The following is a 54,526-nucleotide window of genomic DNA, read 5'->3' as shown; positions in this document are numbered from 1 at the left end:
AGGACCACAGTGATTCCCACAGCTGTCGAGGGACGCTGGCCCATGAGCGCATCGGCCGCGGCCCGGAGCGCGGCAAGAGCGGGGCCAAGGTGGTGCTCCTCGTCATGGACCGGCATCACCACCTCCACCCGGTGGATGACCGGCCGGGAACTATCCGGCGTCATGCGCGGTCTCCGGCCACGGGTCGCCCGCGGCCTCCGGCGCGACGAAAGTTTCGAGCACAAAGTCCCGCTCCCGGTAAATGCCAGCGGACGGCCACTGCAGCTGGCTCCGGGCCATCGAGTGGACGGCGTCGCCGTCGAGATCCCAGCCGGAAACCGGATGCCTCCAATGGCAGAGCAGCAGCGTTCCGCCCGGGGCCAGGGAGGCTGAGACCCTGGTGATCAGCTCCGCCAATTCCGCGGCCGCGAGGTAGTAGCCCATCTCCGAGACAACGATCAGGTCGAAACTGCCCTCCGGCCACTGTTCCGGGAGGGTCAGCTGCCGGGCTTCAACTCCCGGATACCGGGCGAGCCGTCGGGCAGCCCGCCCCACGGCGGTGCCGCTGGCATCTACGGCCAGGAGCCGCCCGCACCGCTTAGCCAGCTCCTCACTCAGGGTGCCGATCGAGCAGCCGGCTTCCAGGCCGGCGTCGTACTTCTGTTCAGGCAGCGCGGCAAGCGTCAGGCTGCGCTTACGCTGCTCATACCAGCTGTCCTGGTACCTCCACGGGTCCTCGGCGCTGCGGTGCAGGGCGTCAAAGACGGTCTCGGCGTCCCGGGCGCTCCGCCTGCCGGTGACCGGCGGCCGCCAGGCGAAAACCTCGAAGGGCCGGGAAAAGTGCGCAAGAAACTGCTCCGACAACAGGACCTCGTCGCCCGGCCTGTCAGATAGAGGCTGCAGCTGGGAGGCGTGAGTGTGAAGGGCCCCGCGTTTGGTCAGCTGCTCAGCGGGGCTCAGGGGCAGCCTAAGCCAGTTCCGCCAGGCGGTGTCCTCAGGCGTGGCCCATAGCCAGTACCAGATGGGGTACTCCAGCAGCCCGTGGCCTCCGGCTTCAGCGATCTCGGCCGCCAGGGCCCCCAAGGTGTCATGGTCGATGTGCCCGTCTCCGCGGTATGGGGCAACAATGACCAGCCCGCCGTCGGGTGCATCGGGCCTTCCAGCTGCGCGCCGCCCAACAACGTCCGCCAGGCAACCGGCGATGACTTCGCGGTGTTGGGCCAGCCCGCTGTCCGGGAGGTTCAAAAACTCCCAGTGGTCCGCCAGCCCGAACGCGCCCATGGCAGCCGCGAACTCCTCACAGCGGACCGCGGCCAACTGCTCCGGCGCCGAGGGATTCGTCGTCCGGATGGGCAACGAGGACGAGGAACTCCATCCGAGCCAGCTCGGCCGAATCCAGCGGGAGTTCGCCGATCGTGTCCAGCCCGCTGCCTTCCCAGGCCGCTTCATCGGTTCCGGCATCCGCGTGTGAGAACATCACCATGCATGCTCCCCCTGAAGGGTGAGTTCGCCCAACTGGGCGTCGTCACGCGTGGCGTGGTGCTGCCGCACGTAGAGGGACAGGTCCGCCATGCATTTGCCGTACCGTTCATCGAAGGCAAGGGGCCCGGGCCCCAAGTTCTGGCTCACCAGGAGCTGGACGCGTTCGACGGCGGCCGCAACAGTTCCCCGGACACGGAGCGCCTCGCTCCACCCGCCAACGGCGCCGCCGTCGGCCGCTTCCGCGCCGGAATCCGGGCCCGTCGGGGCGGGGCCGGCCAGGGCTGCGTCCACGGCCTCAGCTGCCTTGGCGAGGTACTGGACGGTGGAGGTCAGGATCCGGTCCACTTCGCCCAGGGCGGCGAGTGCCACCTGGTCGGGCTCGCGCTGGGACCTGGCTCCCCGCTGGAGCGCGGCCTCGAAGTGCCGGCCGAGCGCCACGGCGCCGCCCAGCCAGCACGCGGCAACGCCCATACCGCCCCACGCAAAACCGGGGCGCTGGAAGTACCAGCCGTCACCGCCGAGCGGCACGGCCGGCACCAGGTCAAAGTGGACAGTTCCGCTGGGGATTTCGCGCAGTCCGCGGCTGGTCCATTCCGGCACGTCGCACGTGACGCCGGCGGCCCTGAGATCAACGGCAAAGGCGGCCCGGCCGCCGGTCACGGTGTGCGCTGTCACCACCGCGTGGTCCACGAACTGGGCCAGCGAGCACCAGGGCTTGGAGCCGGTCAGCTGCACGCCGCCGGATTTCCCGGTTGGCTCTGTCCCGCCGGGTTCTGTCCCGGCAGGTTCTGTCCCGGCGAGGGACCGCCCGTCAGCCGTGGCCGAAGCCGGCGCGGCCGTCAGTCGGGTACCCGGGGCCTCGGCTGCGTAAACACCCCACGACCCGGTGAAGGATCCCGGCGTGCCCGCCTGGGCCAGGATGGCGCCGGCATCCAGGTGCGGCTCCAGAACCCGCGCGGCGGCCACGTCCACCGCGGCCACGGAAGCCAGCAGTTCCCAGAGCCGGGCTGTCCGCCCCTCACCGGGCTTCGGCGCGGAACGGCCGGCCTGTTGGGCGATGGCCAGCAGGGCAGGGACGTCCCCCACAGCCGAAGCAACCCTGTCCAGCAGTCGCTCAACGTCCAGTACAGATTCGGCTTCCGGCGCAGGTTCGACGGCGTCCTCCCGGGACGGGGTCGGGCTAAAGCGGACAGGCTGCCACTGGCGGTGCGGAGTTTTCATGCAGCGTCCGCTGACGGTCGGGGGCACCGGGTCATGGCGCTTCTAATCCTGTTCAGGTGCGGTCACCGACGCAGAGGCCGGCATCACCTCCGCGTTCACCATCCAGGCCAGCTGCTCCAGCCGGGTGATGGCCTCGTGCAGGAGGTCCGCGCTCGTGGGATCTTCTTCATCCACGTCATCGTGGACATCGCGGATGGTCTTGACCGTTTGTTCCAGCCTAGCGGTGATGAGCTTGGCGGTGTCTTTGGTGACGGTCAGGCCTGCAGGGAACTGCTCCAGCCTGGTGCCCGACGAGACGGTGGCGCTCCGGCCGTCCGGAATTGCGTGCAGCGAACGCATGCGCTCGGCCGTCTGGTCGGCAAGCAGCCGGGCGCTGTCCACGACTTCATCCAGCTGCAGATGCAGATCGCGGAAGTTGGTGCCCACCAAGTTCCAGTGCGCCTGCTTGCCCTGAACGTGCAGCTCGATCAGGTCAGTGAGGACCTTCTGAAGATTGCTGGCCAGAGTCTCGGATGCTTTCATGTCTTCCTCCGCTGCCGTCACCGATGCATGTCCCATCCTGGCCGGCTGGGCAGCCGGCCAGGATGATTCCCAGCATACTTATCTTTCGGGCAGGGGTCTTTGTGGCACGGGCATGTGCCCTAGCGGCCGGAGGGCCAGAGTACCGTTGCCTGCAGCGCTTCCAACGGCACGCTTCCGTAGGCCCGTGAATCGATGGAGCCCGCCCGGTTGTCACCCAGGACGAAGACGTGCCCGGCCGGCACCGTGACCGGGCCAAAGTAGGTGCCGTCGATGCGGCTGTGGTCGATGCCCGGCTCGGCCTGCGGAACCCCGTCCACCACCAGCACCGAATCCTCGATGGCAACGGTCTGCCCCCCGAAGGCAATGGCCCGTTTGACAGCAGGACTCGCGTCCTCCGGACTGGTGAACACCACCAGGTCTCCGGCCTTGGGCGAACCGAGCGCCGGCCCGGGTTTGAACATCAGCACCGTGCTGCCCTTGGGCAGTGCCGGCTCCATGCTTTCCGAACTGACCGTCACGGGCTCCACCAGCCACAGGCGCGAGGCCAGAAGGACAGCGGCGAGCAGCACCGCCGTCGTGATTGTCCTCCCCCGAAAGCCCTGCCGGGGGGATCCGGCAGGACTTTCGGTGGCGGCTACGCTTTCGGGGACCGCCCGGGACTTTGGGTCGGCCCTGTGCGCCGCTAGCCGTCCCATTGGGGCAGCGCCGCCGTCATGGGATCGTTGGGATCGTTGTCTTCTTCCTTCAGCCCGACCCGAAACTGCACCATCATGTCGTGGTCCTCGTGCGGCAGGTTATGGCAGTGCACCATGTAGCGTCCCCGGTGCGGACCGAACTTCATGAGCACGCGGACCGTCTCGCCCTCGCCCACGTAAACGACGTCCTTGGGCCCGAGCTCCTGGGGAAGAGGCGCCCGGCCGTTGCGGCTGAGGATCTTGAAGTCCACGAGGTGGATGTGAACCGGGTGGAACCAGCCGCCGGACCTGTTCTCGATTTCCCACACCTCGACGGCGTCCAGGTCAACGTCCGCAGCAACCTTCTTGTAGCCGCTGGCAATGACGTCCTGCCAGCTGTCGTCGTCGATGGTCCACATGTTGGTGACGTCGTTCCGCTTGACCCGGAACTTCCGGACCTTGGTGGCTTGCTTCTCGGTCATCGCCATCACCTCGTTCGCGGGTGCCAGCTGTGCTGGAACCGTGTTCCAGGTCGGGTCGCTGGCGTTGACCGCGTCGTCAGTGACGTCGAAGGCCATCACCTTGTTCGTGAAGTCGTAGTCAACGTTGTTCGGGTTGGACAGGTTGCGCAGCTCGATCCGCTGGCCGGTCTTGTACTTGCGGAAATCGATGAGCACCTCGTAACGCTCTGCCCCGGCATGGCGGTAGTTGGCCACCTTCTGCGGTGTGGGGACCAGGCCGCCGTCGGTGCCCACGATAATCAGCGGATCGCCGGTGCTCAGCGTCAATCGTACTGAGCGGGAAATGCTGCAGTTCAACACCCGGAAGCGGTAAATGCGCTTCTGGACCTTCATGACCGGCCACGGCTTGCCGTTGACCAGGATGACGTCCCCCCAGAGACCCGAGTGGGTGTTGTCGTCATATCCCAAGGCGCCGTTGGCCGCGAACATCGCGTCGGAAATGATGAGCGGCACGTCGAAGTCGCCCTGCGGGAGCAACTGCCGCTCCATCGGGTCGTGCATGTGGTACTGGGCGACCAGGCCGGAGTACGCGTTCTGCGCCGTGAAGTGCACCCCGTGGTCGTGGTACCAGAGCGTGCGGGCGGGCTGGAAGTTCGAGTAGTGGTAGTCCTTGAAGAATCCGGGATGCGTGACGTCACTGGCGTACCCGTCGAACTGTGGCAGCGAGGCTGAACCGTGCAGGTGCGTGGACGTGGCGAGCACGTGGCCATCGTCCGGGTGAGTTGCGGGGAGCTGGTTCCGGACCCGCACCACTGCCTTAGTGCCCTGGTCCACGCTGATCGTGGGGCCGGGGAAAATCCCGTTGTAGCCCAGGATTGGAGTCTTGAGCCGCGGCAGAATGGACGCCATGCCGGCCTTCTCGGTCACGGTGTAGTAGTTGACAGGTTTGCCGTCAGCAGGGTCCACCCCCGTCCTGTCCGGTGCGAGCTCCGGCGGCTTCAGGAAAGCGGACTGGAACGGCTTGGGCATCTCTGCGCTGCTCAGCCGGCTAACAGACTTGGCCTCCACCTCGCCCCGCGGGAGTGAAAGCACACCCGCTCCGACGGCGCCGAGGCCACCCAGCAGCAAAACATTTCGTCTGGACACGGTCATTACCGGGCCTCCTTCCGATTGGGATGGTTCGAGACCGGTTGGGATGCTTCAAGGATGTCCCGGCGTGGTTGGGAAAAGCCGGACCGGGCTGGGAAGGGTGGGGGTTCGAAGGGAGCACCCCCAATTGGGCCCCCTCAAATCGATGGTCTAATTCCGTTGCTCCACCGGAAGTCCGCACCACCCGGCCGCAGCCGGGGCTGTACGCGAGCTTTGGCTGGCGCGGACCCTCGCATCCCACCGGCTTTATCCGACTTTTATCCAAGGTGCAGCATCCACTGTTGGTGCAGCCGGGAACGCATCCCCGACTTGGCCTTGAAGGTACTGGGGGCCACGAATCGAGTGTCCACAAGGAGTCTCAATGTTTTCTCAATCTGTACGGCCAAAGATGCCTGACGGAGCCAAGCGCTCCGGGCCGGCGCACCGCAAGTCCACCACCACCGCCGGCCGCATTGCCCCGGCCGTCGCCGGCGCCCTCCTCGCCGCCGCCCTGTCACCCCTCGCCGCTGTTCCCGCCAACGCTGAAACCGCCGGGATGGGCCCGGTTGACTCCACAGGGTTCCCCACCTGGTATTCGGACGGCACGGTCCGGCTGCAGCTTTGCTACGAGGCTGGCAAGGGCTGCCTCTCCGAACCGCCCGATCCCAATTCCCCGGCGTCCTACCCGGGCAACTTCCCCGAGGAGGCATTCTGGTTTGCCGCGTCCGCGGATGTCGGAACGATCGGCAGCTATGAAGCGGCCCTGGAAGCGGCACACGTCAACGGCCCGGTCGTGCCTGGCGAGCAGATGGGCTTTGCCCGCCTGCGGTTCCGTTTTGACGGCCTGCGGCCCAATGCGCAGTACACCGTCACGCACCCCTACGGCGTTGACACGTTCACGGCTGACGCTGCCGGGGGCATCAACTCGACGACCGACGCCGGCGCTTGCGCGCCCACTGACACAGTGGCTTGCGACTGGGCGGGCGTCGGTGCCGCCTTCCTGGGCGACTTCGGCCGGGGGACCACGGCATCGTTCCTCCGCCAGGTGAACGCCCCGGCCGGCACGCTCGGCGACATCAACACGGCAGGTCCTGTCACGGGCGCCCCCTCGGGCAGCAACTCCGTGACGGTCGCCGGCCCTGACGCGGGCGGCCCGGGCGTCAATACCGTCACCCAGAGCAACTTCACCGTCCAGGGCCTCATCGCGACCGACTCCGTCGGAGGTCCCAATACCCCCGACCTGGCTGCAGCCAGCGACAGCGGCCGCTCCAACTCCGACAACATCACTAACGTGACTGCGCCTACGATTACCGGCACCCTTCCTGCCGGCACCGCGGGCCCCGTTCAGCTGATCGTCGACAATGGCGCCCCGAGGGCTACCACCCTCACCGGTTCCACCTACTCCCTGAAGCTGGCCCCGCTGGCCCAAGGCAGGCACACTGTGCAGGCTGTTGCGGGCGGACTGAATTCCGGGACGCTCAACTTCACCGTGGACACCACGGCTCCGGCCGTTGCGGTAACGGCACCATTCCCGTCCACGCCCAGCCTCGACACCACGCCCACACTGAGCTACTCGGGTGAAGCTGGCGCCCGTTTCGAATGCCAACTCTTGCCCAGCAACCCCTCGTGGGATCCCACTTGCACCTCACCGAAGACCTGGGACGCACAGGCCAATGGCACCCATGTGTTCAATGTCCGGGCTACCGACGCTGCAGGCAACGTAAGCCTGCCTGCCAGCAGGATGGTCCGTGTCGGACTGGGCGGCAGCGGCGGTCTCCGCGACTTCAACAGTGATGGCAAGGCGGATGTGGTGTCACGGGATTCCGGAGGAAGGCTGTGGCTCTACCCCGGCAATGGTGGCAGCGGATTCCTTGCACGCACGCAGATTGGAGTCGGCTGGAACAGCATGAGCTCCATTGTCAGCGTCGGAGACTTCAACAACGACGCCAAGTCCGACCTGGTGGCCCGTGATTCCAGCGGAAGGCTCTGGCTCTACCCGGGCAACGGCGCAGGCGGCGTTCAGGCACGAATCCAGCTCGGCGCTGGCTGGAACAGCATGACCTCCATCGTCGGCGCCGGCGATCTCAACCGGGACGGAAAAGTCGACCTTACGGCACGCGATTCCAGCGGCCGGCTGTGGCTCTACAAAGGCAATGGATCGAACGGTTTCCTGCCACGGACCCAGATCGGAACCGGATGGAACGTCATGACCTCCATCGCTGGCCCGGGTGACCTCAACAGCGATGGAAGGGCAGATCTGGTGGCCCGCGATTCCAGTGGCAAGTTCTGGCTCTACCGCGGCAACGGAACCGGAGGCGTCCTGGGCCGGACCCAGATCGGCAGCGGCTGGAACATCTATTCCTCCGTTGTCGGCTCCGGAGATCTGAATGGTGACGGAAGGGCAGATCTGACTGCGAGGGACTCCAGTGGCAGGCTCTGGTTCTACGCTGGCAATGGAACCGGAGGCGTGCTGGGACGCACGCAGATCGGTGCAAGCTGGCAGGTCATGACCTCAATTTCCTAGTCGAAGCATCGCAAGGAAAAGCACCGCCCGCGTACATCCAGTACGCGGGCGGTGCTTCGTTGTACGGGTTATGCCCCAACGGCAGGTACTGCTAACGGTAGGTACTTACCGGGAGATGCTTACCGAACGACCGCCAGCGCGAAGCCGTCCCAACCCTTGGACCCCACGGTCTGGATGACAGTGGCGTCCAACCGGCTGTCCTCCCCCATCATCTTCAGCGCACCGATGATTCCGGGGGCGTTGACTTCGTCCAGGGACGGGTCCAGCGCAACGCCCTCCCACACGACGTTGTCCATCACGATGCTCGTTCCGCCCCTGCCCAGCCGCACTGCCCACTCCAGGTACTGCGGGTTGTTTTCCTTGTCCGCATCGATGAACACGAAGTCGAACGGCTCGGCTCCTTCGGCTTCGAGTGCCGCGAGCGTGTCCAGCGCCGCGCCTATCCGGATCTCCACCTTGTGGCCCACGCCGGCCGCGTCCACGTTGGCCCGGGCCACTTCGGCGTGTTTCGGGAGGTATTCGCATGTCACCAGCCGGCCGTCGTCGGGCATGCCCTGGGCCATCCAGATGGTGCTGAAGCCAGCCAGCGTGCCGATCTCCAGCACCCTGCGGGCACCGGACGCCGTCACCAGCAGCTTCAACAGCTTTCCGGCGTTCGGTGTCACCTCGATCGGCGGCATCCCGGCCTCTTCGGCGGACCGGACGGCGCGCTGGACGGCATCGTCGGGGTGGACGACGACGTCTGACAGGTACTCTTCTACGGCCGCCCACTCGGGCCGCGGCTTGTGCTCAAACATGGGCACAGTCTTCCAGCAAGCGCACGGCCGGGCTAGGCTGCCGCGGCCAATCGTCCTGGCCGTCAGTCGCCCTGGATCAGGGCCCCCTCCAGGCGCTCGACCTTCGCGGTGAGCTCACCGGAATAGCCCGGCCGGATGTCGGCCTTGATCACCAGGGACACCCTGCTGCCGAATTTCCCCACGGCCTCGGTGGCGCGCCTGACCACGTCGAACACCTCATCCCATTCACCCTCGATAGTGGTGAACATGGAGTCCGTCTTATTGGGCAGCCCGGATTCCCTGACAATCTTGACGGCCGCAGCTACGGCGTCGTGCACGGAGGCATCTCCGGCACCCGCCGCGGCGTAGGCGTGATCAGCGGGAATTCCGGAAGGAGCGACTGAAAATGCAAGCAACATGCGTCCAGTCTGACACGGCGGAATCGGCCACCCGGACCGTGTGCTGTGTCATATTCGGCACTACCAACGGGTAACGGAGTCAGGCCGACACTGCGTTGCTAACCTTTATTTTATGAACCTCGCCGTAGAGCGCAAGCCCCTTCGTGCTGACGCTGCACGCAATGTGGACAAGATCATTAACGCCGCCCGCGAGTGTTTCCGGCAATACGGCCCGGATGTTCCGCTGCAGACCATTGCCGCCACCGCGGGAGTGGGTCCGGCGACGCTGTTCCGGAATTTTTCTGACAAGGAGCAGTTGGTTTTGGCGGCCCTCAACCGCCAGCTGCGGCTCAACGTGGACCCGGTTATCGATGTCGCCCTGGCTGGCACCGATGCGGCCGAGGGCCTATTCCGGGTCATCGACGCCGTGATGACCGCGGCCAGTGACAACGCCAACCTGCTCGGCGCCGTGGCCGGGCGGCGGGATTTGCTCACCGGCATTACCGGAAGCCTGATTGAGTCCGTTGGCGTGCTCCTGGACCGCGGCCAGGACCAGGGCACGCTGCGGGTGGACATCTCCCTGACAGACATGGTGCGGCTGCTGGCAATGCTGATCGGGGTGGTCGACACCATGGAACCCGGATCTGACGCCTGGCGCCGGCCGGCCGCCCTTGTCGAGGACGCCATCCGCGCGGAACGTCCCACCAGGTCGCTGCCTCCGCAGGTGCCGCTCCCGGCGTCACAGTTCGAGTAGACAGCCAGGTTCGAACAGCAGGCGAGCTCGAGCAGCAGTCGAGTTCGACCGGGCTGCGCCGGAAGGAGGATCGGCGCCGGAAGACGACGGCCTCATATTCCGCACACCGGGTCAGCACAGTAAGCTATGCACACCGGTGGGTTAGGAAGTCAGCCTCGGGCATTTTCGTATACGGAGCACACCATGTCATTCCTTGCATGTGGTCAACTCAGGCCGGCTGTGTCATCATGAACCGCTCACAGCTCGCACACTTCATGAACCACGCCACGGATCCTGAAATAACTCTGATGGCTGCCACCACGGACGAACTCGGCATCCTCGTGGACGCGCTCTACCGCAACCTCGATACGCCGACTCCCGTGTACGGCGCACAAGACTGGTACGACCTCGCCACCGAGGAGCTCGCCAGGCGGTCCGCGCCCGCTTCCCCGGACGCCCGCGGAGTTGCCTAGGCCCAACCCGTTACCTGAGCCCAGCCCGCTAAGGGGGCTATTCCGGCGCTTCGGGCTCACCCGGGCTTCGGAGTCACCGGCCCGGCTCAGGCCGAACGGACAATGCGTGCAGGGCCGCAGCCAAGCATTCACTCATCGCTTGCAGCGCGATCAGTTGCGCTTCCCGCACTTGGGGCTTGGGAGCGTTGATGCAAATTGCTTCATCGGCGGCCTGGGCCAGGGGGTTGGGGGCCGCGCCCGTGACAGCCCAGACGGTGGCTCCGGCGGCCCGCGCCGCCGCCGTCGCCTCCAGCAGCGCATGCCGGTGCCCACTGGCTGAGACCGCCAGGAGAACGTCGCCGGAACGGATGTGGGCCCGCACCTGGCTGGCAACCTCTTCCGCGTGCCCCTGCGCAATCTCGACGGCACCGACGGATGCAGCGCCTGCTGCCGCACCTGGCCGCAGGGCAATCACGGAAAACGGCTGGCGGTCACCGGCGTGGCGCCCCAGCAGTTCCGCGGTGAATTGCTGCACCTCGGCCGCCGAACCGGCACTTCCGGCCGTGACCAGGCGGTTCCCGGAAACCAGGCGGCGGGCAAGTTCCTCGCCCCAGCCGGCCAGCCGCGAGGATTCGTTCCGCAGGCAGGCCACCGCAGGTCCCACCTGCCGCAGGTGTTCCAGGACGATGTCCACCGGGGCTTTTATTTCGAACGGCGCGTCCGTGGCACGAGTGCGGGACAGTCTGCTGACGGCCTTCATATTTACAACTCCTCTACATTTAGAGCATACAACGGCTGTGATGGACATCACTCACAACTGTTGCGGCTGCCTGCAGGGACTTTACCTCGCTGTTTCAGTTCCAGCCGGCCAGCCGGAGCAAAGCTGCGGCTCCGGCCCCCGCCAGCACAACAACCAGGAAGGGCGCCCGGAGGAACAGGGCCGCGGCGGCGGCAGCCAGGGCGCCCAGCCGGGCATCGAGCACCAGGGCCTGCCCGGTAGCCAGGGCGTTGACGATCGTCAGGGACGCCAGCAACCCGATGGTCATGGTTCCTGCGACCCGGGACATTCTGGGGTTCTGCAGCAGGCTGGCCGGTAGAAGGTAGCCCACCAGCTTCCACGCGTAGGCGAAGAGGCAGGCCAGCAGCAACCACACCCACAGACTCATTTGGCACCTCTGGCGTTGGTGCCGGTGCCCGTTTGATAGCCGGGATGCCGCTCTGTGTAGGGGTCGATATCCGGTTCGAGCCCCTCGTCCTGGCGGCCGTGGCTGAGCCATCCGATGACGGCGGCCACCACTGCGGCAATCAGGATGGGGACGCCTGCCGGGACAAACGGCACAGCAAGAACCGTTGCCAGGGCACAGACGACGGCGATCGCCACCGGTTCCCCGCCCTTCAGCCGCGGCCACAGCAGGCCGAGGAACGCCGCGACGGCTGCACCGTCGAGCCCCCATTGCTTCGGATCGCCCAGCGCGCTTCCGGCCAGGGCACCCGCCGCAGTGAAGGCGTTCCAAAGTACGAAGATCCCGATGCCCGCGGCCCAGAAGCCCCTTCGCTGCTCGTCAGGATCCGCCTGCCCGGTGCTTGTGGCCGTGGACTCGTCGATGGTCAGCTGGGCGGCGGCGTACCGGCGCCATCCCCGCGGCCGGAGCAGCACATTGAGCTGCATGCCATAGATTCCGTTTCGCATCCCCAGCAGGGTGGCGGCCCCCATGGCCGCGAGACCCGAGCCGCCGCCGGCGACCACCCCGATGAACGCAAACTGGGAGCCGCCGCTAAAAAGCAGGAAGCTCAGTGCCATGGTCTGCCAGAAGTCCAGGCCCGAGGTCACGGAGAGCGCACCGAAGGACACCCCGTACAGGCCGGTGGCGATGCTGATGGACAGGCCAACACGGACCGCAGGGGAACGCAGGAGTTTCGGAGGCCAGGTGATGGGCATGCCCCCACTCAATCACAGCGGCCACAGCGGCGGCTGTAATTGAGTGGCGCCGGAGCTTGCTGCCAAGGCTGGCTGCTGGAGCTGGGCCAGCACCTGCGCCGGCCGGTTGGTGGTGATCTCCTGGATGCCCAGCCCCCGGCACAGCGCCACATCAATTTCAGAGTCCACAGTCCAGACCCGGAAGCGGCGGCCGGAATCCCGCCAGCGCCGCACGGTGTCGGGATGCCGGCGCACGTAGTCGATGCCCGGCCCGGCCATGCCCGCTTCGCCGCCGTCGAGAATCCGTTCCCCCTCCAGCTGTGCAGCCTTCATCACGTTGGCGACGGCGCTACCCGTGAAAGGCCCCAAGCCCAGTTCCTCGCGGATTCCGGTGACGTTCACGTCGTCCACAAGCTGGCAGACGAACTCCGCGGGGACGGCCCTGCGCAGGTGCCTGACCGAGTCGGGGCTGAAGCTCATGAAGGTCACCCGGATATTGCCCAGCCTGGATGTCTGGGCGTCCCATCCTTCCGCCCGCAGCACCTGCAGCACCCTGTCCTCCAGCTTGAGCTGGTAGGGGCTGGGATGCTTCAGCTCGATGGCCAGCCCGACGTCCCGCCCGGCAGCCCGGAGCAGGTCCAGCAGGTCCGGCATCGTCAGGAACTGTTCGGACCTTGGCCCGTAGGCCTCCGGGATCCGGGCCCCCTTCCAGGATGAAAAGTCCAGCAGCCGCAGCTGGTCGACGGTCCGTTCGGCCACGGGACCGGTGCCGTCCGAGGTCCGGTCCAGGTTGGAATCGTGCAACAGGACGACGTGCTGATCGCGGGTTAGGTGCACATCGCACTCCACGCCGTCCGCGCCTTCGGCGAGCGCGCGAAGATAGGCGGCACGGGTGTGCTCAGCGAAATCCGCGCTCGCACCCCGGTGGGCGTAGACCAGGGGACGGGTTGGGGCTGACTCGTCGGCTGTCATGGTCACACGTTAGCCGACCGCGGCCGCCAAAGCCGGGCTAGGCTTGGCACATGCAGGTGAACTCTGAGCCAACCACCCAGCTGGCGTCTCCCCCAGGCGAGGCCACCCGTGATCGTCCGGGAGAGGACGGGCGCGCTCCGGCGCGTCCCGCCGTCGTACGGCAGCTCACAGCTGGCGACGCCGAAAAGGCGGCTGCACTGCGGAAGATGAAACTGGTGGCGTTGTGCCTCCTCATTGCCATGGCTGTGGTGTTCGTCGTCGCATTTGCGCTGCAAAAGCAGTACCCGTGGCTGGAGTACGTCCGGGCCGCGGCGGAAGGCGGCATGGTGGGCGCCCTGGCCGACTGGTTCGCAGTGACGGCCCTGTTCCGCTATCCCATGGGGCTGAAAATCCCGCATACGGCCATCATTCCGCGCCGCAAGGACCAGATCGGCGCGTCCCTGGGCGAGTTCGTGGAGACCAACTTCCTCTCCGAACAGGTGGTCCAGGACAAGCTGGCCAGCATCAACATCGCCGGCAAGGTGGGCGGCTGGCTGTCAGGGCCGGGCGGCGCCGAGCGCGTGGCCAAGGAGGGCGCCGCCGTCATCCGTGGCACGTTCAAAGTGCTGAACGACGACGACGTCCAGGCCGTCATCGAGGGAATGGTCCGCAAGCACCTCCTGGCTCCGCCGTGGGGACCGCCCGTGGGACGCATGGCCGAGCGGATCTTCGCCGACGGGCACCACCACAAACTGGTGGACCTCCTCGTGGACCGGGCAGCGGACTGGATGGCGGCCAACCACCAGATGGTCAGCCGGCTCGTCACGGAGCGCTCCCCGCAGTGGGTGCCCAGCTTCGTGGACGGCCTCGTGGGGGACAAGGTCTACATCGAGCTGCTGAAATTCACCCGTGCGGTCCAAGACGACCAGCAGCACCAGGTCCGGCTGTCCATCGACAAGTACCTGACGGACCTGGCCCAGGATTTGCAGCACGATCCCGCCATGATCGCCCGCGCGGAGGGCATCAAGGCGCAGGTGCTCGGCGACCCGGAGGTCCGGGAACTGGCGTCCCGGACCTGGGCGACCATCAAGGGCGCGCTGCTCAACGCCGTCGACGATCCGGATAGCGAACTGACGGTGAAGTTCAAGGCGGCCGTCCGCGATTTCGGCACCCGGCTGGTCAACGACGAAGAGCTGGCAGGCAAGGTCAACGCCTGGATCGGCGATGCCGCCGGCTATTTGGTCCGCACCTACCGGTCAGACATCGCCGGGGTGATCACGGATACGGTGTCCCGCTGGGACGCCGAGGAAACGTCGCAGAAGATCGAACTCCAGGTGGGCAAGGACCTGCAGTTCATCCGGATCAACGGCACAGTGGTGGGCTCGCTCGCCGGGCTCGCGATCTTCACGCTAGCCCATCTGACGTTCGGCTGACGGCTGCGCCCTTAAGCGAACGGCGTCAGTTCGACTCCGTTTTCCTCAAGACCTGCCCGGACGGCGGCAGCCATTTCCACGGCGCCGGGGGTGTCGCCATGGATGCAGAGCGAATCGGGGTCGACCCGGACCACGGTCCCGTCCACCGCCACTACCTCGCCCTTGAGCGCCAGGCGAACTGCCCGCTCAACGATCGGCCCGACGTCGTGCAGCACGGCACCTTCCTGCGAGCGCGGCACCAGTGTGCCGTCCGGCAGGTAGGCGCGGTCCACAAACGCCTCACGGAAAACAGGATGCCCCGCGTCCTGGGCCTGCTTCAGCAGCTCGGACCCCGGAAGCCCCAGTATGGGCAGGCCGGGGTCGTAGGCCTGGATGGCTGCCACCAGCGCGGCAGCCTGCTCGGCGTCGTGGAACGCCCGGTTGTAAAGGGCACCGTGCGGCTTGACGTAGTCCACTGTGGCGCCCACCGCATGCGCAACTCCGTCCAGTGCACCGAGCTGGTACAGGACGTCGCCGAACAGCTCGTCGAAGGACATGTCCAGGGAGCGGCGTCCGAAGCCGGCGAGGTCCCGGTAGCCGACGTGGGCGCCGACCGTGACGTCCAGTTCATAGGCGGCGCGGCAGCTGTCCAGCATCGTCACGGGGTCCCCGGCATGGAAGCCGCAAGCCACGTTGGCGCTGGTGATGAGCTCGAACATGGCCGCATCATCACCCATGTTCCAGGAGCCGAAGGACTCCCCGAGGTCAGCGTTCAAATCCACCCGTACCACCTTCCCTTGTGCCAGGTTCCAGTCTGCCAGGTTCCAACGAGGGGCCTGCCGTTTCCACAGGCTTGAGCTCCCCCGGCACAGTGTCCGGCATGGGCCCAAAGGCCTCTTTTGCGTTCGCCACGACGGTGCGGCCCATCATGAGGTTTCCCGCGCCCCCCACCACCGCTCCGATACCGAACGGCAGCGCACGTCCGAACAGGGCGGTTCCCTGCCTCCTGAGCAGGTTCCGCAGGAATGCCTTCTGCATTCGCTCGCGGATGAAACCGGCCCCGGACGACGACATCCTGCCCGCCAGCACGTTTCCCCAGGCCTGGCTGGCACCCTTGCCCCGGCCCATGGCCTGGCCGCTGAGCGAACCAAGCAGCGCGGTCCCCTCCTCGCCGAGCATCACGGCCATCACCAGGGTGCTGGCCTTCTCCGGGTCGGTCATCCGAATCCCGTGAAGCTCGGCCAGCGAGGTGGCGTAGAGGGCTGTCGCCTCGAGGAAGCCAACCGTGGCGGCGGCGGAGAGGCCCAGCGACGCCACAGTGCCGACTCCGGGAACGACGGCGGTGGCCCCCACCAGCGCTCCCCCGCCGGTGACTGCCCGAAGATAGTCGCGTTCAAGGATGTCAGCGAGCTGGGCGGCGGATGCCCGCGGATTGCGGCGCTGGAGCCGGCGGATGTTCGCCACCACCAGCGGACGCTGGATCTCCACGGCCCGCAGCAGCAGGTTGTGGACTCCGGGCTTGGGTTTGCCGTGATCGTCGAACACGGCGTTGTGGGCTGTTTCCTGCGCGATTCTCATCGCGGGATTGCGTCGCGTGGCCATCATCACCTCTACGTCGGAACAACAGGCAGCGGATACCGCCGTCTAGCCTTAACACTAGGCCACACACCAACATACCAAGCATGCTGATCACCCTGTCGCTGCTGATCCAGGCCGTCACATCGACCAGGACTCGGCCACCGCCATGTACGCGGAGGAGGAAGGCCCGCGCGGTCCGGGGTAGACCGTCGCGGCGCCGGGCCATTCGACCCCGAACTCGGAGAGTTTACCCCCGCTGCAGGGGTGGTAGACGTTGCTCATCGAGGCACTGGCGGGACCCAGCTGGAAGTCGGGTGCGGAGAACAGCCGCCGGTCCAGCACCCCGGAGATTTCGAGGGCGGCCCGCCGCCCGGTCGCCCGAAACCCGCGTTCAAGGTCCAGTTCGACGTCGAACTCGTCCTGGGTGTGGCTGACCCCGGCGAGCGGAAAGCGCGCGGCCTCCGGAAAGAAGCGCGTCAGTTCGGTGGCGAGGGACGAGGCGAAAAATTCGTTGGAGCCGTAGCTGCGCCAGCCCTGGAGCGTGGCCACCATAAGGACCGTTCCAGTTCCCCACCGGGACCAGTCAGCCACCCAGAACGAAGCAAAGCAACTGGCGGGTTCGCCTGCAATATGGACGCCGTTCCGGTCCACGGGGTGCAGGGCAAGGCCAAAGTTTGCGCCGATCAGCGCCACGTTGCGCCGCCCCGGCCTGGCCGGTGTGTTCCCCATGGCTAGAGCCTATCCCGCCGGGCTCGTTCCACCAGGCAGGGCTCGGCCTAAGATCGCCGTGTGCCCCTCCCCCCGCGCGTTCGGTTTCCTGCTGGCCGTCATGGTACTGGGCAGCGCCGTGGCCTCCCTGGTCACGGCGCCAGCCCGGCTCCCGCGCCGCTACCTGACGGTCATGATGGCGTGCTGGGGAGCGGGCACCTTGCCGCTGGCGGCGGTGGGCCTCATGGATAATTTCCGGCCGCTGGCGATGGCACTTTTCATTTTCGCCGCCACAGGCACTGTGGACATGGTCATCTGGGGAACACTGCAGCGGGGTGCGCCCGGTCATGGCGGTGGCGGCCCTGCTGGTGGCCCGGATGTCAGCGGATGAAATCGCTCATCCGCTCGACCGCCTCGGCCCCCTGCCCACCGAAGCCACCACCTAGCCCCCGCGTCACAAGCCCCGTCACTCGCGCGCGCGCACCACCGGGAGGCTCGCCGTCGGCGGCCCGCTCGGGAACATCGAGGGCTCGGGCACGTGTACAGGATCCAGGGGAACGCGCACTGGCTGAGAAGCCACTGCGAACCGCACCCCGCGTACGTCGACGTCCAGCGCTTCGCCCTCGAGGACCGTCAGAGTAATGGCGTCCTGATCGAGTTCCACCAGGAGCGGGCGGCCCTGCAGCCTCAGCTGGAAGCGAAGGGTGTCCCATTCTTCGGGCAGCCGCGGATCAAAGAACGGCACGGGCCCCTGGTCGCGGAGCCCTGCGAAGCCGCACACCAATGAGCTCCACACTCCGCCGGTGGAGGCGATGTGGACGCCGTCGATCGTGTTGCCGTGGGAGTTGTCCAGGTCAATGAACACGGCATTCGTGAAGTGCTCCAGGGCAGCCTTGCGGTAACCCACCTCCGCGGCCATGATCCCTTGGACGCACGCCGAGAGCGTGGAATCCCCCGTGGTGATGGGATCGTAGAAATCGAAGGCCCGGCGCTTTTCCTCGGCCGTGAACTCCTGCCACTGCAGGAACATGGCAAGCACCGTGTCCGCCTGCTTCAGCACCTGGTGGCGGTAGATCACCAGCGGATGGAAGTTCAGCAGCAGCGGGTACTTGGAGCGCGGCGTCGTCCAGTCCCACGGCTCAAGGGTCATGAAGTCGTTGTCCTGCGAGTACACCTGGAAACGCTCATCGAACGGAAGCTGGATCCGCTCTGCGGCCGCCTCCCACAGCTCCCGCTCAGCGTCGTCCACTGCCGGGTGGTTCAACGCGGCGGCGGCCCGCAGGTTAAACCGTGCCATGACGTTCGTATAGAGGTTGTCGTTCACCACCGCGGTGTACTCGTCCGGCCCCGTCACGCCGTGGATGTGGAACAGGCCGTCCTTGCCGAAGAAGCCCAAGGAAACCCACATGCGGGCGGTTTCGATCAGCAGGTCGGCACCCATCCCGGCGCAGAACTCGGAATCGCCGCTAGCCCAGACGTACCTGTTGGTGGCGAAAGCAATGGCAGCGGCGATGTGGAACTGCGCAGTGCCGGCAGCGTAGTACGCGCTCGCTTCCAGGCCGTTGATGGTGCGCCAGGGAAAAAGCGCGCCGTCCACGCTCAGCTCCTTGGCACGGATCTTGGCGTCCGGGAGCATCTCGTGACGGAACTCCAAAACCTGGCGCGCGCCGTCGGGGTTTGAATACGTCAGGTACGGCAGGAGGTAGACCTCCTGGTCCCAGAAGTAGTGCCCGTCGTAGCCCGAGCCGGTGACACCCTTGGCCGGGATACCGGCGACGCCGGCCCTTGCGGTGGCCTGCGCAAGCTGGAAGAGGTTCCAGCGGATGGCCTGCTGGAGTTCCGGCTGCCCGCCCACCTCGATGTCGGCGCTGGCCCAGTAGCTGCGGTAGTGCGCCTCGCTTTCGGCGAAGACGTCGCCGACGGGCTTCAGCCCCGCTTCGGCCGCGTCCGCCGGGTCCTCCCCCGCCTCCGCGTCGGCGGCGCCGGGCAGACCCGTCCGGGTACCCCGGGCCACGGCGTAGCTGACGCTCTTTTCGAGCCGGAACGGCTCCTCGGCGGCAATCGCCAACACATAGCGGACGCTGCTGTCGTCCTGGTCCACGAGGGTATCGAACGGCTGGTGGCCGGCGGACGTCCAGTGATCGACGGCGATCCCCACCCGCTGCTTCGACTCCGCGGCCTCCCACGACAGGCGCAGCGAACCGCCGCCGCCCTCCATTCTGAAGGGCAGCAGGACCCGGCCTGCGTGCCGGCCCGCGCGGCGCGGGTCATGGGCGGAGTGGTCCTCCACCGGCTGGTCCTGGCGGTTGATGATTGACGAGGTGACGTCGGCGGAGACTTCCCGGTCGGCCGAAACCTCCAGGGAGATGCCCAGGCTGCCGCGCGCTTCGAAGCCCACGGCCCGTCGTTCCACCGTGGTCACCGTGGCGCCGGAACGGCACTGCCACACGATGCAGCACTCATAGATGCCGGTGGCGAAGTCCACGGACCGGCGGTAGTCCAGGACAGTGGATTCGGAAAGGCTGAGCATTTCGCCGTCGATGAGCACGGTGAAGTTATTGGCATCCGGAATGTAGAGGATGCGCTGGCCCGTGCGTGCGAACCCAAAGGCGTTCTCGGCGTGTTTGATGTCCCAGATCTCATGGAACCCGTTGATGAAGCTGCCGGGCAGCGCGGCATCCGCCGCGGCCCAGTGGGCACCCCGGACACCGAGGTGGCCGTTGCCGAGCGCAAAAAGCGTTTCGAGCGTCCCGGCGTCGCCGGGTTCGTGGCTCGTTTCCACGAGCTTCCAGGGATCATTGGGGAAGCGGACGCGGTCAGCGTTGATGAGTGCCATGAGAGGCGTTCCTTAGACGGTCGAAAATGGTGCTGGAAGTTCTGTCGGGGCTGGCGGGGTCCCCGGTTGCGGCCCTGGGCTGCGGGACTAGAGAAGTTCCTCGAGGTCGCTGACCACAAGGGTGGCGCCGGCGTCGAGCAGCGTCTGCCGCCCGGCACCGCGGTCCACGCCGATGACCGAATGGAAACTGCCGGCGCTGCCCGCCTGCACGCCGGACACGGCGTCCTCGACGACGACGCACTGCTCGCTGGGCAGCTCCAGGAGCCGGGCGGCATACTCATAGGTTGCGGGGTCCGGCTTGCCGGGCAGCCCTTCCTCGGCGGCCACGACGCCGTCCACGACCACCACGAATCGGTCCGCCAGCCCTGCCGAACGCAGCACCGAAGGGGCGTTCCTTGATGAGGAGACGACGGCGACCTTCAGTCCGCGGTCCAGCGCGGCTTCCAGGAAACGCACCGATCCCGCATAGGGCTCCACCCCTGCGCTGACAATGTCGTTGAAGATCCTGTTTTTCCGGTTGCCGAGGCCCTGGATTGTGATGTTGTCCGGATGGTCGTCGGCGGGGCCCTCGGGAAGGGTGATGCCGCGGGACGTCAGGAAGTCCCGGACGCCGTCGAACCTTGGCTTGCCGTCGATGTGGTCGAAGTAGTCGCTCTCACGGTACCCGTCCTTTTCGGGGACGGTTTCGAGGTAACCGTCGAACAGCTCCTGCCAGGCGCGCTCGTGGACCACGGCGGTGGGCGTGAGCACGCCGTCCAAGTCGAAGAGGATGGCGGCGGCGCCGGTCCAGCTGTTCGGCCGGCTGCCAGCGCTGGTATTCAGGGTTTCGGTCATGCTTAGTTCCGTGTCCTTTCGGGGGGTCGGACAGCAATATGTTGGGGATTACCAGGAACGTGGTCGCCGGTGACCAAAAGGGTGCGGTATGCCTGCAGGACCTGCCGCTCCGGGCGCCGCAGCCCGGAAGGTTCCGCTTGGGTGGTTCTGCAGCTTGAAGGACAGGCCGGCGTTTTGCGCGGACCGGGCTGCGTTGCCCTGGCCGCAAAGGCCGCATCCCACTGCTTTGCGCGGCCGGTTCGGTTAGGTACCGGCCGGGTTATGTCCGGCGCGTGAATTCGCGCGGTTCCGCCACGTGCACCGCGGCGTTGCGGGCCAGGCAGAACGCTTCCATGCGCGGGCGCACGATTTTTTTCCTACGTCCATGATGAGGGCGCGGGCGGTTCAGGGCAAGCCAGCGGAACATCCCCGCGGGATGGGTGGCGCAAGGATGCATGGCGCGGTCCTGCCCTTTCGAACACTCTTGGGTCGTGCACTGCCAGCCGCCCACCGCCGGGCGGGCGACTGATGGCCGGATTCCGGCCGAAGAAGAGTGTAAGCGCTTGCAGTTTTGCCCGGCAACTGTTTTTAATTCCCCTGCTGATTCCCGGGCGGTTCCCATGGTTTCCATTCGGTTCCGCTTCGGCTGGAGCCCGGCTCAGGCCAGGACGTAATGCCGCAGGAACGCACTGACGTCAACCATCTCGGCTTTGGACATGGCGTGGCCCATGCCGGGATAGGTGCGCGCCGTGAGCCGGGTGTGCGTGTTCAGCCATTCCTCCGTGAAGGCCGTTGCGTCACCGTTGATCACGAGGTCGGCTTTGTCCCTCCCCCAGAAGAATGGGGGACGCTCGCCAAGGGACTCGCTGAGCGCCAGCAGGTCGTTGTCCAGGACGAACCCGGAAAGCCCCACCACTGCCGGGAAGCCCTGCGGCCGCAGGCGCAGGAGCGTGCTCGCCATGGCCATCCCCTGCGAATAGCCCAGCAGGCTTACGCTGGTGTGGAGCGGCCTGGCTGAGTCGATCCAGGAGAACACGGAATTGGCGGCCGCGATGACGTCGGCAAAATCGTTGGTCAGGAAATAGTCCAGCAGGAACCAGCCGTAGCCGTTCGCGATTGGCATGGGCGCCCGCAGCGCGGCACAGGTGAATTCCTTGGGCAGATCGTCGAAGAGATTAACCATCCTGGATTCGTCGGTGCCGTAGCCGTGCATCATTACCAGCAGCGGGGTACCGGCACGCTCCTCCTCCGGCTTGGACCACACAACCGTCTCCATCCGATCAGCCTAGCGAGTCCTCGGAAAGCCCGCCCGCCGCTGACCTGCGCATTTGATTGAAACCGGAGATACCGGGATGTAGCCTGACGCTTGACAGCATGCTTAGCAAATGAGGCATCGCCAACCGCACGAACCAGGGTTGCGAGAAGTCCGCGAACGCAAGGAGCAAGTCATGAGAATCGGTTCCTCCATCTTCCTTATCGCCCTCGGCGCCATCCTCGCCTGGGCCGTCACGCCGGGCCTTATCCCCAATGTGGATCTGACACTGATCGGCTACATCCTGATGGCCGTCGGCGTCATCGGCCTCATCGCCTCGCTGGTCATTGCTTCCCCGGGCAGGAGCCGCCGCGTCAGCGAGACACGCTCCGTCGTGGATCCCAACACGGGCGAGAGGATCACCCGGAACGAAAGCCGCGACAACGGCCTTTAGCGCGGCGCGGAAACGAACGGGCAGCAGTGAATGCACCAGGCAGCGCCGGACCGGACCTTCGGGTCAGGTCCGGCGCTTTTGGTTTTCTGTGGTTTTTCATTGACAAACCAACATGAACGAAGATAAAGTCAAGTACTTGCAGATCTGTGACAGCGGTCACGATGGAACGGATCGAAGCAATCGACAGGTGCAGGAAAGACGCGCTGCAGGAGATGCAATGCAGTCAGTACGCAATGGAGGGTATGTGTTTGCCGAGGAGCGTCAGCAGCAGATCGCCGGGCTCGTCGCAGCCAGCGGCCGCGCCAGCGTGACCGACCTCGCCGAGCGATTCCGCATCACCACCGAAACCGTCCGCCGGGACCTGGCTGCCCTGGAATCGGCTGGCACGGTGCGCCGCGTTCATGGCGGGGCCGTCTCCGCAGACCGCTTCAGCACCACGGAGGAGAGCATCCTCGAACGGACCATCCAGCGGCAGGCGCAGAAGCTGCGCATCGCCGAGGCCGCCCTCGGCTTCCTGCCGAAGGGCCCCTCCAGCAGCATCCTCCTCGATGCCGGTTCCACCACTGAAGTCCTCGCCGACCTTCTGGCCCGCCGCGGTGCGGCAAGTCCTGCCAAGCCGGCCGATGCGGGCCAGGAGCTCCTGGTCATCACCCACGCCGTTCCCATCGCCGCCAAGCTGGCCAGCACACCCGGCATAGCCCTGCAGATTCTGGGCGGCCGGGTCCGCGGGCTCACGCAGGCCGCCGTGGGCCAGGGGACTGTGGAAGCGGCCGGCAAGCTGCGACCGGACATCGCCTTCGTGGGGACCAACGGCATCCACGCCAGCTTTGGCCTCAGCACACCAGATTCTGAAGAAGCCGCAGTCAAGGCTGCCTTCGTCCATTCGGCACGCCGCATTGTGGTCCTGGCCGATTCGTCCAAGCTGGAAGCGGAAACGCTCGTCCAGTTCGCCTCGTTGAAAGATCTGGATACCGTGATCACTGACCGCAAACCCGGCTCCGAACTAGCTGCGGCCCTCGCCGAAGCCGGAGTGGAGGTGGTAGTCGCATGATTGTCACCCTCACAGCCAACCCCAGCCTGGACCGGACGGTGGCGCTGCCCGGCCCGCTCGAGCGGGGCGAAGTCCAGCGCGCAGTTTCCGTCCGCCAGGAGTCCGGCGGCAAGGGAGTCAATGTTTCCCGCGCCCTCGTGACCTCCGGCCTCGAGACACTTGCGGTGCTGCCCGGCGCCGAATCCGATCCCGTGCTGGCTGGCCTGCGGGACGAAGGCGTGCCCTTCGCGTCGCTCGCCATCCACGAAGCGCTGCGCACCAACGTGGCCCTGACGGAGCCCGGCGGTGTGACCACCAAGATCAACGAACCCGGCCCGGTCCTCGCCGAGGACGCCCAGGAGGCGCTGATCAGCCTGCTCCTGGAACGTTCGCGCGGAGCCAGCTGGGTGGTCCTGGCGGGTTCGCTTCCGCCCGGTGTTCCCGCTGATTTCTACGCCACAGTCACCCGGCGGCTGCGCAATGCCGACGCCGGGGCGGGCGTTCCGAAGATTGCTGTCGACTCCTCCGGTGCTCCCCTGGCAGCGGCCGTCGCCGGCGACGCAATAGGAGCGGCGTCCGGAAAACCGGACCTGCTCAAACCCAATGCCGAGGAGCTGGCGGAACTGGCCGCAGCAGCAGGTTTCTCCTCGGCAAGCACGGCTGAGGAACTCGAAGCGGATCCGTACGCTGCCGCCGCGGCAGCTGCCGCCGTCGTGCGTTCCGGTGTGGGGGCCGTGTTGGCAACGCTCGGTTCAAAGGGCGCTGTCCTCGTGACGGCCGACGGGGCGTGGCTGGCCACGCACCCGCCGGTCACCGCAGTCAGTACAGTCGGCGCGGGCGACTCGTCGCTGGCCGGCTACCTGCTGGCCGCCAGCCAGGGCGCCGCCCCGGCTGACTGCCTCCGCCAGGCTGTGGCGCATGGCGCCGCCGCCGCTTCCCTGCCGGGCTCCACCGTTCCGGCAGTCCACCAAACAACCCCCGACGCCGTAACCATCACGGCCCTCCGGAAGGATTGACAGTGACTCAGCTCATCACCGCGGACCTGGTCGAACTTGACCAGAACCTGGGCAATTCGCCCGAGGACGTGATCCGGCACCTGGCCGGCCGTGTTGCCGCCAACGGACGCGCAAGCGAAGTTGAAGGCCTCTTCACCGATGCCTTCGCCCGCGAGCAGAAGACCGCAACAGGCGTGCCCGGGGGCATTGCCATCCCGCACTGCCGTTCGGCCGCCGTAACCGAACCCACCCTCGCCATGGCACGCCTGTCCCAGCCCGTCGACTTCGGCGCCAAGGACGGCCCCGCCGACCTCATCTTCTTCATCGCTGCACCGGCCGGAGCCGACCAGGAGCACCTGAAGCTGCTGTCCAAGCTCGCCCGCTCCTTGATTAAGAAGGACTTCACGGGTGCGCTCCGCGCGGCCGCCTCGCGGGAGGAAATCGTGGAGCTCGTGGACAACGCGCTGGCGGACAAGCCGGCTGCCGCTGCTGTACCTGCCGAGACCGCGGCCGCTTCCGCGGGTGCTGCCACCGGCGCTGCCGGAGCTGCTTCCGGCGGTGGTGCTTCTGCTGGACCGAGGCGCCTCGTTGCCGTCACCGCCTGCCCCACCGGTATCGCGCACACCTATATGGCGGCGGACTCCCTCGTGGCCGCAGCCCTGGAAATGGGCGTGGACCTGCAGGTCGAAACCCAGGGTTCCTCGGGCGCCAAGCCGCTGGACCCTGCCGTCATCGCTGCTGCAAACGCCGTGATCTTCGCCGTCGACGTGGACGTTCGAGGCAAGGAGCGCTTCGCCGGCAAGCCGGTCATCAACGCACCGGTCAAGCGCGGCATCGACGAGCCCGCCAAGATGGTCCAGGAAGCCCTGGACGCCGCGGACAACCCGCACGCCCGCCGTGTTCCGCACTTTGGCGCCGAGGAGCAGGCCGAAAAGGAAGCCGCCGAAAAGGGCGAGCACATCGGTCAGAAGCTGAAGAGGGCACTGCTCACCGGCGTGAGCTACATGATCCCGTTCGTGGCCGGCGGCGGCCTGCTCATCGCGCTGGGCTTCCTGCTTGCCGGTTTCGACATCGCTTTGGGCACCAAGGCCAACGACATCCTGGCCAACAACTCCCTGGTCAACCTTCCTGACGGCAACCTCGCCCTGTACCTGGGCACCGTTTTCTTCAAGATCGGTGCCCTGTCCATGGGCTTCCTGGTTCCCGCCCTCGCAGGCTACATTGCCTACGCAATCGCCGACCGTCCGGGTATTGCACCGGGCTTCGTTGCCGGTGCCGTCTCCGGCTTCATGGGTGCCGGCTTCCTCGGCGGTATCGTCGGCGGCCTGCTCGCCGGCTACATCGCCCACCTGATCGGAACATGGTCAGTGCCGCGCTGGCTCCGCGGCCTGATGCCCGTCGTCATCATTCCGCTGCTGGCCTCCATCATCGCGTCCGGCGCGATGTTCCTGTTCCTGGGCGGACCCATTGCCGCCATCACCGTCGGCCTGAACACCTGGCTCTCCGGCATGTCCGGCGCCTCGGCCGTCGTCCTGGGCATCATCCTCGGCCTCATGATGTGCTTCGACCTCGGCGGCCCCGTGAACAAGGTGGCCTACGCCTTCGCCGTGGCTGGCCTCGGCGCCGGCAGCGCCACCAACCAGGCACCCTGGCAGATCATGGCCACGGTGATGGCCGCCGGCATGGTGCCGCCGCTGGCAATGGCCCTGGCCACCGTCCTGGACAAGAAGGTCTTCAGCCTGGCCGAGCGCGAAAACGGCAAGGCAGCCTGGCTGCTGGGTGCCTCCTTCATCTCCGAGGGCGCCATTCCGTTCGCGGCAGCCGACCCGCTCCGCGTCATCCCCGCCAGCATGGTCGGCGGAGCAGTCACCGGTGCCCTCACCATGGCCTTCGGCGTCACGTCACAGGCACCCCACGGCGGCATCTTCGTGTTCTTCGCCATCGGCAACGTGCTGATGTTCATCTTGTCCATCCTGGCGGGAACCGTGGTCACGGCCCTCATCGTGGTGGCCCTCAAGCGCTGGGCTGCCCGCAAGGCCGTTGATACGGTGGAGTCCGTCCCTGTAACTGTCTGACCCCCGCTGTCCTTCAGCATTCCAACCCGCACTGCAATTGCAAGGAGCAGAAATGTCCGAACGTAACGCAACCGTCGCCAGCCGCGTAGGCCTGCACGCCCGCCCCGCCGCCATCTTCGCCGAGGCCGCGGGCGAGTTTGACCTCGACATCACCATCGCCCGCGAAGGGGAGCCTGCCGACGAAGCAATGGACGCCGCCAGCATCCTTTCCCTCATGAGCCTTGGCGCATCGCACGGCGACGTTGTGGTGCTCCGGGCAGAGGGTGATGGCGCCGATGCCGCCCTCGAGCGCTTGGTCCAGATCCTGGAAACGGATCACGACGCCGAATAGGCACCGCGCCGACTTACGGCCGGTTTCCGCAGCAGCTCCCCTAGGTGGACTGCCGCCGAGGCCGGCCGTAGCCGTTTCCGCAGGAATTTTGCTGCTGGTGGGTGACCGAGGGGGGACATCGCGCCTGATCAGCGGGATATTACGCGGAAGTAAGCAACCTTAGTAGTTTCTTGTTTTTGGTTCTGTGCCCCGCTAGCTTGGAACTGTGGCCAGCCATTCGAATGACCGGCGGAACTGCCGGGCTGAAGGAGGATGACAGAGTGGAAACCTTGCAGGAAAGCGTGGACGTCGAGGTACCAGTCAGCACCGCCTACAACCAGTGGACACAGTTCGAATCGTTCCCCCGCTTCATGAAGGGGGTCGAGTCCGTCGAACAAATCGACGAAACCTCCCTCCATTTCCGCACCAGGGTGGCGGGCGTCAAGCGCGAATACGACGCGCAGATCCTCGAACAGACGCCGGACCGGTGCATCTCATGGGTCAGCACGGACAAGCCCCGCAACGCCGGCAGGGTCACCTTCGAGAGCCTGGGCGAGGACCTCTGCCGAGTGAACGTGGAACTCGAATGGGAGCCGGAGAGCCTGCTGGAGAGGGCCGGAGCCGCCGCCCACGTTGATGAGCAGCAGGTGTCCTCCGACCTGGCGCGGTTCAAGGAGTTCATCGAAACCAGGGGCATCGAGACGGGCGCCTGGCGTGCCGCTGTGGACCGGGGCGAAGTGGACAGTCCGGGAGCCCACTGACCTGATCCAGCGTTCGTTCGCATGCGACCGATCGTTCCCTCACGGAGGTAGCCATGCCAGAAAAGAAGACCCCCAGCCTGAAAGATCCCAAACTCTACGAAGAGCTCCGCGACGAGGGGGCCTCGAAACAGAAGGCTGCCCGCGTCTCCAACGCGGCGGCCAAGAAGGGACGCTCCGAGGTGGGCCGCAAGGGCGGCAAGTCCGGCGACTACGAGGACTGGACCGTTGATCAGCTCAAGGCCAAAGCCAAGGAAATCGGCCTCAAAGGGTATTCAGGCAAGAAAAAGAGCGAACTCGTCTCTGCGCTCAGGAATTCCTAAGCGGGTGCACGTGCAGCCGCGCGGTGGGGCGCCCGCTCTCTCAGGCGCCTTTCCGTGCGGTCTTCGCCGTGGATTTGGCCGCCGCGCCTGTCGTCGACGCAGTACCGGTCTTGGAAGCAGTGCCGGTCTTCGACCCGGTAGCGGTTTTGGAAGCAGCACTCGTCTTGGCAGCGCCGGCAGTCTTGCTCCGGGTCCTGGCTGTATCGCTCTTGGCAGTTTCGGCCCCGGAATCCTCAGTGTCTTTTTTGGCGGCGCTGCTCCGGCTGCTGCCGGCCCTGCCGCCGCCGGTGCTGCGACCGGCGCGCTTGGCGGGTTCAGCCGGCTCGTCGTCAGCCGACTCCTCTTCAGGCGACTCCTCTTCAGGCGACTCCGGTGCGGCCGCCCCTCGCCCGCGCTTCTTGTCGAGGCTGCGCTTCAGGGCCTCCATCAGGTCGATCACTTCGCCGTTGCCACCCTCGGCCTCGGCACCGAACGTCTCCTCCGTGTCCAGCGCGTCGCCCTTTTCCAGCTTCGCCTCTATAAGCTGACGAAGCTGTGCCTGGTAGTCATCGGTGAACTGCTCGGGCTCGAAGTCGGACGCCATGGACTCCACCAGCGCGGCGGACATCTCGCGTTCCTGCGCGGAGATACGGATCGATGTGTCCAAGGATGGAAACGCTGCTTCCCGGACTTCGTCCGCCCACAGCAGCGCCTGGAGCATAAGAATGTCGTCGCGGATCCGCAAGGCACCCAGCCGGGTCTTGTCCCGCAGTGCGAACTGCACAACGGCCACGCGCTCGGTATCCTCCAAGGCCCGGCGCAGCAGCATGTAGGCCTTGGGCGACTTGGAGTCCGGCTCCAGGTAATAGCTCTTCTCGAACATGATCGGGTCAAGCTGGTCCGAGGGCACAAACTGCACCACTTCGATCTCGTGGCTGTTCTCCGCGGGAATGGCTTTGAGCTCCTCCTTGGTGAGGATCACCGTCCGGCCGTCGTCCTCGTACGCCTTCTCGATGTCGGAGTAATCAACGACCTCGCTGCAGACCTCACAGCGGCGCTGGTAGCGGATCCGGCCGCCGTCGGCGTTGTGCACCTGATGGAGGCTGATGTCATGGTCCTCGGTGGCGCTGTAGACCTTCACCGGGACGTTGACCAGCCCGAACGCGATGGCGCCTTTCCAGATGGCTCTCATGGGACAAGTCAACAGCACACAGGGCCGGAGGTGAAGCCCCATGGCCGGCGGTAAGGAACGCGTGCGGGTCGGCGGCCGCGAACTGACCCTGACGAACCTCGACAAGGTGATGTATCCCGCCACCGGCACCACGAAGGCGGACGTCATCGCCTATTACGCCGCTGTGGCCCCGGTGCTGATCCCGGCTGCCAGGAATCGCCCGGCAACCCGCAAGAGGTGGGTGCACGGAGTAGGAACCGCCGACCAGCCCGGCGAGATGTTTTTCCAGAAGAACCTGGACGAGTCTGCCCCGGGCTGGGTGCCCCGCGCCGCCATCACGCACAAGACCAACACCAACTACTATCCGCTGGTTAATGATCCGGCCACCCTCACGTGGCTGGCACAGATCGCCTCGCTGGAGATCCACGTGCCGCAGTGGACGGTGGACTCCCACGGCAGTGCCCTGCCTCCCGATCGGCTGGTCCTGGACCTCGATCCCGGGGAAGGCGCGGGACTGCCAGAATGCGTGGAGGTGGCCAAGCTGGCGCGGACCATCCTGCAGGACGTAGGACTTGATCCCATTCCGGTCACCAGCGGCAGCAAGGGGATCCATCTGTACGCCGTCCTGAACGGGACACAGACCTCGGATGAGGTTTCCGCCTTCGCCCGTGAACTGGCCCGGGCCCTGGAGGCCGACCATCCGGACCTGGCGGTCAGCGACATGAAGAAGACCCTCAGGACGGGAAAGGTCCTGGTGGACTGGAGCCAAAACAACGCCGCGAAGACCACCATCGTTCCGTATTCGCTCCGCGGGCGCCTGCACCCCACCGTGGCGGCCCCGCGGACCTGGCGGGAGTTGAGTTCGCCGTCGCTCAAGCACCTGGACTACGAGGAGGTCATGCGCCGGGTGGCGGCCGGCAAGGATCCCTTCGCCCCGGTCAGTGCAGCCACCGGGCACCCTGGCCCAGCCCCAGGCCACACCGGAGCTGGCCGAGCTGACGGCGCCGGCAACGCGAACACAGCCCACCCGGACCCCGCACTCACGAAAACCGCCGGACCGCGCGGCGGCGGGCACGCGGATCCCCGGCTGAACAAGTACCGCTCCCTGCGCGACCAAGGCACGACACCTGAGCCGTTCACCGCGGAAGAGCACCACGCGGCAAAGGCCGACGGCATTGCGGCGAAGGCGGGCAAGGAGATCTTCGTCATCCAGGAGCACCATGCCAGCCGGCTCCACTTCGACTTCCGGCTGGAGCACGAGGGCGTGCTTGTCTCCTGGGCGCTGCCGAAGGGCGTGCCGGAGTCAGGGGACAAGAATCACCTGGCGGTACAGACCGAAGACCACCCCATGGACTACGCCGATTTTGAGGGCGACATCCCCAAGGGCGAGTACGGGGCGGGCAGCGTCAGCATCTGGGACAAGGGTGTCTATGAGCTCGAAAAATGGGTCAACGGCAAGGAAGTCATTGCCACCCTGACGGGCCGTGAGGGCGGCGGGCTTGGCGGTACCAGGAGGTTCGCCCTGATCCATACCGGAAAAGGCCACGGCGAGGAGTCGCAGTGGCTCATCCACCTAATGGACAGGGTTCCGGGAACACGGAAAAAGCCGGGCGGCACCAAAGAGGCGGCGAGCCCCAAGGTACCGGCCAGTCCGGCCCGTGCAGCGACTTCCAGGCCGGCAGCACCCCGCGGCAGCTCCCTCCAGGAGGAGCCGGCCCCCATGCTCGCCTCGGCGGGCACCCTGGCGGACCTGCATGGCAGCGACTGGCTCTTCGAACTCAAGTGGGACGGAATCCGTGCGCTCGTGGTGGCGGACGGTGATCGGATCAGGCTCCTGAGCCGGAACGGCAACGACATGTCGGCCAGCTATCCCGAATTCACGGACAGGAGCTTCTGGCCCCCGCAGGACTTCATCGCTGACGGCGAGATCTTCGCCGTCGGGCCTTCCGGGCGGCCCGACTTCGGGCTCCTGCAGGGAAGGATGAAGCTGACCAGGCCGGGCGACGTGAAGCGGGCCCGTGCCACCATCCCGGTACGGATGATGCTCTTTGACCTGCTGGCCGACGACGGCGATGACCTGCGCAGGCTGCCCCTGAGGAAGCGGCGGGAACGTCTCGCCGACTTCCTCGAGCCCGGCGAGTGCCCGGTGGAACTGTCGGAGACCCTGGACGAGAAGGTGGAACACATTCTGGAAAGTGCCCGCGAGTTGGGTTTGGAAGGCGTGATGGCTAAGCGCGCGGACAGCCGTTATGTGAGCGGGCAACGGACCCATACGTGGATCAAGCTCAAGATCGAACAGACCCAGGAAGTGGTGGTGGGCGGCTGGCGTCCCGGCAAGGGCGACCGGTCCAACAGCGTGGGATCACTGCTGGTGGGCATCCCGGACGGCAAGACGCTGCGGTATGTGGGCCGCGTGGGAAGTGGCTTCAGCATGCGTGAACTCGAGGAGCTGCGGAAAAAGATGGAGGGGCTGGCGCAGGAGACGCCGCCGTTCGATAACGTTCCTTCGGCGGACGCGGCGGACGCGCGCTGGGTAAACCCGGCCCTGGTGGGTGAGGTGACCTTCGGTGAGTGGACCGGGAGCGGCAAGCTTCGCCACCCCGTGTGGCGTGGCTGGCGGCTGGACAAGGAACCGGCGGAGGTGGTGATGGAATCCCCGCAGTCCTGAAGAACCAGCCCTGACTGCCCCAGTCGCCACATGAAAATACCTGGCGACGCACGAATTTCGGGCGTCGCCAGGCCTGGTTTCGTATTTTCAGCTGGTCAGGACGAGTGCGGCATCTGCGGACGGCCGGTCCGGTGGACCGCTGTCACAGCAGCGCCCTGTCCCACACGGCCGGGGCTTGCGCCGTGTTCCTTGGGGTGGCGCCGTTTGCCGTTGCCATCCGGCCACTGCTTTGCCCCGCCCATTGCCGCGGTTACGGCCAGGGTCTCGGGAGTGGGCAGCGCCGGCGTGTCCATCGATTCCGCCAGATGCGCAGCGACATCCGGCTTGATGCTGCTTCCGTTGTGGGAGTCGGCCATTTGTTCTTCCTTTCCGCGATGAAATGAAGTGTTCCCCATATTTAGATCCGTAATTCCGCCGTTACCGGATAGCAAAGAAGCCCTGCTTCAGCGAAGAAGCATTGCGAAGGCAGAAACCTGAACAGGCGGAGTTAGTTGCGGCGGTGAATGCCGGGCACGGCGGCCAACAGTGATGGTCAACAGCGAACGGGTCGACAGTGGACTGGGGCCGCCATGGAGCGTCCATTACTCGAAGATCAGTGTTCCCATGGGTCCACCTTAGGCAGAAACACGCCGCCCGGGAAGAGATCTTCTTAGTCCTCGGCCCCGGTCCGGAAGGATCCTTCCCATACCGCCCTGGACCCCGACTCCCCGATCAGCGCCACAGTGGCCACCGCACCGCTGCAAAGCACCAGGGCGACCACGACGGCGACAATGCCGGCGATGCGGGACCCGGCGGCGCCCATTCGCCGCCTCATCCCCTCTCCCTGTGTGGTGCCGTAGCGGAACCACAGCCACTGGGCGAGGGCAACAAGGAACACACCCACCACCCACGGCAGGAGCATCCCGGCAAGCTGCATATGGGCGTTGATCCGCGGCGTGGAATCAACACGGTCCAGCAGCCAGGCGCCCGCCGCCGCAGTGACCGGCACCAGGACAAGCGCCAACAGGGCGACCAGCGGCGTGACGATCCCCAAACGCCGTCGGGCGGCGGGCCACAGAAGGCTGAGCAGCGTGCAAAGGGCCGCCAACGGAACGAAGACCACCGTGGCGTGGACGAGCAACACATGCATCGGCAAACCGCTGATCTCGTAGTCCATGGCGAACACCCTGTCTGGAAGTCATATAAACCGTCTGGAAGTTATGAACCCTCAGTCCCGGCCTCCCGGTCCACCGTCCCGGGTCCTAAACCTGGACCTAACCAATCAGACGAGTACCGCGGTTGAACGGTTCAATCAGCACCGCTCCGCTGTTGTTGCACCTCGCCCAGCAGCGCCGGAATCGGTGCACAAGGAAGGCAGGAATCGGGGCGAAATCGGGCCCGAAGAGCCCTGTTCCAAAAAAAGGTTTAAACGATCGCCCCGGCCGCGGAAAATCCGCAGGATGGCGGGGTCAGATCGGCCAAAACAAATCTGACTTTAGCGCCGTTTGGCGCCCTAAACCGGGCGATCATACGGCACCGAACTCTCGAAATCCATGGAAATCACGTAAAATTGAAGGCCTGCCCGGAGCGGGGCAGCTATAAGTCGCAAGCAAATGACCTCCACAGGAGTTGCCCAAATGCCCACAGACCGAAGCACGACCGACTCTTCAGCAGGCGCCAGGAACGCCAGCGGAACCGACCAGGCCGCACCCCAGAGTGCGAAGAAACCAAAGCTGCTCGCGCGGCGCCGGCTCAAGGTATCCGACGTTAACGTCGTAGACCAGCCCATGCTCAAGAAGGCCCTCGGCGGCACCATCGTGGGCAACACCATGGAGTGGTACGACGTCGGCGTATTCGGCTACCTCATCACCACCATGGGTCCGGTGTTCCTGCCGGAGGCCGACAAGAGCGTGCAGACGCTGTTCCTCCTGGGCACGTTCGCTGCCACCTTCATCGCCCGCCCGCTCGGCGGCGTCGTGTTCGGCTGGCTTGGCGACAAGGTGGGCCGCCAGAAAGTCCTCGCGGCCACGCTGATGCTGATGGCGGCGAGCACCTTCGCCGTCGGCCTGCTGCCCGGCTACGCACAGATCGGCATGTGGGCAGCGGCCCTCCTGGTGGTCCTCAAGCTCGTGCAGGGCTTCTCCACCGGCGGCGAATACGCCGGTGCCACCACCTTTGTGAGCGAGTACTCGCCGGACAAACGCCGCGGCTTCTTCGCCAGCTTCCTGGACATGGGCAGCTACCTCGGCTTCGCCCTGGGCGCCGCGCTGGTGTCCGTGCTGCAGCTGACGCTGGGCCAGGCCGCAATGGAGGATTGGGGCTGGCGCCTGCCGTTCCTGATCGCCGGTCCCCTGGGCCTGATCGCCGTGTACTTCCGAAGCAAGATTGAAGAGTCCCCGCAGTTCCAGGCCACCTTGGACGCCCAGGAGGAACTCGCCAAGGACGCTGCCTCCGGTGATGAGGCTGCAGCAAAGGGCCCGGTAGGAATCGTCAAGGCCTACTGGCGCTCCATCATCGTTGCCATGATCCTCGTGGCCGCGGCCAACACCGCCGGCTACGCGCTGACCTCCTACATGCCCACCTACCTCACCGAGTCCAAGGGTTACGACCCCGTCCACGGCACGCTACTCACCATCCCGGTACTCGTGGTCATGAGCCTCTGCATTCCGCTGACCGGCAAGCTCTCGGACCGCATCGGCCGCCGCCCGGTTCTCTGGATCGGCGCGGTCAGCACAGTGGTCCTGGCCGCCCCGGCGTTCATGCTGATCGGCATCGGCAGCGTCTGGTCAACCCTGGCCGGCCTTTCGCTGATCGCGTTCCCCGTGACCTTCTACGTTGCGAATCTCGCCTCCGCCCTGCCGGCGCAGTTCCCCACAGCCAGCCGCTACGGCGCCATGGGCATTGCCTACAACTTCTCCGTGGCAATCTTCGGCGGCACCACGCCGTTCATCGTGGCTGCCCTCATTAGCGCCACCGGCAACGACATGATGCCTGCCTACTACCTGATGGCCACCTCGGCCGTTGGTGCCGTGGCCATCTACTTCCTCAAGGAATCCGCCCAGCGCCCGCTGCCCGGCTCCATGCCCAGCGTGGACACCCCGGCGGAGGCCCGTGAACTGGTGGCCACCCAGGACGAGAACCCGCTGATCGACCTCGACGAGCTGCCGTTCGAGACCGTCGATGAACTGAACAGGGATCTGGGTCAGGAAAGTGATCTGGACAAGGAACTCGACGAGGAACTGAATAAGGTACCCGCCGGCGCCTGACGGCGCAAAAGGCTGACGCTGCTGAAGGCCCGTCCGGCATTCCCCACCCTGGGGCATGCCGGGCGGGCCTTCGCGCTGCCCGACCTTGGCGCTGGGGGCCTGTTGCTCGTCTCACTTTGTGACGCAGCACGCGGTGAGATCTTTGCTGAAATGCTATTTTCGTAGGGTGAAGGGGGTCGTGCAGGTGCAGTCTGTAGTGCACCACCTGCGGCAGCTGCACAGCCTGGGCCCCGCCAATAACGACCATCTCTCGGCATGGCGCGTGGCCATCAGCGTGGCTGTCCCCTCCCTCGTCCTGCTGCTCCTCGGCCGGCCGGAGCTCACCATCTATGCCGTGTTCGGCGCACTGACCGGCATGTACGGGCGCTCCGAGCCGCACCAGCTCCGGCTCAAGCACCAACTCCAGGCGGCACTGGTCCTGCTTTCTGGCGTGACCGTGGGCGTGTTCCTGTCGGTCAACGGCCTGCACTCCTGGTGGCTCGTGGGCATCGAAGCCCTGCTGGCGGGCGTGGGGTCTGTCTATTCTGACAAGGTGCGGCTGCGGCCCAACGGCCCCTTCTTCGGGATCCTCGCCCTGGGCGCCTGCGCATCCGTCCCCACCGCCGTGCCCTGGTATGTTGCGCTGCTCATCGCCGGCAGCGCCGCGGCGTTCTCGTTGCTGGTGGGATTCAGCGGCTGGGTCCGCGGCAGGGCCTGGCACCCCGGCGCGGCGCGTCCGGCAGTCCGCCTCCACGGAACCTTCCGGCGCCACGCGGCGGTCCATGCGGCCCGCTATGTGCTCGCTGTTGGTGCCGCCGGCACCATCGGCGTCCTGACCGGAAGCGGCCACCCGCACTGGGCGATGGCGGCTGCGGCGGTTCCGCTCGCCGGCGCGGACTTGCCCAGCAGCGTCCACCGCGGGATCCACAGGATTATCGGGACGTTCCTCGGACTGGTGGTGGTCGCCGTAGTACTTTTGCCGGGGCCCTGGGCTCCGCTGCACTTTTTCCCCGGAGCGGAGGCCCCGGTGCTGGCGCTGCTGGTAATCGTCTTCCAGTTCGGTACCGAGCTGTTCATGACCAGGCACTACGGCCTGGCGATGGTCTGGTTCACTCCGGTCATCCTGCTGATGACCCAGCTGGCGGCGCCGGCCGATCCGCAAGTGCTTATCATCGAACGCGCCGTCGAAACGGTGGTGGGGGCCGGCGTCGGAATCCTCGTGGTGGTGCTTATCCGCTCGCGGCGGAACCGACACCCGGCTCCTGCGGCCGGCGCGGCGGCCCGGCCGTAAACCTGTCCGGCACCACGCGGGCGACGGCGGCCAGCACTTTGTAGCGCTTGGTGGGGATGGAAACAGCCTTGCCGCGCTCATTGTCCGCCAGCGCTTCGCGGACCACGCGCCCCGGCCGCAGCCACGTCCAGCCCGGGGACACGGACTTGTCCATCCCCATCCGGTCATGGAACTCGGTGTGGACAAAGCCGGGGCAGACGGCGGTCACCTTCACGCCGCGGGGCGAGTAGGCGAGGTTCGCCCAGCGGCTGAAGCTGAGCAACCACGCCTTCGCCGCCGAGTAGGAACCGCGGGGCAGGAAAGCCGCCACGCTGGCAACGTTGATGATCCGGCCGGAGCCGCGGGCCAGCATGCCCTGGAGGGCGGCGTGGCTGAGCTCCAGGGCAGTCTGCACGTGCAGCCTCAGGTGCTTCTTTTCGTCCTCGATCGGGTTCTCGTCGAAGTTGTGCAGCAACCCGATTCCGGCGTTGTTCACCAGCATGTCCACCGGCCGTGAGGGGTCGGAAAGGCGTCCGACGACGGCGGCCACGCCGCCGTCGTCGGTCAGGTCCGCGGTCAGCACCTCAGCCGTGGTTCCGTACCGCCGCTGCAGCTCGTCCGCGGTGGCCTGCAGCCGTACCGTGTCGCGGGCCACGAGCACCAGGTTGTTCCCCTGTTCGGCAAGCTGGCGGGCGAATTCGGCGCCCAGCCCCGCGGTGGCACCGGTGACGAGGGCAGTGGGTCTGGCGGTGTTGGGCGTCATGCCAACAGCCTAGCCCCGGACTAGGCGAATTTGGCCAGCGGGTTCGCGAGCCTTCCCGCCTTCTGCAGGCCCCCGGACGGGTCGCCCAGATCGAGCATCTCCTGGTTGTTGCGCAGCTGCAGCCGGTTCAGGCAGGACAGCTCGAAGTCCGGGGCGAACAGATCGTGGCGGGCAAACTGGTCTGCCAGTTCCGGGTGCTCACCCTGGTAGTCGCGAACCGCTGCTGCCGCCGTGCGCCAGAACTCATCGCCGCTGAGCACTCCGTCTTCCTCCAGGAGGGCGGAGAGGAAGCGGAAGATGCAGTCGAACACATCGGTGAAGATGGACAGGACCTTGTCGCCGTCGGGAATGTCCGCCTTGATCCGGGACACCGCTTCGGGCAGGTCAACCCTGTCCCCCATCACCACAATCTCCTCGGCAATGTCCTTCATGACGGCGCGGACCGGCGCGCCGTTCTCGAGAACCAGGATCACGTTCTCGCCGTGGGGCATGAAGGCAAGCTCGTAGCGGTACAGGCAGTGCACCAGCGGCACGAGGTAGGCCTCGAAGTACTGCCGCAGCCACGCCCCCGGCTCCAGCCCGGACTGCTCGATCAGCGCGGACACCATGGGTTTGCCCGCGGCGTCAACGTGCAGGAGCGAGGCCATGGTAGCCAGCTGCTGCCCGTCCTTGAGCAGCGGCAGCGGGCTCTCCCGCCACAGCGCGGACAGCATCTTGCGGTACGGCGAGCCCTTCGCAGCGGCTGCCTCGTAATAGCCGTTGTGATAGCCGATGGCCGCCACTTCGCGGATCATGGCGAGCCCCCGGCCCTGCAGTGCCTCGTCACCGGCGATCAGGTCCTGGAGCCAGTCGTTGATCGCCGGCGTTGCCTTCATGTACTGCGGCGACAGCCCGCGCATGAACCCCATGTTCAGGACCGACATGGCTGTCTTCACGTACGTCTTCTCCGGTGCCGTCGTGTTGAAAAACGTGCGGATGGACTGCTGCGCCTGGTAGCTGTCGGCCCCCGTCCCGAGGCGGACGATGTGCCGCTGGGCGATTTCGGCCGCGAACGTGACCGTCAGCTTGTTCTCCCACTGCCACGGGTGCACCGGCATCAGGAAATACTGGTCCGGGTCGAGGCCGAGTACACCGAGCTCGGCGTCGAAGTAAGCGAGCGCGCCCGCCCCCAGTTCGGCTTCAAGATGGACGGCGTAATTCAGGCCTTCGCTGGACGTGAAAACCGCTTTGCTGCGGTGCACCGCAATCCATTCCAGCTGCACCGCGGTTCCAGCCTCCGGGGCGAAGGCACGGTAGTCACCGATTCCGAAGCCCAGCCGGCCGTTGTTGGCCACAAAGCACGGGTGTCCCTCGGTCATGCTGCGTTCAATCGTCTGGAAGTCCGTGGCTGCGTCCGCTCCACGGGTCACACCGGCTGCCAGTTCGGCCGACGACGGCTGGCCCTTCCACTGCTTGAACGCATGGCTGGCAAGCGTGCTGCTGATCTCCTCGAGGTAAACGGGGAGCATCTCCTGGCGGATGCCCAGCGTGCCGGAGAATTCTGTGATGAACCGCAGCGCATCCAGCGGGGCGTCCTGCCCGTCGCGGCTGCAGGTAATGGAGGCCGCATCGACGGACCAGTGGTCCAGCTGCAGGATCCGGGCGGAGAAGCGGTAATCAACGGTGCCGTCATCGCTCCGGACCCGGTACCCGCCGTCGCCGTTCCTGTCATTGTCACCCACCGGGTCCGGAACCAGGATCCGCTCGTGCGCGAACTCGGCGAGCGCCTTGCGGACCAGGTGCCTGTTGGCAGCAGCCCAGCGTTCGGGTGTGAGATGGGGTGCCGCATTTCCGGCGGTGAGGGCAGATTCACGTTCAAGGGTGGTCACGGTTTCAAGGGTGGTCACAGTGATGCCTCCTGGGTTGATTGGCGTTTCGGGGTTGACGAACGGGCGGCGCGGGCGGAATGGAATGACTCGCGCGTGCAGAAGCTTAGGAGAGCCTGCTTATCCGGAAGGGTCACCTCGCCGGCGGGCTCAAAGCCCAGCCGCGCGTTGAGGACGTGGATCTTGGTGTTGCAGGCGTCGGGCTCCACCACCACGCGCTCCACGCCGGGCTTTTGGAAGAGCCGGTCCAGGACGGACTCCATGACGTCGGCGGTGAACCCGTTGCGCGGCGTTCCCTGCAGCGGAGCAACCAGCAGGTGCATGCCGATATCGCCCGGCTGGACGGCGTAGACGCCATTGAGCGGCGACGACTCCGGCAGGTACTCCTCCATCAGGAAGGCGGGAACGCCATCGCCGATGCCCAGCAGCGCGTGGTGGTGTCCGCTGGACTGGATTTTTGCATACTCCGCCGCGACGTCCTCGGCCGTCGCGTTCAGCATTCCCCAGAAGGAGGCGTACGGGCGGGTGACCCAGCTGTGTATGAGTGGCGCGTCGGCAGCCGGGTCGAGGCAGCGGAACGTGAAGCTCATGCGGGCACCTCCGCCTGTGCAGTCACTCCAGCGGGCGACGGTCCATCCACTGGCGCAACCTCCGCGGGTGCGCCGAACTCCTGGAAGGCAATGCTGCGCTCCACCGGATAGACCTCGCGGCCCAGGATTTCCCGGAGGATGCACGAGTTCCGGTACGCAGCCATGCCGAGGTCCGGCGTGACGAAACCGTGGGTGTGGAGTTCGGCGTTCTGCACGAAGATTTCGGCGGGTTCGACGCCGGTGCTGTAGTTGCGCTGCACGGCGAACCTTCCGGCTTCGTCCCGGGCAATGCGCTCCTGCACGCCGCGAAGGAACACCGGCTCGCGGTACGCGTATCCGGTGGCGAGGACCACCGCCTCCGTCTCCAGCGAGTAGTCCGTGCCCTGCTCCCCGTGGGTCAGCGCCAGGGTGTGGGACCCGGCGGAGGCGTTCCAGGCGGCACCGGTCACGGTCGCATGCGTGAGCAGCCGGGTGTCCACCATGCCGGAGAGACTCTTGGTGTACAGGAGGTCGTAGATCGCGTCGATGAGCTCGGAGTTGATGCCCTTGTAGAGGTTCTTCTGGCTCCTGATGAGGAAGTCGCGCCGGTCCTGCGGGAGCCCGTGGAAATAGTCAACGTACTCCGGCGAGGTCATCTCCAGCGTGAGCTTGGTGTACTCCAGCGGGAAGAACCTGCCCGAACGCGTGACCCAGTTGAGCTGGTACCCGTGCACGTCGATGTCCTGAAGCAGTTCGTAATAGATCTCCGCCGCGCTCTGCCCGCTGCCGACGATGGTGATGCTGCGCTGCTGCTGGAGTTCGCTCTTGCGCGCCAGGTAGTCCGCGTTGTGCAGGACCGGTCCCCCGGCCCCCAGAATCCCGCGGCACGCGTCCGGGACGTAGGGCGATGTTCCGGTGCCAAGCACCAGCCGGCGTGCACGAAGCACCTTCGGACCCGCCGGGCCGTCCACTGAAAGCGTGTACACGCCGGCGTCGTACGTCACTTCGGTGACGTCCGTGCCAAACCGGACCGAATGCAACTGGCCGGCAACCCACTGGCAGTACTGGTTGTACTCGGCCCGCAGCGGGTAGAAGTTTTCGCGGATGTAGAAGCGGTAGAGCCGCCCGGTCTGCTTGAGGAAATTCAGGAAGGAGTACGGTGACGTCGGATCCGCCAGGGTCACGAGGTCCGCCATGAACGGCACCTGCAGATGGGCGGGCTCCAGCATCATGCCGGGGTGCCAGTCGAAGGATTCGCTGCGCTCGAGGAACACGCCGTCCAGGCCCTCGATGGGTTCGCTCAGCGCGGCGAGCCCCAGGTTGAAGGGCCCGACGCCGATCCCGGCGAAGTCGTAAACGCGGTCTGTGCCTGAGCTGCTGAACGATGGCGTGCTCATGCGTGCGTCTCCGTGCGTGCGGGGAAAACGGCACCCGGGAGATCGGCATCCAGCAGACTTTCGCCCGAGCTTCGAAGCAGGCCGATGATCTCGCTGATGTCCTCGAGCGTTGCCTCGGCGTTGAGGAGCGTGAACTTCAGGTAGTGCCTTCCGGCGACCTTGGTGCCCGCCACGACAGCCTGCCCAGACGCGAACACCGCCGCACGGATGGCCGGGTTCAGCTCATCGGCCCCGTCCTCCGAAAGCCTTGTTCCGTCTGCCAGGACCGGCCGGTACCGGAAAACCAGCGTGCTCAGCTGGGGTTCGGCCGCCAGCTCGAAGTCATCGTCTGCCGCGAGTACCGAGCCCACCCGGGCTGCCAGGTCAATCGCCTCGTCGAGCAGCGCGCCAACGGCAGCGGCGCCCATGATCCGGAGCGTGAGCCACAGCTTGAGGGCGTCGAACCGGCGTGTGGTCTGGATGCTCTTGTCCACCTGGTTGGGGATCTCGGCGCGAGCCGCGGTTTCCGGGTTGAGGTAGTCGGCGTAGTAGGTGACGTGGCGCAGCATTGCACCCTCGCGGACCAGCAGCGCGCTGGAGCTGACCGGCTGGAAGAAGGTCTTGTGGAAGTCCACCGTAACGGAGTCCGCCAGCCGGGTGCCGTCCAGGAGATGGCGGTGGCGGTTGGAGACCATGAGCCCGCCGCCGTACGCGGCGTCAACGTGGAACCATGCGCCGTAGGCTCCGGCCAGGGCAGCTAGCTCGGCCAGCGGATCCACGGCGCCGAAGTCCGTGGTCCCGGCGGTACCCACAACCGTCATGGGAATCAGGCCGTCGTCGTGGGCCGTAGCCAGCGCGCTGGCCAGGGCTGCCGGATCCATCCGGTGGTCCGCCGCGCAGGCGACGGATACGACGGCGTCGAACCCCAGTCCCAGCATGGAGGCCGACTTCTGGATGCTGAAATGGCTGTCCACTGACGTGAAGATCCGCAGCTTCTCCAGCAGCAGCGGCAGGCGCAGCCCCTCGTTCGCCGGATCCTGCCGCAGCCGGGCCACCGCATGGTTGCGGGCAATGAGCAGTGCCTGCAGATTGGACTGGCTGCCCCCGGACGTGAACACGCCGTCGGCATCGTGCCCCAGTCCGAGCCGCTCTGCCGTCCAGTCGATCAGGCGGCGCTCGATCATGGTGGCGCCCGCGCTCTGGTCCCACGTGTCCATTGACGAGTTCACGGCCGAGAGCACCGCCTCCCCCACAAGGGCGGGAATGACCACCGGGCAGTTCAGGTGCGCGGCGTACTTCGCGTCATGGAAGTACACGGCGTCACGCAGGTAGGTGTGCTGCAACTCCTCGAGGGCCGCCGCGGTGTCGGGCAGCGGCCGCTCCAGGTCCACTGCCTCCACGCGGCACTTCATCTCGGCCGGGCCGACGCCGGTGAACGGCTGCGAGGTCCGCTCGACTTTGGTGGCCACGGCGTTGACGCCCTGCAGCACCTGCGCCACGTAGCGCGGGGCGTTCCGGGCATTAAAGAGCTGGTTGCTGGCGGCGAGGGCGAGTTCCACGCCGGACCCGAAGTCCAGGCCTGATGGTTCCTGGCCGGTCGTCTGGGCAGCCAGGTTCCGCGCGGACGGGTTCAGGGCAGCCGAATTCCGGTCCGACGTGTTCGGGTCAGACGTGTTTTGGGCGCACGGTCCGGTTCCGGCATCGAAGTCCGCGCGTGGCTCGTCCACGTCGGGCAGCAGCGTCATAGGTCATCCTTTTTTCGGTGGGATATGCACCAGGCACCCGCATCGGATACCAAGCAAGGACAGCCTTACTTAGGGGATCCTTTTAGTCAAACTTCTGTGATGTAATTTCCGGCCGCCACTCGTATCCAGGGATTTTCTTCGTTATCCGGGGTCATTGACTTTCCCGGCGCGGCCGAACGGCACATAATGCCAACCGCGGAAGGGCGGGCGCCACGGGGCACAGGGCCGGACAAGCGGAGTAGAGTTTTTGGCACGAGGCGTAGACCGCAGCAGGAAGCAGGGGGACATGTCCGGCAGTGAGCATGATCCGATAAATTTTCGGGAAGTCGATCCGCAGGGAAATCCCACCGGATACGGGCGCATGACGCCCGCCAGTGACGGCCGGTTCGGCCCTTCAATGGCAGGCCAGGGTAGGCAGGAATTTGGGCAGCCGGGCTTTGGGCCGGGACAACCGGGCGCTGGATATCAAGGCGCCGGGCAGCCAACCGTCGGACCGGGTCAACCAGGTTTCGCACCCCACGAGGCGGCGGACTTCGGGCAGCGGAGCCGCTTGGCCGTGAACCCATTCATCGCGGCGCTGTGGGTTATCGTGGCGATCCTGCTGGTGTCGCCGTTCGGAGTCTTCACGCTCGCGCAGGAATCACTGAATGCAGGCACCGAGCCGCAGGTCATGCCCGTCAGCTACATGTGGATCACGTTCGCGCCGCAGATCCTTTTCGGCGGGCTGGTCGGAGTCCTCGGGCTGCTTTTCTGGCACGCGGCGCAATGGCAACGGAACCGCGCAAAGCAGCCCCCGCCGTCGTAACCCCCACCCAGCGCGAACGGGCACTTGAGCACCCAGCGCGAACGGATCCTTAAGCACCCGTTCCCTACCCGGCGGGGACCTCAGTTACCACGGGGCCGGCCGGATCGACGGCGGCCGAGTGGGACGAGCCAAGGTGGCGCAGCCGGAGCTCCTCGGTGACCTGGACATACCAGAAGCGCGCGCCGAAAGCAGGGCTGGGCGTGTCCAAATGCCGGTACAGCCCGTCCGCCAGCCGGGCCAACTCGGCATCCGGAACCGACGCGAGGGTTGCAGCCGCGTCCACGGCCTCGTTCAGGCATCCGTCCAGAAGCCCGCACAGTTCCTCGTCCGTCATGGGACCGGCCGCTACGTCTTCAGGCATAGCTTCTTCGTTCGTCGCCGCGTCAGTCATCGCCGCGGCACACGCAGTTGTTGGTTCAAAGAGATCCCCAAAAAGAGAGTCTGAAGGCCAACTGCATAGCCCTGCCCGATCGTACGGAAATGTCCCCGCGGTCACAAGTACCGCGGTTCACGGCATATGGGGACCTTACGGCGTGAGGGCGCTTCAGGTGCCGAGTAGCTTGGGCGCGTCCGCCTCAGGCCAGTCGATGCACTGCGTGTATATCTCGTGTTTGCGCAGGTAGCGGGCCGTAAACGGGCAGTGCGGGATGATCCGCTTGCCCGACGCCACAACATCGTCAAGGGCAAAATGGATCAGCACCTTGGCCAGACCGTGGCCCTGGAACTGCTCGGACGTCTGGGTGTGGATGAAGTCCACGTGCCCTGGCTGGTCTTCGAACCTGACTTCCACCGCCAGCTTCCCGCCCACGTGCAGTTCGTAGCGGTGGAGTGCATCGTTCCGGAAGGTGGTGACGTCCGGGGTGAATTGGTCCTCGGTGGCTGTCGTGTTCTCGGTCATGGTTCGACATTGGCACTTAATGGCTGTGCTGGCAATGGTCGAATTCCGCGCGCGGGAACGCGCCCCAGCAACAGCACGGCCAGGACAAAGCAGGCGGCACCGCCGCCCAGGAGTCCAAGCGTCAGGCCGTTGACGGCGGCGTCTGCCATCGGGACAAAAACGACGACGACGGCGGTCGCCACGGCGGCCGGCGCCCGGCCGCTCGAGTGCATGGCCGGCGTCGGCCGTTCCTCAAGCCGCCCGAACAGGCCGACCGCGGGCAGCAGGAGGAGGACCACCCCGAGGAAAACGAGCGGGCGTGACCACCACCATTCCGCGCTGCCCGAGGTGGGCTTAGGAAAGTCGGACAGCAGGAGCAGCCCGGTCATGGCAGCCAGCAGCGGCAGGTGCCAAAGGTAGACCGTCATGGCATGCCGGCCGGCAACGGCCATCACGGCACGGATCCAGCGCACGGCCGCTACGGCGTTCAGCAGGGGCCTGGAAAGCTGCAGCACCGCCGCCTGCGAGATACCCAGCAGGAACAGGCTGAGGTTGGGCGGATTAAGGTTCACCAGCATGTTGTCCCGGTACAGGCCCAGCACCACCAGGACGACCATCAGCAGGTTGCTCGCGGCGATCAGCCCCACCAGCTGCGACCTGCTCCACCGATCCAGCCGGCCGTCCGCCATAAAGAACCCGAGTTGCTGCGCGGCGCACCACACGAACACCATGTTGATGTAAGCGAGCGTCGGGAAAGCCCCGCGGAAGCAGTCAACCGTCACCACGAGCGCCACCAGGCCCAGCAGAGTCAGCCACGGGGCACGCCGGTGCAGCCTCACCAGGAGCGGAATGTTCAGCTGGGCCGCCAGATAGGCCGCGAGGAACCACAGCGGCATCCCGGCCCCGCTGGCCAGCAGCTGCACCACCTGCGGATCCACACCGGCCAGCAGCGCACCCCAGAGGCCGACGAACATGACCGCGAGCAGGGCTGCCGCCGGGCGGACCAGGCGCAGCAGCCGGGACTGGATGAACTCAAAGCCGCTGCCGCCGCGCGCCTGCATGCGCCGCCAGGACTGCGCCCCGGTGATGCCTCCGGCCACGAAGAACAGCGGCATCACCATGAAGACCCAGATGACCGGCTCGAACCAGTCCTGCTCGGCCAGGGTGTTTTCCGTGGTGACGGTGCCGTCCGGGTGCAGCACCGGGCTGGTCATCATGCAGTGACCCACCACCACAAGGACAAGGCAAATGAGGCGGGCCATATCGATGGCCAGGTCGCGGCCGGGCACGGCAATGTCTGTCCCCGCCCCCGGCTGCGTGGAATTCTTCATGGCGCCCCCACCAATGGAACTCGCTTACGTCGTTGTAGTTTCCATTGTGCGCCAACTTGACCCCATGTGGCGGCCTGGAGTTTTTGTACACTTATTGGCCCCAAAAGGCCCCCGAACTCGCGATACGTGTACAAAAACTCCAAGGTCAGCGGCTGAGGATCGCCAGCGTGCCGGTGCTGAAGTCCTTCGCGGCGGCGTTCCACCGGGCCAGCAGGCCCTGCAGGTTTTCGCCGTCGGCCCGGTGCGCTGGAAGCTGTTCCTCGAGCGTGGCGAGGACGCCGGTGCGGAGTTCAGTGTTGAAGTTGACCTTGCCCACGTTCATGGCAGGGGCCTTGGCCAGTTCGTCGGCCGGAATGCCCGAGGCGCCATGGAGCACCAGCGGGATGTGCGTCCGCACGGCAATGTCCTGCAGGACATCCCAGCGCAGCCGGGGCTCGCCCCTGTACTTCCCGTGAACGTTGCCCACGGCCACGGCGAGCAGCTGCGCGCCTGTCCGTGCCACGAAGTCCTCCACCTGGGCGGAGTCGGTGAGCCCGGCAACCTCGTTGCCCGCGGCCTCGCCTTCGGCACCGAACGCCTTGTCCTCGTCGCCGGCCAGGCCGCCGAGTTCAGCCTCCAGGACTACCCCGGCATGGCCGCGGGCCTCGAGCGCGGACCGCACTGCATTCACCAAGGCGATGTTTTCTTCATACGGCAGCGCCGAGCCGTCGGCCAGGACGGAGTCCGCCCCGGCCGCGACGGCGGCGGTAATGATGTCAAGGTCGGAGGCGTGGTCCAGCTGCACGGCAACCGGCACGGACGCGGCGTCGGCCAGGCCCCGGAGCGCGGAGATGAGCCTCAGTCCGTTGGCGGTGGCGGCGGTCTTGGGTGCCACCAGCAGGATGACGCCGCGCTTTGACTCCTCCCCGGCACTCACCACCGCCAGGGCCGTGGTGAAGTCGTAGCAGGTGAACGCCGGCACGGCCGCCCCCTGTTGGAGGGCCGATCCCACCAGTTCATCGAGTTGGACCCGCATCAGCCTTCCCCGGCAGTCCGCTTGGTGGGGGCAACTACCTTGATGACGGCGGAGTCGTCCGCGGCGGCCAGCCCGTGGGCCTGGCCCAGCAGGTACAGCTGCTCGGCGGCGGCGGCAACGGGGGTCGCCAGGCCCGCACTGCGGGTGGCCTTGCCCACGATGCCCATGTCCTTGATGAAGATGTCCAGGCGGCTGAGCACCTCGGCGCCTTCCTCGGTGTAGGCCTCCAGGATCCGCGGGCCGCGGTTGGACAGCATGAAGGAGCCCGCGGCGCCGACCTCGAGGGCGGCCAGGGTCTTTGCCTGGTCCAGGCCCAGGGCATCGGCCAATGCCATTGCCTCGGCTGCGGCTGCGATGTGGATGCCGCACAGCAGCTGGTTGACGGTCTTCAGCGCCTGCCCGTCACCGGGCTTGTCGCCGACGACCGTCAGGGTGGAGGCGAGCAGCTCCAGAACCGGACGAGCAGATTCCAGTACCTTAGGTTCGGCTCCGACGACGATCAGCAGGTCGCCTTCGCCTGCACGCTTCGGGCCGCCGGACAGCGGGGCGTCCACGAGCCCGACGCCGAACTCGGCCAGGCGGGCGACGGTGGACGGGATGGCCTCCGTGCCCACGGTGCTGGTCAGGATGACGACGGCGCCCGGCTTCAGCACCGAGGCCACGCCGTTCCCGCCGAACAGGACCTCGTCGAGCTGTTCGCTGTTGCGCACGGCGAGCAGCAGCGCGTCAGTGTCCTGGGCGGCGTCGCGGGCGGAAGCGAAGGTCTTCACGCCGGATTCCTCGGCGAGGCGCAGGCGCGGTTCGGCGATGTCGAACCCGTGGACGGTCAGCTGGCTGGCGAGGCGGGTGGCCATGGGCAATCCCATGGCGCCCAGTCCGAGGACGGTGACTGTGTAATTCGAGGTCATGGTGTTCTCCAATGAAATTTGGCTGGGCCACGCCGGCGAGGGCCTCGGCCGAGGTTGCGAGGTTAGGGCGTGCGCGGGGACTAGAACGTGTTGCTGAGCTTGCTGGTGACCTGGGCGAGCGACTCGTCATCACCGACATTGCCGGCAAAAACGATGTACGGGATCCCCTTGGCCGGGCCGTCGACCGGCTCCCACAAGCTCACGATGCCCGGCAGCATAGGCCCGCGGACGATCGCATGCCGGATCTCCAGCCCGTGCGCCGCCACATCCGAGGACGTGATACCGCCCTTGGCGATGACAAACCGAGGCGGGAAGGTTTTCAGCGTCCGGTTCACTACGGCGACGACGGCGGCGGACACGGTGCGCGCGATCCGCAGGCTTTCGGCCGGGTCATCGGTCTTGATGAGCAGGCGGCTCGTGTGGACGATGACGTCGCCGCCGCGCAGCGCCTCCACGACGGTGTCCACCGTCTGGTCGAGGTACGCGGCTGCCTCCTCACCGAGGAGCTTTTCGACGTCGATCTCGACAATGCGTGCACTGCTGTGCCGGTGGGTGAGCACCTTGAGCTGCCGGGTGGTCACGCCCACGTGGGAGCCGACGACGATCAGGCCGCCGGCTTCGGACGGGGTGTTGCCCGCGTACGCTTCCTCGCCGCTGAGTTCAGGCCTGATGTCCTGACCGATCCGGGCACGCATGAACGGCGGGCCAACCCGGTACAGCAGCTTCTTGCCGCGGCGCTCGGCCTCCTCCAGGCCCAGCGCCAGGGCGCGCATGTCGTTTTCCGTGACAATGTCCACCACGATGGGCGTGGACTGCGTGGCCGGCTCAATCGCGTCAGCAATTGCCTTGGCCGACACCTCTGCCTGCCCGGTGGCGGAACCGGCGCGGATGATGTTCAGGTCCAGCACAATCACGGAGTCTGCGGAAAACCGGCCCTGCGACTTCTCTTCCACGTACTTGGCCATCTCGGAATTGGCGAAGCCGAAGGTGGCGTCCTTGGCGAATTCCGTCTCGGCAACGGGGACCAGCTGGCCGGCCTCCGGGCCGCGCGTGTAGTGCACGCCGCCAATGGTGATGCGGCCGGCGTCGGGAAATGCCGGAACCATCACGACGCCGTCTGTTGACTCGCCACTTTCCGCCGCCACCGTCGCGGCAATGACGTCCGGTTCCAGGGGGAAGTGTCCGCGGAGGGTCGAGTCGCTGCGGCTCACAAAGCCGAGCTTGACCTCTCCTTCGCTGTTACGGGCAGCGGCAAGGGCGTTGCGCACCACCTCTTCATTGCGTTCAGCCGCTTCTGCCGGGTCGAGGCTGCGGGTGTTCGTCAGCACGTACACGGCGGGCTTACCCTGATGGAGAGCCCACTGGAAGTCCTCGACTTCCCAGCGGGTGAGCACAGGAAGATCCGCCACTGACTGCGTGCCGGTGGGATCGTCGTCGAGCACCACGAGGACGCGCGGGGACGTGGCAGCCGTGGCCGCAACAGCGTCGGCCACCTGCCGGGCAGGGATCTGGAGCTCGGCGGGAAAGGCGGCCAGAACGTCGGATTCTAGGGGCACTGTGCACTCCGTTGTGTCGAAACTGTCTTGCGGATGGCTTTGTCAGATGTCAGACATCTGTCGTTTGATGCTAGTGTGGCATAACGCACAGCACGTGCGCAAGTACACTTTGTGCAGACATCTCAGGCCGTAAAGGCCGCACACGCTGAACGGAACAAATGGCACGCAAATCATTGGTGGGCGTCGTCGCCGACGAACTCCTTGACCGCATTATTTCCGGTGAGTTTCCGCCCGGCAGCAGCGTGCCGGGAGAACTGGAACTCAGCGCACGGCACGACGTCAGCCGCATGACAGTGCGGGAGGCGATGAAGACCCTCGAGGCGCAGCGCATTCTTAGTGTGGAACGAGGCCGCGGCACGTTCGTGAACCCGCTCAACCGCTGGTCGTCACTCGAGGCAGTGCTGCGGGCCGCCTCCGAGGGGCAGAACGGCCCGGCCGCCGCGGTCCAGCTGATCGAGTTGCGGCGGATGCTGGAAACGGGTGCCTGCGAGCTGGCGGCACAACGCATTACCGATGCCGAGCTTGAAGGCCTTCGGGACTGCGTGGCGGACATGCGGAAGGCTCACCAGGGCAATGATGTGGCAAGCTTTGTTGCCGCCGACTTGGCTTTCCATGACCAGATACTGCAGGCGTCTGAGAACGTCTTTGTGGCCGTCCTCTTTGAACCGCTGCACCGCGTTCTCGAACAGGGACGGACCGAAACCTCGAAGGTGCCGGATATCCAGGAGCATGCGATCGGGCACCACCAGAACATCTACGAGGCCTTGGCTGCCCGCGATCCACAGCAGGCACGCAATGCCATGGACGCCCACATGCTGCAAACCCTCAGCGACCTCAGAAGCTACGTGCTGGAAACCTAGTCCCCGGGCGCCGCGTCCGATACTCTGCAGGAACGGCCCGCAGCCGGGTATCGATGGCGATCACGAGGAGCGAAGTTGTCTAATAACACCTACAGCATTTCTGAAATTGTCGGAACCTCGACCGAAGGCGTCGACGCGGCCGTCCGCAACGGCATTTCTGACGCGGCGAAGACGCTGCGCAACCTGGACTGGTTCGAAGTCAAGGAGGTCCGCGGCCACCTCGAGAACGGCCAGGTGGCGGACTGGCAGGTCACCCTCAAGCTCGGGTTCCGACTCGAGCGGGACTGACTGAGCCATACCGGGTCTGACCGGGCGGTAGCGGAACCAGTAATGCGGCGCCGGCTGAGGTTCAGCCGGCGCCGCATAACTTGCTTAATCCTGGCCGGCAGCTCTCCGGCGCCACACAGTGGGAATCCCGTGGAACGCGGGAAATACCTGTCCTTCAAAGAAGGCGTGCGCCTCGTCCGGCGCGTCGGCAGGGACCCACATTCCCGACGCCGGGCAGTGGGTTCCGGTCGCAGCGGAGGGTGTCTGGCGTTCCCGAAGCAGTGCGATGCGTTTCATCGTTGAATGTCATCCTTGGGTCGGAGGGCTGGTAGAAGTTCCTCCTCCAAGGCTATGAAACGCGCCACACGGCCCCAATGGGCGAATGAATAAAATCCAGAGCTCCGGCTGGGCATCAGCACAGACCCGCCCGCGGAGCGAGCTGGGCGTGCGGTTCAGCAGGTGCTACCGAGTGGGCGGCCGTTGGGGATCCTCCAGCGCGGGCTCGTCAGGTTCGCCGTCCGGGCCGGTGGGCGGTCCGGGGTTGTCCTGGTGAGGAACTGCGGGTTCCTCCCGGGGCGGGTCCTGGTTGGGGTCGAAGGGGAAGCCCTCTGGCGAACCACCCTCGTGCTGGTCGGTCGGGCTCCGCTCCGGATCGGCGGGCGTTTCGCTCATGGTCTGGATCCTTAGCTGTTGGAAGGGCAAGGATTTTTCTCCTGCCGGGCCACTCCAAGGATTACCAGCGGGGCCGTGGTTAGTCCAGAGCACCAAGCCCTGCGAGAAGTGTCGGAAGATCCGTTCAGCCGTCACCGTCAGTTCACCAATTCGGTGCTGGAGTGCCGGCCCGTCCACTTCCGGTGGCCTTGCTCCAGTTCGACGACGTCCCGGCCAAACGAAGTCACCAGCGCCACAAGCGCCAGAACAACGGCAGCGGTGCTGATTCCGCCGGGCACCCCCGGCGTGAGTGCCAGCAGCAAGGCGAAGGGCTGGTACGCACCTATAACCTTGCGCAGCCTCTTAACAGGCAGCGTTCGCTTAAGTTCACGCCGGAACCATCCGGCGGCGACGAAGGCGTACCACATGAGTCCGATGGCCAGGACCCAGGGACCGACGATGGGTACAGCCGCGCACGACAGCACGAGGACCAGCGCGGCATCGGTCTGGACATCCAGCCGACCTCCCGCCGGGCTCCCGCAGGCAAAACGCCGCGCAACGGCCCCGTCCACCGCGTCAAGAAGGAAAGCCGCCGCACCCAGCACGACCATCGGCACGCCGGACCCGGTTCCGCCGAACAACGCTGGAACCGTTATCGCCGCGCAGCACGAAATTAACACAGCGCGAATCAGGGTAACGCGGTCCGCGGCCGTGGTCAGCCGGGGCTTGCGGAGGAGGACGGAAGCCGCGGCATTTCCCACCACCGCCAGTCCGGCACCTATAGCGGAAAGGAAGTACGTTGCTTCAGCACCTGCCGCGGTCAGGATCCAACTCCCGGACACGAGGAAACCAGCTATGGCAACGGCTACGTCCACCAGAGCGCGCCTACCGAGCAAGACCTGCATATGCCTCCCTGCGCTCATCGTAACAACAGGAAGTCCATGAGCATCCATGCGCTGACCTCGGAAGATAGCAAGAACGGACCCGCAAGGCAGCAACCGGGGTCTGGGCAAACTGCCCCCGATAGGAAAGACTCTTCCGCATGGCACAAGCACCAGTCATCGAGCTGAATGACGGCAACCGGATCCCTCAGATCGGCCTTGGCACCTGGCCGCTGAACGACCGGGAGGTGAGTGACGCCGTCGTACGGGCTGCGGAAGCCGGGTATCGGCATATCGATACCGCCGTGCGATACGGGAACGAGGCCGGCGTCGGATCCGGCATTCGTGCCAGCGGCCTGGACCGGACGGAGTTCTTCGTCACCACCAAACTGGACGGCGAATTCCAGGGCGCGGATCTGGCTGCGGCAGGCCTTGAGGGCTCGCTGAAGCGGCTCAACCTGGACTATGTGGACTTGCTGCTGATCCACTGGCCGCTCCCCCGCCGCGGAGAATTCATCTCCACTTGGAAGACCTTTGAACGGCTGCAGGGCGAAGGGAAAGTCCGATCGATCGGCGTATCGAACTTCAGACCCGCTCATCTGGAAAAGCTCATGTGGGAGACCGACGTGGTGCCGGCCGTCAACCAGATCCAACTCAACCCCTCGGTAACCCGCTCCGCGGACTGCGCCTACAACGAGCGGCACGGGATCGCCACAGAATCGTACAGCCCGCTAGGTGCGGGTTCGGGGCTGCTGTCCGCGCCCGTCCTGACACGAATCGCCGGCAAACACGGCAAAACGGTGAGCCAGGTGGTGTTGCGCTGGCACGTACAGCAGGGGTTGGTGGCCATCCCCAAGTCCTCCGATCCCCAGCGGATGAAGGAGAACATCGAGGTCTTCGACTTCGCTCTGGATGAAGAGGACCTGAATGCCATTAGCACCCTCGATGAAGGCCCCGAGGCGGGGGTGAATTCAGACGTCCAGGGCCACTAGCGCCCGGCCCCCGGCGTGCGCTGCCGGTAGCCCCTCACCGGATAGCGACTGGAAAATAAATAGTAAGCATGATTAGTATTGAGCAGAAGGACGAAGCGTACCCGGCAATCCGGGTAACTCCTCTAGATGAAGAAGGAACGATAAAAGATGGGTTTTTTCGCATTTCTGATTCTTGGCCTCATTGCTGGAGCCATTGCTAAGGCCATCCTCCCCGGCCGGCAGGGCGGCGGCATTTTCATCACGCTTCTGCTTGGTGTGGTTGGCGCAATTCTCGGCGGCTTCATCGGCAGCGCGCTCTTTAATGTCGGTATCAACGAGTTCTTCTCGCTGTCCACCTGGCTGCTGGCGATCGGAGGCGCACTTATCGTGCTGCTGGTTTACGGCATGATTACCAAGCGCTCGGCCCACTAGACAGGGCAAGCCGGAACCGGCTCCGGGAATCCTCCCGGGGCCGGTTTCCTACCCCAGGCCCTACGGGGCCGAACCAAATCGTACAGATCCCCCTCAAGAGTAGGAGATCATCATGAAATCTAAACTTCTCTTCGGCGCCGGAATCGCTGCAGGCTATGTGCTCGGATCCAGGTCCGGCCGGGCAGCGTACGACAAGCTCAAAGCACGCGCTGCAGGCATCTGGGACAGCAAGCCGGTCCAGGACAAGGTCACGGCAGCAACCGAAGCCGTCAAGGACAAGGCCCCTGAGGTTGGTGACCAACTAGCGGTAGCCGCGCGCCGGGCAGGAACCGTGCTCGGCTCGGCCATGCACCGCGATGCATCGAAGTCGGGTGACGCTGGTACCGCTTCTACCGGCACTGCGTCTGCAGCCGGTACATCGGCAGACAGCGGGCACGTGCCCGCCCACAGCACGCATCCGGAGACGGTAAACCTCGGAACCTCCGATGTTGAAACCGATCCGGCACTCAACGACAGCACGGGTCAGGACTGGTCCGACGAGGGTGGGGCGACTCCCGGCGGGGCTGCCACGAATGTAAATCCGGACAAGCGGTAGCTTCAGGGTTGGCTGCTTGAGCCTGCATCCTGGGCGGTGTGGGTAAAAACTAGAAATGTCAGAGCCCTCTGACAATGTTTTCCCATGGAAGCCATCAGGGAAGACGCGGACGGTACGCCAGGCCGGGCAGCAGTGCCCGGCCTGCGTGCTGCCCTGCTGCGTAGCGTCCCCGCTTCCGGGCGACCGGCTTTTGCCGAATCGGGCGCCGCCGTTGCAGACACATCTTCGTCCGACGGCGGTGCTGCCGCCTGCTTAGTAGCGCAGGCGCCCCGGGTCACGGCTAAAAATGTCAGAGCCCGTTGAGATAGTTTTCCTATGGAAGCCATTGGAGAGCATCGAACGGATACCGCAGTCGGGACTGACGTCTCGGCTTCAGCGCGGCTGCTCTGCTGCCCGGCCGCGGGCTTCGCAGTGTTCCCTCGGCCGGTTCGCTTTCTGGCAACCCGATACTTTCTGACGCCCAATTAGGCGGAACGTCCGACGGCGGTGCTGCCGCCGGCTTCGCGGCCGCCAACCGCGGTGCTGCCGATGTGGCAACTACTGAGCTGGGGTCGCCAGCGCCGGTGACTCCTGACTTGAAGGCGGCCCTGGCGCTGCTGGACACGGCGACCACCGCGGCACCGGACGAGCTGGCCGGAGCCAACTTCCTCCAGGCGGCCGATTTCGCAGAGCTCACCGAGGAACTCTCCCGCCGCGTCGAATACCTCCAGCTCCAGGCCGCCGACGCGGTGGACCGGACGCGGACCGAGGCCATCAGCGCCGCCGAGACCGCCAGCCGCGCGGCCGGCTGGACCACCGGCTGGGGCACCGAACCCGAACCAGCTGCGGCTACCGTCTCCGGATCAGCTCCACCGAAGCCCGCCGCCGCCTCGCCCTCGCCGGCGCCACCCTCCCCCGCACCGGACTCGCCGGACGGCCCATGCCACCGGCACACGAAGAAACCGCCGCCGCCCTCACCGCCGCGATCATCGCCTCCCGCGCCGG

General features: G+C 66.1%; 57 protein-coding genes and 1 pseudogene (1 of these 58 cut by a window edge). 22 read left to right on the top strand and 36 right to left on the bottom strand.

The window, feature by feature from the left end:
- The 7 genes from J7I85_RS02070 to J7I85_RS02045 all read right to left on the bottom strand — a co-directional run.
- Positions 1–164, bottom strand: partial view of a glycosyltransferase family 2 protein gene (locus J7I85_RS02070; protein WP_214845972.1) — the 5' portion only. The gene continues 658 nt to the left of window position 1, outside the view; 164 of the gene's 822 nt are visible here — the first part of the coding sequence; its start codon is at positions 162–164; the stop codon falls past the left edge of the window.
- The gene (locus J7I85_RS02065) at positions 151–1,260 is read right to left on the bottom strand and encodes an SAM-dependent methyltransferase (protein WP_374102422.1); all 1,110 of its coding nucleotides are present in this window, start codon (positions 1,258–1,260) and stop codon (positions 151–153) included. Before J7I85_RS02065 ends, J7I85_RS02070 begins: the two co-directional genes overlap by 14 nt.
- A 16-nt stretch (positions 1,261–1,276) precedes the next feature.
- Entirely contained in the window at positions 1,277–1,462 is a 186-nt protein-coding gene (locus J7I85_RS25870) for a hypothetical protein (protein ID WP_374102421.1), read from the bottom strand.
- Positions 1,456–2,682, bottom strand: a complete 1,227-nt coding sequence (locus tag J7I85_RS02060; protein ID WP_214845970.1) for an acyl-CoA dehydrogenase family protein — start codon at positions 2,680–2,682, stop codon at positions 1,456–1,458. Before J7I85_RS02060 ends, J7I85_RS25870 begins: the two co-directional genes overlap by 7 nt.
- Before the next feature lie 42 nt (positions 2,683–2,724).
- A complete protein-coding gene (locus tag J7I85_RS02055; protein ID WP_214845968.1) occupies positions 2,725–3,204 on the bottom strand; it encodes a Dps family protein in 480 nt (159 codons plus the stop codon).
- 119 nt (positions 3,205–3,323) lie between these two features.
- Positions 3,324–3,785, bottom strand: coding sequence for a signal peptidase I (gene lepB, locus J7I85_RS02050; RefSeq protein WP_308159365.1), 462 nt, complete (start codon positions 3,783–3,785; stop codon positions 3,324–3,326).
- A 101-nt stretch (positions 3,786–3,886) separates the two neighbouring features.
- A complete protein-coding gene (locus tag J7I85_RS02045) occupies positions 3,887–5,491 on the bottom strand; it encodes a multicopper oxidase family protein (RefSeq protein ID WP_214845960.1) in 1,605 nt (534 codons plus the stop codon).
- A gap of 358 nt (positions 5,492–5,849) precedes the next feature.
- Here J7I85_RS02045 and J7I85_RS02040 point away from each other — a divergent pair, with 358 nt between their 5' ends.
- Complete coding sequence (locus J7I85_RS02040) at positions 5,850–7,991, top strand: FG-GAP-like repeat-containing protein (RefSeq protein ID WP_214845958.1); 2,142 nt, start codon at positions 5,850–5,852, stop codon at positions 7,989–7,991.
- Positions 7,992–8,110: 119 nt separating this feature from the next.
- Here J7I85_RS02040 and J7I85_RS02035 read toward each other — a convergent pair whose 3' ends face one another.
- The gene (locus tag J7I85_RS02035; protein ID WP_214845957.1) at positions 8,111–8,788 is read right to left on the bottom strand and encodes an O-methyltransferase; all 678 of its coding nucleotides are present in this window, start codon (positions 8,786–8,788) and stop codon (positions 8,111–8,113) included.
- A 62-nt stretch (positions 8,789–8,850) separates the two neighbouring features.
- The gene (locus tag J7I85_RS02030) at positions 8,851–9,186 is read right to left on the bottom strand and encodes a thiamine-binding protein (protein WP_214845955.1); all 336 of its coding nucleotides are present in this window, start codon (positions 9,184–9,186) and stop codon (positions 8,851–8,853) included.
- A gap of 112 nt (positions 9,187–9,298) precedes the next feature.
- Between J7I85_RS02030 and J7I85_RS02025 the strand changes: the two genes are divergently transcribed.
- Positions 9,299–9,919, top strand: a complete 621-nt coding sequence (locus J7I85_RS02025; RefSeq protein WP_214845953.1) for a TetR/AcrR family transcriptional regulator — start codon at positions 9,299–9,301, stop codon at positions 9,917–9,919.
- A gap of 227 nt (positions 9,920–10,146) precedes the next feature.
- A complete protein-coding gene (locus tag J7I85_RS02020; RefSeq protein ID WP_214845951.1) occupies positions 10,147–10,371 on the top strand; it encodes a hypothetical protein in 225 nt (74 codons plus the stop codon).
- A 73-nt stretch (positions 10,372–10,444) separates the two neighbouring features.
- Here J7I85_RS02020 and J7I85_RS02015 read toward each other — a convergent pair whose 3' ends face one another.
- The 4 genes from J7I85_RS02015 to J7I85_RS02000 form a co-directional block, all read right to left on the bottom strand.
- Positions 10,445–11,110 (bottom strand): SIS domain-containing protein, encoded by a 666-nt coding sequence (locus tag J7I85_RS02015; RefSeq protein WP_214845949.1) that lies wholly within the window; start codon positions 11,108–11,110, stop codon positions 10,445–10,447.
- A gap of 94 nt (positions 11,111–11,204) precedes the next feature.
- Positions 11,205–11,516 (bottom strand): AzlD domain-containing protein, encoded by a 312-nt coding sequence (locus J7I85_RS02010; RefSeq protein WP_214845947.1) that lies wholly within the window; start codon positions 11,514–11,516, stop codon positions 11,205–11,207.
- Entirely contained in the window at positions 11,513–12,289 is a 777-nt protein-coding gene (locus tag J7I85_RS02005) for an AzlC family ABC transporter permease (RefSeq protein WP_214845945.1), read from the bottom strand. Before J7I85_RS02005 ends, J7I85_RS02010 begins: the two co-directional genes overlap by 4 nt.
- A gap of 12 nt (positions 12,290–12,301) precedes the next feature.
- On the bottom strand, positions 12,302–13,240 hold the full coding sequence (locus tag J7I85_RS02000; RefSeq protein ID WP_214845942.1) for a glycerophosphodiester phosphodiesterase family protein: 939 nt from the start codon (positions 13,238–13,240) through the stop codon (positions 12,302–12,304).
- Positions 13,241–13,290: 50 nt separating this feature from the next.
- On the opposite strand from J7I85_RS02000, the gene J7I85_RS01995 reads away from it, so the two are divergent.
- Positions 13,291–14,652, top strand: coding sequence for a DUF445 domain-containing protein (locus tag J7I85_RS01995; RefSeq protein WP_214845940.1), 1,362 nt, complete (start codon positions 13,291–13,293; stop codon positions 14,650–14,652).
- Between the two features lie 11 nt (positions 14,653–14,663).
- Here the strand turns inward: J7I85_RS01995 and J7I85_RS01990 are convergent, their stop codons facing one another.
- The 3 genes from J7I85_RS01990 to J7I85_RS01980 all read right to left on the bottom strand — a co-directional run bounded on the left by J7I85_RS01990 (position 14,664) and on the right by J7I85_RS01980 (position 16,938).
- Entirely contained in the window at positions 14,664–15,413 is a 750-nt protein-coding gene (locus tag J7I85_RS01990; RefSeq protein ID WP_214845938.1) for a LamB/YcsF family protein, read from the bottom strand.
- Positions 15,397–16,233 carry a hypothetical protein gene (locus J7I85_RS01985; protein WP_251023830.1) on the bottom strand — a complete coding sequence of 279 codons (837 nt, stop codon included), beginning with the start codon at positions 16,231–16,233 and terminating at the stop codon, positions 15,397–15,399. Before J7I85_RS01985 ends, J7I85_RS01990 begins: the two co-directional genes overlap by 17 nt.
- Positions 16,234–16,347: 114 nt before the next feature.
- On the bottom strand, positions 16,348–16,938 hold the full coding sequence (locus tag J7I85_RS01980; RefSeq protein ID WP_214845936.1) for a hypothetical protein: 591 nt from the start codon (positions 16,936–16,938) through the stop codon (positions 16,348–16,350).
- A 58-nt stretch (positions 16,939–16,996) separates the two neighbouring features.
- Between J7I85_RS01980 and J7I85_RS01975 the strand changes: the two genes are divergently transcribed.
- A complete protein-coding gene (locus J7I85_RS01975) occupies positions 16,997–17,308 on the top strand; it encodes a hypothetical protein (RefSeq protein ID WP_374102419.1) in 312 nt (103 codons plus the stop codon).
- 75 nt (positions 17,309–17,383) lie between these two features.
- Here J7I85_RS01975 and J7I85_RS01970 read toward each other — a convergent pair whose 3' ends face one another.
- The 3 genes from J7I85_RS01970 to J7I85_RS01960 form a co-directional block, all read right to left on the bottom strand.
- The gene (locus J7I85_RS01970; protein WP_214845934.1) at positions 17,384–19,753 is read right to left on the bottom strand and encodes a glycoside hydrolase family 65 protein; all 2,370 of its coding nucleotides are present in this window, start codon (positions 19,751–19,753) and stop codon (positions 17,384–17,386) included.
- A gap of 87 nt (positions 19,754–19,840) precedes the next feature.
- Positions 19,841–20,587: an HAD family phosphatase gene (locus tag J7I85_RS01965; protein ID WP_214845932.1), complete on the bottom strand. Its 747-nt coding sequence runs from the start codon at positions 20,585–20,587 to the stop codon at positions 19,841–19,843.
- Between the two features lie 637 nt (positions 20,588–21,224).
- Positions 21,225–21,842, bottom strand: a complete 618-nt coding sequence (locus J7I85_RS01960; RefSeq protein WP_214845924.1) for an alpha/beta hydrolase — start codon at positions 21,840–21,842, stop codon at positions 21,225–21,227.
- A 172-nt stretch (positions 21,843–22,014) separates the two neighbouring features.
- Here J7I85_RS01960 and J7I85_RS01955 point away from each other — a divergent pair, with 172 nt between their 5' ends.
- From J7I85_RS01955 to J7I85_RS01925, 7 genes are all read left to right on the top strand, one after another.
- Positions 22,015–22,272: a DUF6458 family protein gene (locus tag J7I85_RS01955; RefSeq protein WP_214845922.1), complete on the top strand. Its 258-nt coding sequence runs from the start codon at positions 22,015–22,017 to the stop codon at positions 22,270–22,272.
- A 244-nt stretch (positions 22,273–22,516) separates the two neighbouring features.
- Positions 22,517–23,323, top strand: a complete 807-nt coding sequence (locus tag J7I85_RS01950; RefSeq protein ID WP_214846097.1) for a DeoR/GlpR family DNA-binding transcription regulator — start codon at positions 22,517–22,519, stop codon at positions 23,321–23,323.
- Positions 23,320–24,318: a 1-phosphofructokinase family hexose kinase gene (locus J7I85_RS01945; RefSeq protein ID WP_214845920.1), complete on the top strand. Its 999-nt coding sequence runs from the start codon at positions 23,320–23,322 to the stop codon at positions 24,316–24,318. The genes J7I85_RS01950 and J7I85_RS01945 overlap by 4 nt, the downstream gene beginning before the upstream one ends.
- A 2-nt stretch (positions 24,319–24,320) precedes the next feature.
- A complete protein-coding gene (locus J7I85_RS01940) occupies positions 24,321–26,372 on the top strand; it encodes a fructose-specific PTS transporter subunit EIIC (RefSeq protein ID WP_214845918.1) in 2,052 nt (683 codons plus the stop codon).
- A gap of 52 nt (positions 26,373–26,424) precedes the next feature.
- Positions 26,425–26,703, top strand: coding sequence for an HPr family phosphocarrier protein (locus tag J7I85_RS01935; RefSeq protein ID WP_102972873.1), 279 nt, complete (start codon positions 26,425–26,427; stop codon positions 26,701–26,703).
- A 260-nt stretch (positions 26,704–26,963) separates the two neighbouring features.
- Complete coding sequence (locus J7I85_RS01930; protein WP_214845916.1) at positions 26,964–27,443, top strand: SRPBCC family protein; 480 nt, start codon at positions 26,964–26,966, stop codon at positions 27,441–27,443.
- Positions 27,444–27,496: 53 nt separating this feature from the next.
- Positions 27,497–27,763 (top strand): Rho termination factor N-terminal domain-containing protein, encoded by a 267-nt coding sequence (locus J7I85_RS01925; RefSeq protein WP_214845914.1) that lies wholly within the window; start codon positions 27,497–27,499, stop codon positions 27,761–27,763.
- A 40-nt stretch (positions 27,764–27,803) separates the two neighbouring features.
- On the opposite strand, the gene J7I85_RS01920 is transcribed toward J7I85_RS01925, so the two are convergent.
- On the bottom strand, positions 27,804–28,934 hold the full coding sequence (locus J7I85_RS01920) for a Ku protein (protein WP_214845912.1): 1,131 nt from the start codon (positions 28,932–28,934) through the stop codon (positions 27,804–27,806).
- A gap of 40 nt (positions 28,935–28,974) precedes the next feature.
- Between J7I85_RS01920 and J7I85_RS01915 the strand changes: the two genes are divergently transcribed.
- Entirely contained in the window at positions 28,975–31,581 is a 2,607-nt protein-coding gene (locus J7I85_RS01915) for an ATP-dependent DNA ligase (protein WP_214845897.1), read from the top strand.
- A 95-nt stretch (positions 31,582–31,676) separates the two neighbouring features.
- Here the strand turns inward: J7I85_RS01915 and J7I85_RS01910 are convergent, their stop codons facing one another.
- Together J7I85_RS01910 and J7I85_RS01905 are read right to left on the bottom strand one after the other, a co-directional pair.
- Positions 31,677–31,937, bottom strand: coding sequence for a hypothetical protein (locus tag J7I85_RS01910; RefSeq protein WP_214845895.1), 261 nt, complete (start codon positions 31,935–31,937; stop codon positions 31,677–31,679).
- Positions 31,938–32,230: 293 nt separating this feature from the next.
- On the bottom strand, positions 32,231–32,737 hold the full coding sequence (locus J7I85_RS01905; protein ID WP_214845894.1) for a DUF2231 domain-containing protein: 507 nt from the start codon (positions 32,735–32,737) through the stop codon (positions 32,231–32,233).
- A gap of 460 nt (positions 32,738–33,197) precedes the next feature.
- Here J7I85_RS01905 and J7I85_RS01900 point away from each other — a divergent pair, with 460 nt between their 5' ends.
- Together J7I85_RS01900 and J7I85_RS01895 are read left to right on the top strand one after the other, a co-directional pair.
- Positions 33,198–34,826, top strand: coding sequence for an MFS transporter (locus J7I85_RS01900; protein WP_214845892.1), 1,629 nt, complete (start codon positions 33,198–33,200; stop codon positions 34,824–34,826).
- A gap of 184 nt (positions 34,827–35,010) precedes the next feature.
- The gene (locus J7I85_RS01895; RefSeq protein WP_214845890.1) at positions 35,011–36,096 is read left to right on the top strand and encodes an FUSC family protein; all 1,086 of its coding nucleotides are present in this window, start codon (positions 35,011–35,013) and stop codon (positions 36,094–36,096) included.
- On the opposite strand, the gene J7I85_RS01890 is transcribed toward J7I85_RS01895, so the two are convergent.
- From J7I85_RS01890 to J7I85_RS01870, 5 genes are read right to left on the bottom strand one after another with little or no spacing between them, the layout of a single operon-like run.
- Entirely contained in the window at positions 36,035–36,838 is an 804-nt protein-coding gene (locus tag J7I85_RS01890) for an SDR family oxidoreductase (protein ID WP_214845889.1), read from the bottom strand. The two genes, J7I85_RS01895 and J7I85_RS01890, sit on opposite strands and share 62 nt — an antisense overlap.
- A 20-nt stretch (positions 36,839–36,858) precedes the next feature.
- Positions 36,859–38,706, bottom strand: coding sequence for an IucA/IucC family siderophore biosynthesis protein (locus tag J7I85_RS01885; RefSeq protein ID WP_214846095.1), 1,848 nt, complete (start codon positions 38,704–38,706; stop codon positions 36,859–36,861).
- 14 nt (positions 38,707–38,720) lie between these two features.
- Positions 38,721–39,293, bottom strand: coding sequence for a GNAT family N-acetyltransferase (locus tag J7I85_RS01880; RefSeq protein WP_214845886.1), 573 nt, complete (start codon positions 39,291–39,293; stop codon positions 38,721–38,723).
- Positions 39,290–40,669, bottom strand: coding sequence for a lysine N(6)-hydroxylase/L-ornithine N(5)-oxygenase family protein (locus tag J7I85_RS01875; RefSeq protein ID WP_214845884.1), 1,380 nt, complete (start codon positions 40,667–40,669; stop codon positions 39,290–39,292). Before J7I85_RS01875 ends, J7I85_RS01880 begins: the two co-directional genes overlap by 4 nt.
- The gene (locus J7I85_RS01870; protein WP_251023819.1) at positions 40,666–42,393 is read right to left on the bottom strand and encodes a pyridoxal-dependent decarboxylase; all 1,728 of its coding nucleotides are present in this window, start codon (positions 42,391–42,393) and stop codon (positions 40,666–40,668) included. Before J7I85_RS01870 ends, J7I85_RS01875 begins: the two co-directional genes overlap by 4 nt.
- A gap of 556 nt (positions 42,394–42,949) precedes the next feature.
- Here J7I85_RS01870 and J7I85_RS01865 point away from each other — a divergent pair.
- Positions 42,950–43,198: a hypothetical protein gene (locus tag J7I85_RS01865; RefSeq protein ID WP_214845882.1), complete on the top strand. Its 249-nt coding sequence runs from the start codon at positions 42,950–42,952 to the stop codon at positions 43,196–43,198.
- A 64-nt stretch (positions 43,199–43,262) separates the two neighbouring features.
- Here J7I85_RS01865 and J7I85_RS01860 read toward each other — a convergent pair whose 3' ends face one another.
- The 6 genes from J7I85_RS01860 to J7I85_RS01835 all read right to left on the bottom strand — a co-directional run bounded on the left by J7I85_RS01860 (position 43,263) and on the right by J7I85_RS01835 (position 48,885).
- Complete coding sequence (locus J7I85_RS01860; protein ID WP_214845881.1) at positions 43,263–43,559, bottom strand: hypothetical protein; 297 nt, start codon at positions 43,557–43,559, stop codon at positions 43,263–43,265.
- Positions 43,560–43,742: 183 nt separating this feature from the next.
- Positions 43,743–44,096: a GNAT family N-acetyltransferase gene (locus J7I85_RS01855; RefSeq protein ID WP_214845878.1), complete on the bottom strand. Its 354-nt coding sequence runs from the start codon at positions 44,094–44,096 to the stop codon at positions 43,743–43,745.
- Positions 44,093–45,406, bottom strand: coding sequence for an acyltransferase (locus tag J7I85_RS01850; RefSeq protein ID WP_251023818.1), 1,314 nt, complete (start codon positions 45,404–45,406; stop codon positions 44,093–44,095). The genes J7I85_RS01855 and J7I85_RS01850 overlap by 4 nt, the downstream gene beginning before the upstream one ends.
- Before the next feature lie 145 nt (positions 45,407–45,551).
- Complete coding sequence (locus J7I85_RS01845; protein ID WP_214845876.1) at positions 45,552–46,421, bottom strand: class II fructose-bisphosphate aldolase; 870 nt, start codon at positions 46,419–46,421, stop codon at positions 45,552–45,554.
- Positions 46,421–47,329 carry an NAD(P)-dependent oxidoreductase gene (locus tag J7I85_RS01840; RefSeq protein ID WP_214845874.1) on the bottom strand — a complete coding sequence of 303 codons (909 nt, stop codon included), beginning with the start codon at positions 47,327–47,329 and terminating at the stop codon, positions 46,421–46,423. The genes J7I85_RS01845 and J7I85_RS01840 overlap by 1 nt, the downstream gene beginning before the upstream one ends.
- A gap of 80 nt (positions 47,330–47,409) precedes the next feature.
- Positions 47,410–48,885 carry a four-carbon acid sugar kinase family protein gene (locus J7I85_RS01835; RefSeq protein WP_214845873.1) on the bottom strand — a complete coding sequence of 492 codons (1,476 nt, stop codon included), beginning with the start codon at positions 48,883–48,885 and terminating at the stop codon, positions 47,410–47,412.
- 158 nt (positions 48,886–49,043) lie between these two features.
- On the opposite strand from J7I85_RS01835, the gene J7I85_RS01830 reads away from it, so the two are divergent.
- Both J7I85_RS01830 and J7I85_RS01825 read left to right on the top strand, forming a co-directional pair.
- Positions 49,044–49,745 (top strand): FadR/GntR family transcriptional regulator, encoded by a 702-nt coding sequence (locus J7I85_RS01830; protein ID WP_214845865.1) that lies wholly within the window; start codon positions 49,044–49,046, stop codon positions 49,743–49,745.
- A gap of 75 nt (positions 49,746–49,820) precedes the next feature.
- Positions 49,821–50,033, top strand: a complete 213-nt coding sequence (locus J7I85_RS01825; RefSeq protein WP_102972852.1) for a dodecin — start codon at positions 49,821–49,823, stop codon at positions 50,031–50,033.
- An 84-nt stretch (positions 50,034–50,117) separates the two neighbouring features.
- Here the strand turns inward: J7I85_RS01825 and J7I85_RS01820 are convergent, their stop codons facing one another.
- The 3 genes from J7I85_RS01820 to J7I85_RS01810 all read right to left on the bottom strand — a co-directional run bounded on the left by J7I85_RS01820 (position 50,118) and on the right by J7I85_RS01810 (position 51,538).
- Positions 50,118–50,309: a hypothetical protein gene (locus J7I85_RS01820; RefSeq protein ID WP_214845863.1), complete on the bottom strand. Its 192-nt coding sequence runs from the start codon at positions 50,307–50,309 to the stop codon at positions 50,118–50,120.
- A 165-nt stretch (positions 50,310–50,474) separates the two neighbouring features.
- On the bottom strand, positions 50,475–50,684 hold the full coding sequence (locus J7I85_RS01815; RefSeq protein ID WP_214845855.1) for a hypothetical protein: 210 nt from the start codon (positions 50,682–50,684) through the stop codon (positions 50,475–50,477).
- Positions 50,685–50,821: 137 nt separating this feature from the next.
- Complete coding sequence (locus J7I85_RS01810; protein ID WP_308159360.1) at positions 50,822–51,538, bottom strand: CDP-alcohol phosphatidyltransferase family protein; 717 nt, start codon at positions 51,536–51,538, stop codon at positions 50,822–50,824.
- A gap of 167 nt (positions 51,539–51,705) precedes the next feature.
- Here J7I85_RS01810 and J7I85_RS01805 point away from each other — a divergent pair, with 167 nt between their 5' ends.
- From J7I85_RS01805 to J7I85_RS24785, 4 genes and pseudogenes are all read left to right on the top strand, one after another.
- Complete coding sequence (locus J7I85_RS01805) at positions 51,706–52,536, top strand: aldo/keto reductase (protein ID WP_214845852.1); 831 nt, start codon at positions 51,706–51,708, stop codon at positions 52,534–52,536.
- A gap of 147 nt (positions 52,537–52,683) precedes the next feature.
- Positions 52,684–52,947 carry a GlsB/YeaQ/YmgE family stress response membrane protein gene (locus J7I85_RS01800; protein ID WP_214845850.1) on the top strand — a complete coding sequence of 88 codons (264 nt, stop codon included), beginning with the start codon at positions 52,684–52,686 and terminating at the stop codon, positions 52,945–52,947.
- Positions 52,948–53,059: 112 nt separating this feature from the next.
- Positions 53,060–53,542: a hypothetical protein gene (locus J7I85_RS01795; RefSeq protein WP_214845848.1), complete on the top strand. Its 483-nt coding sequence runs from the start codon at positions 53,060–53,062 to the stop codon at positions 53,540–53,542.
- Positions 53,543–54,105: 563 nt separating this feature from the next.
- A pseudogene (locus J7I85_RS24785) lies at positions 54,106–54,526 on the top strand (hypothetical protein); the annotation flags it as partial.

The organism is Arthrobacter sp. ISL-65 (genome assembly GCF_018613795.1).
Taxonomy (GTDB): Bacteria; Actinomycetota; Actinomycetes; order Actinomycetales; family Micrococcaceae; genus Arthrobacter.
The sequence above is the reverse complement of the archived record's forward strand: the minus strand, read 5'-3'. Positions and strand labels throughout refer to the sequence as shown.

What these genes read in the sequence shown, in the direction of transcription:
- J7I85_RS01855 (WP_214845878.1), bottom strand. Translation starts at nt 44,096, where the DNA reads ATGACCGAGAACACGACAGCCACCGAGGACCAATTCACCCCGGACGTC.
- J7I85_RS02030 (WP_214845955.1), bottom strand. Translation starts at nt 9,186, where the DNA reads ATGTTGCTTGCATTTTCAGTCGCTCCTTCCGGAATTCCCGCTGATCAC.
- J7I85_RS02010 (WP_214845947.1), bottom strand. Translation starts at nt 11,516, where the DNA reads ATGAGTCTGTGGGTGTGGTTGCTGCTGGCCTGCCTCTTCGCCTACGCG.
- J7I85_RS02020 (WP_214845951.1), top strand. Translation starts at nt 10,147, where the DNA reads ATGAACCGCTCACAGCTCGCACACTTCATGAACCACGCCACGGATCCT.
- J7I85_RS02015 (WP_214845949.1), bottom strand. Translation starts at nt 11,110, where the DNA reads ATGAAGGCCGTCAGCAGACTGTCCCGCACTCGTGCCACGGACGCGCCG.
- J7I85_RS01960 (WP_214845924.1), bottom strand. Translation starts at nt 21,842, where the DNA reads ATGGAGACGGTTGTGTGGTCCAAGCCGGAGGAGGAGCGTGCCGGTACC.
- J7I85_RS01840 (WP_214845874.1), bottom strand. Translation starts at nt 47,329, where the DNA reads ATGACCTCGAATTACACAGTCACCGTCCTCGGACTGGGCGCCATGGGA.
- J7I85_RS01820 (WP_214845863.1), bottom strand. Translation starts at nt 50,309, where the DNA reads ATGAAACGCATCGCACTGCTTCGGGAACGCCAGACACCCTCCGCTGCG.
- J7I85_RS01880 (WP_214845886.1), bottom strand. Translation starts at nt 39,293, where the DNA reads ATGAGCTTCACGTTCCGCTGCCTCGACCCGGCTGCCGACGCGCCACTC.
- J7I85_RS01935 (WP_102972873.1), top strand. Translation starts at nt 26,425, where the DNA reads ATGTCCGAACGTAACGCAACCGTCGCCAGCCGCGTAGGCCTGCACGCC.
- J7I85_RS01920 (WP_214845912.1), bottom strand. Translation starts at nt 28,934, where the DNA reads ATGAGAGCCATCTGGAAAGGCGCCATCGCGTTCGGGCTGGTCAACGTC.
- J7I85_RS01900 (WP_214845892.1), top strand. Translation starts at nt 33,198, where the DNA reads ATGCCCACAGACCGAAGCACGACCGACTCTTCAGCAGGCGCCAGGAAC.
- J7I85_RS01830 (WP_214845865.1), top strand. Translation starts at nt 49,044, where the DNA reads ATGGCACGCAAATCATTGGTGGGCGTCGTCGCCGACGAACTCCTTGAC.
- J7I85_RS01870 (WP_251023819.1), bottom strand. Translation starts at nt 42,393, where the DNA reads ATGACGCTGCTGCCCGACGTGGACGAGCCACGCGCGGACTTCGATGCC.
- J7I85_RS01805 (WP_214845852.1), top strand. Translation starts at nt 51,706, where the DNA reads ATGGCACAAGCACCAGTCATCGAGCTGAATGACGGCAACCGGATCCCT.
- J7I85_RS02065 (WP_374102422.1), bottom strand. Translation starts at nt 1,260, where the DNA reads ATGGGCGCGTTCGGGCTGGCGGACCACTGGGAGTTTTTGAACCTCCCG.
- J7I85_RS01925 (WP_214845914.1), top strand. Translation starts at nt 27,497, where the DNA reads ATGCCAGAAAAGAAGACCCCCAGCCTGAAAGATCCCAAACTCTACGAA.
- J7I85_RS02060 (WP_214845970.1), bottom strand. Translation starts at nt 2,682, where the DNA reads ATGAAAACTCCGCACCGCCAGTGGCAGCCTGTCCGCTTTAGCCCGACC.
- J7I85_RS02035 (WP_214845957.1), bottom strand. Translation starts at nt 8,788, where the DNA reads ATGTTTGAGCACAAGCCGCGGCCCGAGTGGGCGGCCGTAGAAGAGTAC.
- J7I85_RS01965 (WP_214845932.1), bottom strand. Translation starts at nt 20,587, where the DNA reads ATGACCGAAACCCTGAATACCAGCGCTGGCAGCCGGCCGAACAGCTGG.
- J7I85_RS25870 (WP_374102421.1), bottom strand. Translation starts at nt 1,462, where the DNA reads ATGGTGATGTTCTCACACGCGGATGCCGGAACCGATGAAGCGGCCTGG.
- J7I85_RS01970 (WP_214845934.1), bottom strand. Translation starts at nt 19,753, where the DNA reads ATGGCACTCATCAACGCTGACCGCGTCCGCTTCCCCAATGATCCCTGG.
- J7I85_RS02040 (WP_214845958.1), top strand. Translation starts at nt 5,850, where the DNA reads ATGTTTTCTCAATCTGTACGGCCAAAGATGCCTGACGGAGCCAAGCGC.
- J7I85_RS01905 (WP_214845894.1), bottom strand. Translation starts at nt 32,737, where the DNA reads ATGGACTACGAGATCAGCGGTTTGCCGATGCATGTGTTGCTCGTCCAC.
- J7I85_RS01980 (WP_214845936.1), bottom strand. Translation starts at nt 16,938, where the DNA reads ATGGGGAACACACCGGCCAGGCCGGGGCGGCGCAACGTGGCGCTGATC.
- J7I85_RS01955 (WP_214845922.1), top strand. Translation starts at nt 22,015, where the DNA reads ATGAGAATCGGTTCCTCCATCTTCCTTATCGCCCTCGGCGCCATCCTC.
- J7I85_RS01995 (WP_214845940.1), top strand. Translation starts at nt 13,291, where the DNA reads ATGCAGGTGAACTCTGAGCCAACCACCCAGCTGGCGTCTCCCCCAGGC.
- J7I85_RS01845 (WP_214845876.1), bottom strand. Translation starts at nt 46,421, where the DNA reads ATGCGGGTCCAACTCGATGAACTGGTGGGATCGGCCCTCCAACAGGGG.
- J7I85_RS02000 (WP_214845942.1), bottom strand. Translation starts at nt 13,240, where the DNA reads ATGACAGCCGACGAGTCAGCCCCAACCCGTCCCCTGGTCTACGCCCAC.
- J7I85_RS01795 (WP_214845848.1), top strand. Translation starts at nt 53,060, where the DNA reads ATGAAATCTAAACTTCTCTTCGGCGCCGGAATCGCTGCAGGCTATGTG.
- J7I85_RS02055 (WP_214845968.1), bottom strand. Translation starts at nt 3,204, where the DNA reads ATGAAAGCATCCGAGACTCTGGCCAGCAATCTTCAGAAGGTCCTCACT.
- J7I85_RS02005 (WP_214845945.1), bottom strand. Translation starts at nt 12,289, where the DNA reads ATGCCCATCACCTGGCCTCCGAAACTCCTGCGTTCCCCTGCGGTCCGT.
- J7I85_RS01915 (WP_214845897.1), top strand. Translation starts at nt 28,975, where the DNA reads ATGGCCGGCGGTAAGGAACGCGTGCGGGTCGGCGGCCGCGAACTGACC.
- J7I85_RS01850 (WP_251023818.1), bottom strand. Translation starts at nt 45,406, where the DNA reads ATGAAGAATTCCACGCAGCCGGGGGCGGGGACAGACATTGCCGTGCCC.
- J7I85_RS01985 (WP_251023830.1), bottom strand. Translation starts at nt 16,233, where the DNA reads ATGGCCACGCGACGCAATCCCGCGATGAGAATCGCGCAGGAAACAGCC.
- J7I85_RS01875 (WP_214845884.1), bottom strand. Translation starts at nt 40,669, where the DNA reads ATGAGCACGCCATCGTTCAGCAGCTCAGGCACAGACCGCGTTTACGAC.
- J7I85_RS01800 (WP_214845850.1), top strand. Translation starts at nt 52,684, where the DNA reads ATGGGTTTTTTCGCATTTCTGATTCTTGGCCTCATTGCTGGAGCCATT.
- J7I85_RS01890 (WP_214845889.1), bottom strand. Translation starts at nt 36,838, where the DNA reads ATGACGCCCAACACCGCCAGACCCACTGCCCTCGTCACCGGTGCCACC.
- J7I85_RS01945 (WP_214845920.1), top strand. Translation starts at nt 23,320, where the DNA reads ATGATTGTCACCCTCACAGCCAACCCCAGCCTGGACCGGACGGTGGCG.
- J7I85_RS02045 (WP_214845960.1), bottom strand. Translation starts at nt 5,491, where the DNA reads ATGACCGTGTCCAGACGAAATGTTTTGCTGCTGGGTGGCCTCGGCGCC.
- J7I85_RS02025 (WP_214845953.1), top strand. Translation starts at nt 9,299, where the DNA reads ATGAACCTCGCCGTAGAGCGCAAGCCCCTTCGTGCTGACGCTGCACGC.
- J7I85_RS01910 (WP_214845895.1), bottom strand. Translation starts at nt 31,937, where the DNA reads ATGGCCGACTCCCACAACGGAAGCAGCATCAAGCCGGATGTCGCTGCG.
- J7I85_RS01860 (WP_214845881.1), bottom strand. Translation starts at nt 43,559, where the DNA reads ATGCCTGAAGACGTAGCGGCCGGTCCCATGACGGACGAGGAACTGTGC.
- J7I85_RS01815 (WP_214845855.1), bottom strand. Translation starts at nt 50,684, where the DNA reads ATGAGCGAAACGCCCGCCGATCCGGAGCGGAGCCCGACCGACCAGCAC.